33 protein-coding genes and 2 pseudogenes are annotated in these 40,823 nt (G+C 43.4%); 17 read left to right on the forward strand and 18 right to left on the reverse strand.

Annotation, left to right across the window (positions count from 1 at the left end):
* Together HXY43_RS09005 and HXY43_RS09010 are read left to right on the forward strand one after the other, a co-directional pair.
* Positions 1-951 (forward strand): annotated as a pseudogene (locus HXY43_RS09005) (glucosidase); the annotation flags it as partial.
* 199 nt (positions 952-1,150) lie between these two features.
* Positions 1,151-2,623 carry an alpha-amylase family glycosyl hydrolase gene (locus tag HXY43_RS09010; RefSeq protein WP_290882435.1) on the forward strand — a complete coding sequence of 491 codons (1,473 nt, stop codon included), beginning with the start codon at positions 1,151-1,153 and terminating at the stop codon, positions 2,621-2,623.
* Positions 2,624-2,659: 36 nt separating this feature from the next.
* Here HXY43_RS09010 and HXY43_RS09015 read toward each other — a convergent pair whose 3' ends face one another.
* A complete protein-coding gene (locus HXY43_RS09015) occupies positions 2,660-2,848 on the reverse strand; it encodes a hypothetical protein (RefSeq protein WP_290882437.1) in 189 nt (62 codons plus the stop codon).
* Entirely contained in the window at positions 2,845-4,491 is a 1,647-nt protein-coding gene (locus HXY43_RS09020; RefSeq protein WP_290882439.1) for a DUF3352 domain-containing protein, read from the reverse strand. The genes HXY43_RS09015 and HXY43_RS09020 overlap by 4 nt, the downstream gene beginning before the upstream one ends.
* 296 nt (positions 4,492-4,787) lie before the next feature.
* Here HXY43_RS09020 and HXY43_RS09025 point away from each other — a divergent pair, with 296 nt between their 5' ends.
* The 4 genes and pseudogenes from HXY43_RS09025 (at position 4,788) to HXY43_RS09040 (ending at position 8,071) form a co-directional block, all read left to right on the forward strand.
* A complete protein-coding gene (locus tag HXY43_RS09025; protein ID WP_290882441.1) occupies positions 4,788-5,147 on the forward strand; it encodes a rhodanese-like domain-containing protein in 360 nt (119 codons plus the stop codon).
* 427 nt (positions 5,148-5,574) lie between these two features.
* Complete coding sequence (gene hrcA / locus HXY43_RS09030; RefSeq protein ID WP_290882444.1) at positions 5,575-6,666, forward strand: heat-inducible transcriptional repressor HrcA; 1,092 nt, start codon at positions 5,575-5,577, stop codon at positions 6,664-6,666.
* Positions 6,663-7,286 (forward strand): annotated as a pseudogene (locus HXY43_RS09035) (DUF2834 domain-containing protein); the annotation flags it as partial. The gene hrcA and the pseudogene HXY43_RS09035, both read left to right, overlap by 4 nt.
* Complete coding sequence (locus HXY43_RS09040) at positions 7,247-8,071, forward strand: SDR family oxidoreductase (RefSeq protein ID WP_290882501.1); 825 nt, start codon at positions 7,247-7,249, stop codon at positions 8,069-8,071. The pseudogene HXY43_RS09035 and the gene HXY43_RS09040, both read left to right, overlap by 40 nt.
* A 226-nt stretch (positions 8,072-8,297) precedes the next feature.
* On the opposite strand, the gene HXY43_RS09045 is transcribed toward HXY43_RS09040, so the two are convergent.
* The 6 genes from HXY43_RS09045 to aroC all read right to left on the reverse strand — a co-directional run bounded on the left by HXY43_RS09045 (position 8,298) and on the right by aroC (position 13,301).
* The gene (locus HXY43_RS09045) at positions 8,298-9,062 is read right to left on the reverse strand and encodes a hypothetical protein (RefSeq protein WP_290882447.1); all 765 of its coding nucleotides are present in this window, start codon (positions 9,060-9,062) and stop codon (positions 8,298-8,300) included.
* Between the two features lie 267 nt (positions 9,063-9,329).
* Positions 9,330-9,776: an SRPBCC family protein gene (locus HXY43_RS09050; protein ID WP_290882450.1), complete on the reverse strand. Its 447-nt coding sequence runs from the start codon at positions 9,774-9,776 to the stop codon at positions 9,330-9,332.
* A gap of 17 nt (positions 9,777-9,793) precedes the next feature.
* Positions 9,794-9,982, reverse strand: coding sequence for a CPXCG motif-containing cysteine-rich protein (locus HXY43_RS09055; RefSeq protein WP_290882452.1), 189 nt, complete (start codon positions 9,980-9,982; stop codon positions 9,794-9,796).
* Between the two features lie 35 nt (positions 9,983-10,017).
* Positions 10,018-11,661: a radical SAM protein gene (locus HXY43_RS09060; protein ID WP_290882455.1), complete on the reverse strand. Its 1,644-nt coding sequence runs from the start codon at positions 11,659-11,661 to the stop codon at positions 10,018-10,020.
* A 65-nt stretch (positions 11,662-11,726) separates the two neighbouring features.
* Positions 11,727-11,981 carry a SemiSWEET family sugar transporter gene (locus HXY43_RS09065; RefSeq protein ID WP_290882457.1) on the reverse strand — a complete coding sequence of 85 codons (255 nt, stop codon included), beginning with the start codon at positions 11,979-11,981 and terminating at the stop codon, positions 11,727-11,729.
* Between the two features lie 231 nt (positions 11,982-12,212).
* On the reverse strand, positions 12,213-13,301 hold the full coding sequence (gene aroC / locus HXY43_RS09070) for a chorismate synthase (protein WP_290882459.1): 1,089 nt from the start codon (positions 13,299-13,301) through the stop codon (positions 12,213-12,215).
* 266 nt (positions 13,302-13,567) lie between these two features.
* Between aroC and HXY43_RS09075 the strand changes: the two genes are divergently transcribed.
* Positions 13,568-14,566, forward strand: a complete 999-nt coding sequence (locus HXY43_RS09075) for a D-glycerate dehydrogenase (protein ID WP_290882461.1) — start codon at positions 13,568-13,570, stop codon at positions 14,564-14,566.
* Positions 14,567-14,683: 117 nt separating this feature from the next.
* Here HXY43_RS09075 and glgA read toward each other — a convergent pair whose 3' ends face one another.
* Positions 14,684-16,162, reverse strand: a complete 1,479-nt coding sequence (glgA, locus tag HXY43_RS09080; protein WP_290882463.1) for a glycogen synthase GlgA — start codon at positions 16,160-16,162, stop codon at positions 14,684-14,686.
* A gap of 123 nt (positions 16,163-16,285) precedes the next feature.
* Between glgA and HXY43_RS09085 the strand changes: the two genes are divergently transcribed.
* Positions 16,286-17,050, forward strand: coding sequence for a DUF429 domain-containing protein (locus tag HXY43_RS09085; protein ID WP_290882504.1), 765 nt, complete (start codon positions 16,286-16,288; stop codon positions 17,048-17,050).
* Between the two features lie 72 nt (positions 17,051-17,122).
* Here the strand turns inward: HXY43_RS09085 and glgP are convergent, their stop codons facing one another.
* Complete coding sequence (gene glgP, locus HXY43_RS09090) at positions 17,123-19,774, reverse strand: alpha-glucan family phosphorylase (RefSeq protein WP_290882465.1); 2,652 nt, start codon at positions 19,772-19,774, stop codon at positions 17,123-17,125.
* 1,487 nt (positions 19,775-21,261) lie between these two features.
* On the opposite strand from glgP, the gene HXY43_RS09095 reads away from it, so the two are divergent.
* From HXY43_RS09095 to HXY43_RS09120, 6 genes are all read left to right on the forward strand, one after another.
* On the forward strand, positions 21,262-21,960 hold the full coding sequence (locus HXY43_RS09095; protein ID WP_290882507.1) for a DapH/DapD/GlmU-related protein: 699 nt from the start codon (positions 21,262-21,264) through the stop codon (positions 21,958-21,960).
* A 540-nt stretch (positions 21,961-22,500) separates the two neighbouring features.
* A complete protein-coding gene (locus HXY43_RS09100) occupies positions 22,501-22,626 on the forward strand; it encodes a hypothetical protein (RefSeq protein ID WP_290882468.1) in 126 nt (41 codons plus the stop codon).
* A 130-nt stretch (positions 22,627-22,756) separates the two neighbouring features.
* Positions 22,757-22,873: a photosystem II reaction center protein I gene (locus HXY43_RS09105; protein ID WP_026735455.1), complete on the forward strand. Its 117-nt coding sequence runs from the start codon at positions 22,757-22,759 to the stop codon at positions 22,871-22,873.
* Between the two features lie 160 nt (positions 22,874-23,033).
* Positions 23,034-25,658, forward strand: a complete 2,625-nt coding sequence (locus tag HXY43_RS09110; RefSeq protein WP_290882471.1) for a DUF3769 domain-containing protein — start codon at positions 23,034-23,036, stop codon at positions 25,656-25,658.
* A gap of 228 nt (positions 25,659-25,886) precedes the next feature.
* Complete coding sequence (locus tag HXY43_RS09115) at positions 25,887-26,108, forward strand: NAD(P)-binding domain-containing protein (RefSeq protein WP_290882473.1); 222 nt, start codon at positions 25,887-25,889, stop codon at positions 26,106-26,108.
* Positions 26,109-26,378: 270 nt separating this feature from the next.
* Positions 26,379-27,563 carry an acyl-CoA dehydrogenase family protein gene (locus HXY43_RS09120; RefSeq protein ID WP_290882475.1) on the forward strand — a complete coding sequence of 395 codons (1,185 nt, stop codon included), beginning with the start codon at positions 26,379-26,381 and terminating at the stop codon, positions 27,561-27,563.
* A gap of 208 nt (positions 27,564-27,771) precedes the next feature.
* On the opposite strand, the gene HXY43_RS09125 is transcribed toward HXY43_RS09120, so the two are convergent.
* Entirely contained in the window at positions 27,772-27,972 is a 201-nt protein-coding gene (locus HXY43_RS09125; protein WP_290882477.1) for a hypothetical protein, read from the reverse strand.
* Between the two features lie 433 nt (positions 27,973-28,405).
* On the opposite strand from HXY43_RS09125, the gene HXY43_RS09130 reads away from it, so the two are divergent.
* Both HXY43_RS09130 and HXY43_RS09135 read left to right on the forward strand, forming a co-directional pair.
* Positions 28,406-30,502, forward strand: coding sequence for a hydantoinase/oxoprolinase family protein (locus tag HXY43_RS09130; protein WP_290882479.1), 2,097 nt, complete (start codon positions 28,406-28,408; stop codon positions 30,500-30,502).
* A gap of 51 nt (positions 30,503-30,553) precedes the next feature.
* Complete coding sequence (locus HXY43_RS09135) at positions 30,554-31,099, forward strand: dual specificity protein phosphatase family protein (RefSeq protein ID WP_290882481.1); 546 nt, start codon at positions 30,554-30,556, stop codon at positions 31,097-31,099.
* A 226-nt stretch (positions 31,100-31,325) separates the two neighbouring features.
* Here HXY43_RS09135 and HXY43_RS09140 read toward each other — a convergent pair whose 3' ends face one another.
* Positions 31,326-31,559, reverse strand: coding sequence for a hypothetical protein (locus HXY43_RS09140; protein WP_290882483.1), 234 nt, complete (start codon positions 31,557-31,559; stop codon positions 31,326-31,328).
* A gap of 279 nt (positions 31,560-31,838) precedes the next feature.
* Between HXY43_RS09140 and HXY43_RS09145 the strand changes: the two genes are divergently transcribed.
* A complete protein-coding gene (locus tag HXY43_RS09145) occupies positions 31,839-33,404 on the forward strand; it encodes a hydantoinase B/oxoprolinase family protein (RefSeq protein ID WP_290882486.1) in 1,566 nt (521 codons plus the stop codon).
* A 244-nt stretch (positions 33,405-33,648) separates the two neighbouring features.
* Here the strand turns inward: HXY43_RS09145 and HXY43_RS09150 are convergent, their stop codons facing one another.
* From HXY43_RS09150 to HXY43_RS09175, 6 genes are all read right to left on the reverse strand, one after another.
* Entirely contained in the window at positions 33,649-33,933 is a 285-nt protein-coding gene (locus HXY43_RS09150) for a hypothetical protein (protein ID WP_290882488.1), read from the reverse strand.
* Between the two features lie 72 nt (positions 33,934-34,005).
* Positions 34,006-35,814, reverse strand: a complete 1,809-nt coding sequence (locus HXY43_RS09155; protein ID WP_290882490.1) for a S8 family peptidase — start codon at positions 35,812-35,814, stop codon at positions 34,006-34,008.
* Positions 35,815-36,190: 376 nt separating this feature from the next.
* Positions 36,191-37,402 (reverse strand): 4-hydroxy-3-methylbut-2-enyl diphosphate reductase, encoded by a 1,212-nt coding sequence (locus HXY43_RS09160; protein ID WP_290882492.1) that lies wholly within the window; start codon positions 37,400-37,402, stop codon positions 36,191-36,193.
* A 172-nt stretch (positions 37,403-37,574) separates the two neighbouring features.
* Complete coding sequence (locus HXY43_RS09165; protein ID WP_290882495.1) at positions 37,575-38,402, reverse strand: SGNH/GDSL hydrolase family protein; 828 nt, start codon at positions 38,400-38,402, stop codon at positions 37,575-37,577.
* 145 nt (positions 38,403-38,547) lie between these two features.
* Entirely contained in the window at positions 38,548-39,183 is a 636-nt protein-coding gene (locus HXY43_RS09170; RefSeq protein WP_026735470.1) for a hypothetical protein, read from the reverse strand.
* A 140-nt stretch (positions 39,184-39,323) separates the two neighbouring features.
* Positions 39,324-40,697 carry a DUF2330 domain-containing protein gene (locus HXY43_RS09175; RefSeq protein WP_290882499.1) on the reverse strand — a complete coding sequence of 458 codons (1,374 nt, stop codon included), beginning with the start codon at positions 40,695-40,697 and terminating at the stop codon, positions 39,324-39,326.
* Between the last annotated feature and the right edge of the window lie 126 nt (positions 40,698-40,823).

Consider the following 40,823-nt stretch of genomic DNA (forward strand, 5'->3'; position numbering starts at 1 on the left):
CTCTACGAAGACTTTGCGATCAAGTTTTTTGAGCATACCATGTGGATTGCTGGAGCTATGGATCGGATTGGTGAATACCAAGACGAACTTTGGGATGAAGAAGACGGCTTCTTCTACGATGTGCTGCGCTTTCCTGACGGCAATTCCACCCGCTTAAAAGTGCGATCGTTGGTGGGTTTATTATCGCTGATGGCAGTTTCTGTCTTCCCGCGTGAAGCCTTTGACAAGCTGCCGCGCTTTAAAGCAGAGGCACAAAAGTTCATTATGCAGCACCCCGAACTGACTCAAAATGTTCATCTCCCCAATCAGTTTGGCGAACGGGAGCGGCTGATGCTGTCTATCTTGAACAAAGACAAACTGCGCCGCGTTCTCTCCATAATGCTGGATGAATCCGAGTTCCTAAGTGATTACGGAATTCGCTCTCTCTCTCGCTATCACTTAGAGCATCCCTACTGCTTCTATCACGCCGGACAGGAGTACAAAGTGGGATACGTTCCGGGTGACTCCACCTCAGGTATGTTCGGCGGCAATTCCAACTGGCGCGGCCCCATCTGGATGCCCGTCAATCTCTTGCTGTTGCGATCGCTGTTTCAACTTTATGCCTACTACGGCGATTCCTTTACCGTTGAATATCCTACAGGATCTGGCAAGTACCTATCGCTGTTTGATGTCACCCAGCAAATTAGCGAACGGATTGTGAGCATTTTCCTCAAGGATAAATCCGGTCGCCGTCCAGTCTATGGCGGTACTGAGAAGTTCCAGACAGACCCCCACTGGCGCGATCTGATTCTGTTCTACGAGTATTTCCACGGAGATAACGGGGCGGGAATTGGTGCCAGTCACCAAACTGGATGGACTGGCTGCGTTGCCAGACTAATTCAAGGTTTGGGCTATTTTACCAAGAAAACCGTGTTGGATACTGTAACGCCCGGGGAACTGACAAAATACTGAGTTTAAGTAGTTTGCTTGCATAGGTCAACAGCGGGGCAGAGGATTCGAGCAAAGATCCTAGCCAATCAGAGGGTTTTTGCCCTATGCTCTGCTCAGGTTCAACAAAATTGTCGTTGGGCAAAATTTGCTGGAGCTTTTTCTTGGCTCGCCCCAGCAGCGTGAATAGTTGAGTCACTAGTACGATTGAAGGTTCCGAATCATGCCAACACCTACCTATCCCGTGTTATATCAAGTCAACACCCGTGTCTGGATACAATTGCTGTCTAAACAATTGAACCGTCCCGCAACTCTGGATGATATTCCCGACGCAGCCCTGGATGAAATCGCCAGTTTGGGATTTGACTGGGTTTATTTCCTGGGGGTTTGGCAGACGGGGGATGCGGGGCGAAGCGTTTCTCTGTCCAACCCAGAGTGGCTAGAGGAATATCGGCAACTGTTGAGTGACTTCAGTGAAGACGATGTGTGTGGCTCCTGTTTCGCCATTAAGGATTACGTTGTCAGCGATCGCATGGGTGGCAACGCAGCCATAGAGCTACTGCGCGATCGCCTCCACCAGCACGGACTCAAACTGATGTTGGATTTCGTTCCCAATCACATGGCTCCCGATCATGGCTGGGTGCAGACTCACCCCGATTTTTTTGTCCAGGGAACCGAAGCGTTGCTGGCACAACAACCTCAAAACTATTGCCGAGTGTCTTTGCCCACTGGTGAAGTCATCTTTGCCTACGGACGCGACCCCTACTTTGCAGGTTGGCCTGATACGCTCCAACTCAACTATGGCAACCCCTCACTGCAAGCGGCAATGCTAGGCGAATTGTTGACCATTGCTCAGTTATGTGATGGCGTGCGATGCGATATGGCGATGCTGATTCTACCAGAGATTTTCCAGCGTACCTGGGGCATTGCAGCAGAACCCTTCTGGCAAACCGCCATCCCCAAAGTGCGGCAGCATCATCCCGGCTTCGTCTTCATGGCAGAAGTTTATTGGGATTTGGAATGGACGCTGCAACAACAAGGTTTCGATTACACCTACGACAAACGCCTCTACGATCGCCTGCGCGAACAACATGCCCAACCCGTGCGCGAACACTTTTGGGCAGACCTAAACTATCAGAACAACTCTGCTCGATTCCTGGAAAATCATGACGAACCTCGCGCTGCTGCTACCTTTCCACTAGAAGTGCATCGCGCTGCCGCCATCCTCACCTTTTTCAGTCCGGGTCTACGCTTCCTGCACCAGGGGCAGCTAGACGGCTTCAAACACAAGATTTCGGTGCATCTCCAACGTGGGCCCAGCGAACCCATTGACGAAGAACTGTACACCTTCTACCGCAAACTGCTAGCCTGTCTGCGGTTGCCAGTTTTGCGAGAAGGCACCTGGCAACTACTCAACTGCACCCCCGCCTGGGATGGTAACTGGACATGGAATGACTTCATCAGCTTTACCTGGGAAGATCCCAGACGACAAAGGTTGCTGGTGATTGTGAACTACGCACCCCATCAGAGCCAGTGTTACGTCACTCTGCCTGACGACGATTTAGCGGGCAAACTATATCACCTCAAGGATTTGATGAGTTCCATTGTTTATGAGCGCTCTGGCGACAGTCTGGTTTCAGGTCTCTATTTCGACATGCCAGCATGGGGCTACCATGTGTTTGATCTACAGCCATAGCCAGGTAACGGGGCTATGCTCAGATGCCATTGCCATTCATCGCCATATCGCTGCTTTGTTGCTGGACTTTGGGCAAATAACCTGATAAGTGTATTGCAAAACGACCCCTGGAGAATTTGGTAGCAACCTCATGAGCCAATCAGTTAAAAATTTACTTGCTGCTCGTGCTCGCCATTTCTGGCGATTTTTGGCGATCGCAAAACTTTTCAGTCTACTGATTTTCACAAACTATCTAATTGAAAGAATATGCCGCCCTTAAATAATCCTGTATCGCCATCGTAACTGCTGATTGTTAGCGATCGCAGGTTTTGGAAAAAGGGTTTTGCTAGTATTTCCGCTAGTTTGAGAATTGGTAGTTGATTCTCCAATATTTCTCGACTTGTTGCCCAATCGAGAAAGACGTAGCCTTGGTTGGGTTGGGGAATAGCGGCTATATTGTTTCGGAATTTGCGATCGCTACTTAAAGAATTATCCTTGGCATTGAGGACTTCATTCATTGTCTCTAGATTGGAAGCAAAAATCTCGTAATTTCCTTGAGTAGTATGTACTCCGTACACCTTTGCTTCAATTTTGTATTTTCCTGGCTTTTGAGCATTGGCTACTTTAGCAGCTTTTATTTGTGTCCAAGCTGAGATATTTTGCTTGTCTAGGTCAAAAGTATTTAGTGTCAGTCCCTTTGAGGATGCGATCGCATCTAAACGAGAAATTCCTGCTGGTGTTGCTTCAGTTTTTTCTACAACAAAAATAAAATCAGGATTTGCTTGTTCTGGGCGAGGTAACAATCCGATGGCATATTCTCCTTGCACCCAGCTAAAAATATCTTCTTTTAAATTAATGTCCAAGCCTTGCACAGGTTGCAGCAATTGAGAGACTGCATTTTGATTGGAACCGGATAGGGCTGCTGTTACTTGTTGCCAGAACTGAGCTAAATTGCTATTGCCTAAATTACTCAAATTCGTGCCAGCAATTGCCAAACCTGCTGATGCTGGAATATATTGCAATGCGTCAACTGGTTTAGATAGTTGCTCTAATGGCGGTAAAGTCTCTGCTTTTGCTACTAAAGTGGTTTCCGCCAGCAATCCCTTGTTGGCTAGTACTAAGGAAATAATTTCACTGTCATAGGTTGTATTTTCTGGTAGTTTTAAACCTTGCCATTCTGCCACGCGGGGTAGATTCAGAAACGCTGTAGCCAGTGCACCTTTGGGTAGTTGTTTAATGGCTTGCTGATATTTGCTAGAGGCGTTCAAATTTAGATCGGGAGCCTGGACGTTATTAATTGCTTCTCGCAGCACTTTTGGATCGTTGGCAAACAAGACAAACTCATCGCCCACAGCTGCACCAGCAAGCAGCTTCTCTGGCTGAGCATCATCATAAATCAGCTTTACGCCTTTATACTGTTCAGTAGTTAAGTTTGTCCCTGCGATCGCTCGTTTGGAAAACAACAAATCCACAAACTCACGGCTTTTCTCCGGTTTTTTGGTGGCTAATGCAATTAAATGCCCTGGTTGGCGTCCGTTTGTAGGATCGCGATCGATGTCTAGGGTTGTCACAGCCAAGGTAATTTCGTTTCCTAGCCAAGGTTGAATATCTTGTTTGTAATCTACATCAGTGCTAGCTAATAAGCTGGTTTTCAGCTTAGACAGTTCTCCATCACGCTCTAAAGCCTGCAACTTATCCGGATTCACCAGCAGTGACGCCATCACAGGTGCTTGTTGAGACACAAAAATTGCCGCACCAGGCTGTCCAGCAGTTGCGCCTAATCCCACGAGACGATTTTGACTAGACAAGCTGTTACAACCAGAAATACCAATCAACAGCAGCATGGCAAAAACCGCTGCTAGGGAACGGAAGAATAAACCTTGCTTCATAATTTTTTTACATAAACAGCTTTGGGTGGTGCTCACACCATCAAATATTAAACCGCCTTCTCTAGCACAGAAGAGGGTTGTAATGAGAAATCTTTGTTTATTCTGGAAAAATAAGTATATTTTTGCGTAATTTTGAAACGCAGAGGCTCGCGGAGGTAAGCGCAGAGGATCGCAGAGTCTTGGTGCAAAAATTTTGCGCGCGAACTTATGCAATATGGTACTGATGTATATGCTCAGGTCAACGTGAAGATTTTCTGTCAAGATAGATATTATCCAGGATTGTTTGCAGAAACCTCATGACAGGTCAATCTTTTGGTCAACCCCTTGCTCAGATTAGTGTAGAAGAACTAGCCCAGCGTTTGTCAAAAGCCGAGCCTGATCTTCAACTGTTGGACGTGCGCGAACCACAAGAAGTGGCGATCGCTAGCATTGAGGGCTTTGTCAACTTTCCTCTGAGTGAATTTGCTGGCTGGGCAAATGAAATCCACACCTGCTTAAACCCCCACGCTGAAACCCTTGTAATCTGTCATCATGGCATTCGTTCTGCCCAAATGTGCCAGTGGCTTATGGCTCAAGGATTCACCAATGTTAAAAATATTGCTGGTGGTATTGATGCCTACTCAACCTTAGTTGACCCTTCAATTCCTGTGTATTAGCTCGGACTGACTAATCAAATTGCTTTTGCTACTCTAAACTCAAGACTAAATAAATTCAGGGCTTTAGACAGAAAAGCTAAACTATTTCTGTCTGGTGCGAACGTTTTGTCTATCTTGTCTACCTCGTGATTTCCGCAACCCAGCAAATTAGTATTTATCAGTACAGCTTCATCACGATCTTTATGAAAATATACACAAGTAAGACTGTGAAGGGTTTCATTGATTATCCGCTTTGCTTGAAATTGTAAAGCTATATTAAATATACTTTGGCTAGAAGTAAAACAGTCAATATTGTTGTTACGTATTTCTGGATACGTCAAGAATTTGCTATTTTGCTTAACTATTATTAACGCTTTTTGTTTTTATCTCAATAAAAATTTTCTTTTTTCAAAAATTGATTAAAATTTCGCTTCGGTAAATATTAGCTATGCAAGTTCAGCTAACAAATCGACAACAACATATACTTTGGGCAACAGTACGTCATTACATTGCCACAGCAGAGCCTGTTGGTTCTAAAGCCCTAGTTGAAGAATTCAATTTGGGTGTTAGCTCAGCAACGATTCGCAACGTGATGGGAATGTTAGAAAAAGCTGGGCTACTTTACCAACCGCATACTTCTGCTGGACGAGTACCTTCAGATTCTGGCTATCGCATTTATGTCGATCAGTTGATTACGCCTTCTGAGAGTTTGGCGCGACAAGTAGAAGAAGCACTGCAACACCGCCTGAACTGGGAAGATAGAAGCTTAGAAGCCTTACTGCAAGGAGCTGCTCAAATTTTGGCAACTTTGAGTGGCTGCATCAGCTTAATAACCATGCCACAAAATGTTAGTGCGCTGTTACGACATCTGCAATTAGTGCAAATAGACTCGGGAAAAGTAATGCTGATTGTGGTGACAGATAGCTATGAAACACATTCAGCGTTAATGGATTTACCACCAACACGCAAAGAAACACAACTAGATCCAGAAGTAATAGATCGCGAGTTGCAGATTGTTTCTAACTTTTTAAATAGTCACTTGCGGGGGCGCAGTCTGTTAGAGTTAGCTAGCCTTGACTGGAGCGAATTGGATCGAGAGTTTCAGCACTATGGTGAATATTTGAAAAATTCCCTCACCGAATTCAGCCGCCGTAGTTTCACACCAGGCGCTACTCAAATCATGATTCGCGGTATGGCAGAAGTTTTGCGTCAGCCGGAATTTTCGCAACTACAACAAGTGCAAACAATCATCCAGCTGTTGGAGGAAGAACAAGAACAACTGTGGCGATTAATATTTGAAGAGCCAGAGGCAGAAGAAGTGGGTAAACCACGGGTAACAGTAAGGATTGGTTCCGAAAATCCTCTCGAACCAATACGTAACTGTAGCTTAATTTCTTCTACCTATCGTCGTGGTTCAGTACAAGTAGGGAGTGTAGGGGTTTTGGGCCCAACACGCCTCGATTATGAAGGAGCGATCGCAGTTGTTGCGGCTGCTGCTGATTATTTATCGGAAACTTTGAGCTATTTAAATCCCTCATGATAAAAATTGGCTTTGGGTTGCTATGGCTGGGAATTATTGCCTATGCCTTTTTGTTTGCGCCTCCCAATCAACCTGATACATTCGAGTTGATTAAAAATCTTTCTACTGGTCAATGGCAAGGTATAAATCCCCTAGTCATTGCATTGTTCAATATCATGGGCATCTGGCCTGTAATTTACAGTGCAGTTATGCTTATTGATGGTAGAGGACAAAAAATTCCGGCTTGGTTGTTTGCGGCTGTATCTTTTGCAGTAGGGGCGTTTGCCGTTTTGCCCTACTTAGCCCTACGCGAACCAAAGACACAATTTTCTGGCGAAAAGAATACTCTTATCAAGCTACTTGATTCTCGCTGGACTGGTATTGTTTTAACCATAGGTACGACTATTTTAGTTGGCTATGGTTTAGGGCAAGGAGATTGGGGTGATTTTGTGCAACAGTGGCAAACTAGCCGCTTTATCCATGTGATGAGCTGGGATTTCATCTTACTTTGCCTATTATTTCCTGCCTTGGTTGGAAATGATATGGCGCGGCGAGGATTGAGTAATCCCCTCATATTTTGGGCTGTGGCACTTGTGCCGTTATTTGGCCCACTTGCTTATCTCTGCTTGCGTCCATCGCTAAAGGTATTGGCAAAGCAACAGCTGTTTTATTCGCCCGTAAAGGATATGACCTTGTACTTGCAGCGCGTCATGGCGATCGCTTGCAAGCTGCGGCGCAGGAATTGCAAAACCTTGGTGGGAAAGCACCACTGACATTTGCTTGTGATGTTACAGATCCTGCACAGGTGAATGCACTAATCGAAAAAGCGTTAGACCATTATGGTTATATCGATGTGCTAGTGAATAATGCAGGTATTTATGCATCAGCACCAGTAGAAGAGTTTTCGCTGGAAGATTGGCATAAAGTTATAGATACTAATCTCTGGGGATATATCCACACAATTAATGCCCTTCTGCCTCATTTTCTCCAAAGAGGAAAAGGAACAATCGTCAATGTAAGTTCCATTGGTGGTAAAGTGCCTACTGCTTACTTAGTTCCTTACTGTACAAGTAAGTTTGCTGTTACAGGTTTAACAGAAGCGTTGCACGCAGAATTAAAACCGAAAAGAATTCACGTTTGTGGGATTTATCCAAATTTGATTAAAAGTCATTTCATGGAACGGGCAATTATTCGAGGTAAGGATGAGCAAGATACCCAAAGCCGTTGCCAACAAATAGAAGACATTCTGAAAAATCCTGTGGTGGAGAAACCAACAGATGTGGCAAATGCCATCTGGGATGCAGTCAAGGATCAGAAATCTGAAGTATTCGTTGGTTCCGCCAACTTTTCACAAGCGGTTAATCGGTTATTTCCTGGTTTATTCCAGTGGGCTTCTCGACAAATCTTCAAAAATCAGGATAAATAAAACCTGATTGGGATTGCTAAGTACAACATTGCACAAATTTGTAACTAATTAGACTCTGCGAGCCTCTGCGGTTACTCTGCGTGCCTCTGCGTTTAAAGCAAAGCTGTACTAAGTTATTCTTCTTACTCTACTCCTCAGACTGTGGAATCAACAACCTCGGACGCTGTGGCGAAGCTACTAACTCATACTACAACTGCTCATAACGCATAACCATTACATCAGAATGTTAATTCCAATGCAAAACTTTTTCTTTGACTATATTTCGACCATCACGAGAAACTTTTAATAATTTGCGGGTGAGAATGTAACGTATATCACCATTCACAGCAACATACTGACTATCTTCCATATTCCCACTGGAATTATATTTTTGCAGTGGGAGAGCAATTCTGTTATTCCCATTTCTAGCAACAGCTACATAACTATCAGGTACTTCTCTACCGCAAATATACACAATAAAGTTTTTGGTTTCTGCTTCCACAAAGGTAGTATTACCATCAGGACAAGCCCTCGCTAAAGGTTGACCATCAGCCGCGATCGCATTATTCACTTTTTCTCTAAAAATAACGCGATCGCGCCTATTTACTTTGGTTACTACTAATTCGTAAGGTGTCACCACGTATGTAGCTTCACCTTTTGTAGCAAGGTAAGTTTCACCAATTTTGCTACTTACAGGAATTGTAATTTTAGTACCTCCATTTTTAGTAAAACGTACGTAATATCCAAGAGGGCTTTTTTGATTTCCCCTACAAATAAACACATAATATTTATCTGTCTCAAAACTACGTGTTGGTAGCAGTTCAACAGAAGGGCAAACTTTTTGTTGAGAGAGTTGCACTAGGTTATTACTTAGTTTGTTTACTGATGCAGTTTCTCTTTTTACCTGTTCTTCAGCCTTTACCAAAGGTATGAAAAACAATAGGCAAGCCATACCCACGAAGGCTAACTTGAAAGTTCCTTTGTGAGGGAATATAGATTGTAAAAAATTCATGTTTTTAAAGTTTTAAACAGTAAAATCACCGCCGCGGACTATTAGTCTGTGGCGTTAAATTATCAGTGTTTTAACGGAGGAAAAACTAAAATTATTATCCTATGAGAAAAATGTCCAGTACAACTAAAAGTCCAGGACTTTGATATTTTTTTAAAAAAGTAATTGTTAAATAAAATTATTGTTATGACTGTTAGTAGTTAGTGGTTAGTGGTTGGTTGTTGGTGGTTGGTTGTTGGTGGGAACTATTAATCATTGATTCTTGACTTATTAAGACTCGCATTCCCGTCTAGTTATATGGTGGCGATAGCGAAACATTGCTTCTAGTTGCACCTGTACTAACCAACCACCCAGAAATTCAATTGGTTGTCCACCAGGCAAAGAAAAGGAAATCTCATCAGTCAATCTGGTTTTGCCATTTTCAGGTTCAAAATGATGTCGATGTACCCAATGGTCAAAAGGCCCGGATATCTGTTCGTCAGTAAACAGGTGATATTCTTCGTATTCAGTGTGACGCGCTAACCAACGCAAAGGCAATGGCCCAAGAAAAAGGCGAAACTCGGTGACAGCACCAACGCCCAATCCTCCCTCCCGCCGGACTACTTGTACTGGTTGCCAAGGGGGGTTAAGCAGTTGCAAAACATCTGGTCTTTCGTGAAATCGCCAAACTACTTCTACTGGTGCATTAATCACTGAGGAGTATTTAAAGTCCAGCATTGAGAAAAACCTCAAATTCAGCCTTCGTATTCAGTATCAATCTCGATATCAAGAGTGTCTTCATCGACACGGATATACAAAATATTAGGACGACAGCAAACTTGACAATCTTCTATGTAAGATTGCTGTCCCCCGCCACTCAAATCAACAAAAGTTAAATTTTCTTCCCCACAATAGGCGCAGTAATACTCTGCTGTATTTTGCATCGAAACTAATTCTCTCTTTCAGTTCCAAGAATCTACTATTTTAACGGCTGTAGTTCCTTTATGGATGATTTGAATTGACTTGTTGCATCTGCCAAGTGTTTTAGTAGTGTAGACTGTGGCAGGGGGCCGTGCAAGTGACTCCAAGGCAAGACTTGCTCTGTTGACCAGTTAGCATAAACGTAGAAATCTAAATCGGGGAGTGTTCCCTTAAGTTCTTTAAAAGCACGCTTGTAGCTACCCAAAGAATCACCAAAGTTGCGAGTAAGTTCTAAAAGTTTTGACAATCGGCGATCGCCCCTCGATAATAGAGCCTGAATTATAGACCAATTGTAACTTTCTGGGCGAAAGTCTATCCCCTGGGGCTTTAGCTGTTTTTGTAATAATTGCAACCGCTTTTCCGCTTGCCGATTCACCCCAAGCCACTGAAAGGGCGTATGTGACTTGGGTACAAAAGTACTGCATCCCAGTGTTAACCGCAAACCAGGAGCAGCTTTTTTCATATTACGCATCATTGTCACGGTAGCATCTAAATCCTCTGGTTCTTCACCAGGAATTCCCACCATCCCATAGAGTTTTAAACCCGTTAATCCTCCAGCTTTAGCATTTACCGCAGCTTGGATAATTTCATCGTTGTGCAGCTTTTTGTTAATAATTTGCCGTAATCTCTCCGAACCACTTTCTACAGCAATGGTGAGGGATTTAGTATCTCGTTTCGCCAAAGTTTGTGCTAACTGCACCGTTACAGTATTGGTTCGCACTGAAGCAATGCTAAGACGAACATCATCGTATTTTGGCTGACTAATATAATCTAATAAACTCTCGAACTCTGGATGCTGAGTAACTGAAGCGCCTAGTAATCCTAGCCGATTTGTGACTTCTAAACCTCTTTCAATTGCCGGAATTAACGAACCTTCCAAACTCGCACTTCTAAAAGGCAAAGTGAGATAACTTGCCAAACAGAAACGACACATTTCTGGGCAACTTCTCACCACTTCCACCATGTAAATATTTTCCCAAGCTGCTTTTTCAGTCACCACCGTTGATGCTGATAAAGTATTGCCTCGATAAGTTTGCTTTTGTACTACAGCGGGAATTTCTGGTGAAATAGGATTGATTGACTTAATCGCACCATCGACATCGTGGTATTCCACCTCATACAAACAAGGAACATAAATTCCTGGTACTTGTGCGAGTGCTTTTAGTTGAGTTTGCCTATCAGCATTTCTAACTGCTTTATAAGCATTGATAAAATTATCCAGCAGGTTTTCCCCATCCCCCAATAAAATGACATCAAAAAAATCTGCGAAGGGTTCGGGGTTAGCAGTCAAGACAGGTCCACCACCAAAAACTATGGGATGATGATCTTTACGAGCAATTGCCCGGATAGGAATTTCCAGAGATTCCAACAAATTCAAAATATTCACATAATCCAATTCCCACGACATCGAAAAACCAAGTAATTCTGGCTGTCTTGGCAGTTGTTCGTGAGTATCGGTGAAGAGGCGACTCACCTGCACATCTGCACGCATCGCCAAAGTCGCCCACACCACCTGATAGCCAAGACTAGTGATGCCCACACTATACTCATTGGGAAAGGCGAAGATAGTGGGAATAGCGTTGGTGTCAGGAGTAGCGGGGGTAAATAGAAGGCGTTCAGCAGCGAATACAGATGATGTCACAGATGTTTTTTAGGGAATAGAGAATCGGGTTTGGGGGATAGAAAATCACTGAATCCCCTGTGTTGCTATCTATATTTAATTTTAAGCCATAAAATTATGAGATTCAAAATTAAAATAATAAAATTGGCAATAATAATAGCTACATCATGACGAAAAATTCCATATAATAACCATAAAAAAATACCAATTATAAAAATAATCAGCATCGTGTATGAAACATCTTTAGCTGATTTTGTCTGCCATGTTTTAATCATCTGCGGCAAAAAGGCAAATGTCGTGAAGCTAGCAGCAACTAATCCTAAAATTGTCACAAAGTCCATTGGATGCAACCCTTAAAAAATTTAGATTCAACCCCAGCCCTTTCAAAGTGTAAATCTAGCAAATGAAAATTTCTTGGTGTCTTAGTGTCTTGGTGTTTCAAAAATTATTTTTTCAGCACATAGACGCGCAGCGGCTTCCCGCAGGGTAGGCACAAAGACACAAAGTAGATATTTCGCTACTTCCTGCCGACTTTCTAAGAGTAAAAATTATCTTTACAAACCCCGTATTTTCTACAACACCTGACACTGCCCATGATGCCGCAATAAATGGTCGCACAGCACTAGCGCCACCATCGCCTCAACCATTGGGACTGCACGTGGTAACACACAAGGATCGTGACGTCCTTTGCCTGCTAAGATTGTTTCTTCACCCTCATTAGTTACTGTTTTCTGCTCTTTTCTAATCGTTGCTGTTGGTTTAAATGCTGCACGAATAATAATATTTTCACCGTTAGAAATTCCGCCTTGAATTCCGCCGGAACGGTTAGTGCGGGTACGAATTTCGCCGCCTTCATCAATATAAAATTCGTCGTTATGTTCAAAGCCTGTGAGTAGTGTTCCTGCAAAACCAGAACCAATTTCAAATCCTTTGCTAGCAGGGAGAGACATTACTCCTTTGGCTAGATCCGCTTCTAATTTATCGAAGACTGGATCGCCTAAACCTTTGGGTAAATTTCGCGCTACACATTCCACCACACCACCAATAGAATTGCCTTCCCGCCGGATTTCTTCGATTAATTCAATCATCCGTTCGGCGCATTCGGGATCGGGACAGCGGACAATATTGCTTTCAACTTGTTCTAAAGTAACGATGTTGGGATCAATGACGCCTTCTAAATTTTTGATGCGCTTGACGTAAGCGATGATTTCTACACCTGTAATTTGACGAAGGATTTTTTTGGCGATCGCCCCTGCTGCTACTCTACCGATTGTCTCCCGCGCCGATGACCTCCCGCCACCCTGCCAGTTGCGGATACCATATTTGGCATCATAGGTTGCGTCTGCATGGGATGGGCGATACTTCAGCGCCATTTCATCATAATCTTGGGGGCGAGTGTCTTTGTTGCGTACTAAAATTGCGATCGGCGTGCCCAGGGTTTTGCCTTCAAATACACCGGAGAGGATTTCACATTTGTCTTCTTCTTTGCGAGGCGTGGTAATTTTACTTTGTCCTGGACGTCTCCTATCTAGTTCTACTTGGATTTCCTCTGCTGAAATTTCTAGTCGGGGAGGACAACCATCAATGACAACTCCCACACCGCCGCCGTGGGACTCGCCAAAAGTGGTGACGCGAAATAGATGTCCAAATGTGTTGCCCATGATGTTGAGGAGGTATTGTCTCGACTATTTATATTACATGAAGTTTTGTTAGAAGCACTAAGATAAAAGTTTTACGATACAGGTGGTTTTTTTTGAGTTGTGAAAAATATATTTTTTAACGTAGACGCGCAGCGGCTTGCCGCAGGCTACCACAAAGGACACAAAGGAAGAGAAGAGGAGAGAGTAGGATTGCTGTATTATTTTTGTTCTGAAAATGAAGGATGCTCAAAATAAAACAAAATTAAGTATAGTGTTTGTTTGTAATTATGCCCCAAGCTAGAGTTTTTGTTACTCGCCGTCTACCAACTGATTTACAACGACTGCAAGAAATTGCGAATGTTGAAGTTTGGATGGGACGCGAACCGCCTCCTTATGAAGTTTTGCTGGCAAAGGTGCGAGAAATAGATGGGTTACTGTGTTTGCTGACTGACCAGGTTGATAGACAATTGATAGAAGTTGGAATGTCACTGAAGGTGATTAGTCAGATGGCTGTGGGGTACGATAACATTGATATCCCAGCTGCAACGACACGGCAGATTCCTGTCGGTCACACTCCAGGTGTTTTGACAGATGCGACTGCTGACTTAACTTGGGCGTTATTGATGGCAGCTGCACGGCGAGTGGTGGAGGGAGATCGGTTTACCCGTGCGGGGGAGTGGCGGACTTGGGAACCGGATTTATTACTGGGGCCAAACGTAACAGGTGCGACGTTGGGGATTGTTGGTTTTGGGCGTATTGGTCAGGCGATCGCTCGTCGTGCTAAAGGTTTTAATATGCGAATTCTTTACACCAGTAGACATAGATGCGATCCAGAATTAGAACAATCGCTAGGTGTAGAGTTTGTTAAGTTTGAACAGTTGTTGCAAGAGTCAGATTTTGTCACCATTCATACGCCTTTATCTGACGATACTTATCATCTGTTTGGCGAACCGCAATTTGCACTGATGAAGCCATCTGCCATTCTCATTAATACAGCAAGGGGAGCAATTGTAGACTCAGATGCTTTGTACCAAGCATTAAGCAGTGGTGAAATTGCGGGTGCTGCGATCGATGTCACGGAACCAGAACCAATACCAATTGATAGCCCATTGCTGACTCTTGATAACTTAATTATTACTCCTCACATCGGCAGTGCTAGCTGCCAGACACGGGAAAAAATGGCAAATATGGCAATTGATAATTTGATTGCTGGGTTGAAGGGAGAAAGATTACCTTATTGCGTTAACCCGGAAGTTTACGATGTGGTTGGTGGTTGGTGGTTGTAGAGACGTGCCATGGCACGTCTCTACATTGGTTGGTGGTTAGTGGTTGGTAGTTAGTTGATAACCACTATCCACTATCCACTAACAGTCACTACGAGAAATACGCTTATTTACAGCTACTTACCACTTGTGTTTTATCCTGTCGTAAATCTCTACATAATCTGCTCCAGGATAGTTCCACGAGTAGTCATACTCCATACCTGTAATGGCGAGTTTGCGGAACTCTTCAGGATATTCGTACCACAGTGCGATCGCCCGATCCATTGCTGACTCTAAGGCATGATGATCTGTTTCGTAAAACACATAGCCATTGCGTTGTTCTGGTGGTACATTCTGGTCGTAGTCTCGGTCAAATACGGTATTTACCAGTCCACCCACGCCCCGAACAATCGGTACTGTGCCGTACTTCAAACCAATCATCTGTGTTAACCCACAGGGTTCGTAATTGCTGGGGACAATAATCATATCTGCCCCTGCATAAATTAAGTGGGATAATTCTTCGTTAAAGCCTAATTCTAAATGCACATCGGGGTTACTGTTTAAAAATTGTTTTTCGTGTTGGAAATGAGCATTGATTCCTGGTTCTGTTGCTGAACCTAGTAATACAAATTGCGCTTCTTTGTTGAGTGCGTGATAAATGGCGTGATGAACAAGATGCACGCCTTTTTGATGATCTAACCGACCGATGTAAGCAATAATTGGTTTGTCAGCATGGCGGAGCATGAGCCGCTCTCGTAGAGCTTTTTTGTTATATACTTTTTGTTCAAAATCATCCCGTGTATAGTTATAAGGAATGTAGCGATCGATTTCAGGATTCCAAAAATCGTAATCAATACCGTTGAGAACCCCAGTGAATTTATCTTGGTGCAAATGCAAGGTATGACCTAAACCACAGCCAACATCCGTAGTACGGGCTTCCCAAGCATGGTGGGGTGAAACTGTGGTTACAGCATTCGAGTAAACAATGCCCCCTTTCATAAAGTTCAAGGCAAAGGGGTTAAAATTGTCACGCAGCTTATCGTATTGGAAGTAATAAGGTTCGCGATTTAAGCCTGTTCCCCAGAGAGTATCTGCACCGCCTATTCCCTGATGCTTAAAGTTGTGGATGGTGTAGCAAACCCGTTGATACTCCATCCCATAATACTTGTACATCTCATAGAGCATGACTGGAACTAAACCTGTCTGCCAGTCATGGCAATGAATCACATCGGGTCGCTTATTACTTTGAAGCAGAAATTCCAAAGCCGCTTTGCTGAAGAACGCAAAGCGCATATTGTCATCATCGCAACCGTAGTAGCAGCCCCGATTAAAGAAATTATCTTGAGAATGGGGTTCAATAAAGAAACACACTCTTCCATGTACCCAACCGCAGTACACAGAACAGTGAATTGCACCACCATACCAGGGTACCCACAAGTTTAAATAGGCATCATGAAGTCCCCAAATATGGTCGTAGCGCATACAATCATACTTGGGCAGAATCATCTCGACGCAATGCCCCCGCGTCTCTAATTCCCGACTCAGACCGTAAACAACATCCCCTAAACCTCCTGCTTTAATCACAGGAGCACATTCCGAGGCAATCTGTACAATGTACATCCCTAGCTCTCGCTTCACAAAACTTCATATTTACTATATTCCAATCAGTACATGAAAAATGTACTCATTGACAAGGGATTAGCTGGGTGATAAGAAAAAACTTTGAATGCACGCCCAATCATAATGAAATTTATCGGTATCGATTTAGGCTGGAAATCGCAACCAAGCGGACTATGTTGTTTAGAATGGTCAGACAATCAATTACACATTTTAGACATAGACCGCAAAGAATCCATCGCAGATATCCTCACCTGGATTGATAGCTATGTTTTACCAGGTGAAAGTGCCATCATTGCCGTAGACGCACCTACCATCATCCCCAACACTACCGGAAGTCGCTTACCTGACAAACTCACCCACAAACACTTTGGCAAATATCACGCTGGATGCTATCCTGCCAATCTCAGTCTTCCCTTTGCAGAACGCACCGTCAACTTTGGCTTAGAATTAGAAACTCGTGGTTTTGTCCACGCACCCACCATCGAACCGCAAAAACCCGGTAGATATCAAATAGAAGTCTTTCCTCACCCCGCCATAGTTCATCTATTCGGCTTAGAACGCATCCTCAAATATAAAAAAGGACGCCTCAATGAGCGTCGCTTAGAATTAAGTAAACTCCAAAATTACATTCTTGATATCTTACCTACTCTTAAACCACCTTTGGCGTTTGATCGGACATCACCCCATCCCCCCATCACCCCATCACCCCATCTATTTATTCTTCTCGAAATCCCCACCGCAGGCGCAGCACTCAAAGCAGCCGAAGACAAACTAGATAGCCTGATCTGCGCTTACGTAGGCGCACATTGGTGGTATTGGGGAGAACAACGTAACTTGGTGTTGGGCGATCGCACCACTGGTTATATTGTCATTCCCCAAAGAATGTAGGGGATTGGGGATTGAAGCACTGATTTTTACTATGCCCGATGCCCCTTGCCCGATGCCCCAATCCCTAATCGTTTACTGCGCCCAGAGAATCAACCTTGGTTCATAGGGACTAGAAAGGTACTTATGTTTAGGCAATACACGCAAAGATAAGCCTTGTAAACCAGAGGTGGTATATATGACATTAGCCGTGTAAATACTGAGTCCTTGTGTATCTTCTCCTTGGTATTCCATTACCACGGGTATACCGTTGACAATTTCACCATTGGCATCTATTGAGCCTTGATATAACTCTACCTGTACGTCATTATTCGTCAGAGTTGCCAAGTCAACCTTGGCTTTGACAGCAACAGTTTGGTTAACCTCAATATCAGGCCCTACAGATACATCAATATCTTTGATCTTGATGTCGTACCAATGGTCGGTAAGTTTCGCTTTCCAAGCCGCCAGTTCTTTCGCTGGAGCATAGTTATCGCTATAGAGGGTATAGTAGCGATCGCTGGCTGGAAAATATGCTCGCTGTGCATATTCTCCTACCATCCGGGCTGTATTAAAGAACGGACAATTCAACCGGATTGCATCCTTCATTTTGTCAATCCAGCGTCTTGGCAAGCCATCCGCATCGCGATCGTAAAACAGCGGTACGACTTCTTTTTCTAAGATGTCGTACAGGGCATTGGCTTCTACTTCATCCTGATAAATAGGATCGTCATAAATTTCGCCATGTCCTATTGCCCAACCGGTACGGACATAGTCAGCTTCATCCCACCAACCATCAAGCACGCTTAAATTCGGCAATCCATTCATCGCCGCTTTCATACCGCTAGTACCAGAGGCTTCACGGGGACGACGCGGTGTATTTAACCAGACATCACAACCCGCTACCATCAACCGAGAAATATATATGTCGTAATTTGGAACAAACACAATCTGTTTTTCCAAACCCTGTTCGCGGATGAAATGATTGATGTCGCGGATGAGTTCTTTACCAGGAATATCTTTGGGGTGTGCTTTCCCAGCAATGACAAATTGGACTTTGCGGTGTTTGTTACCCAACAAAATCTGCTTGATACGCTCTACGTCTCTCATCCAGAGAGTAGCACGTTTGTAGGTAGCAAAACGACGAGCAAAGCCAATCGTTAAAACGTAAGGATCGAGGACTTCTTGGGCTTGGGCAATTTCACTGGGGGAAGCACCGCGATCGCGTAAATGTCTGACTAAACGCTCCCGCACATATAAGATCATATCCAAGCGGCAGCGCTCGTGATTGCGCCACAACTCTTCATCGGGAATGGCGTCCATGCGATCCCACAGGGGGTGATCGGTTGGTGCAGATGACCAATTTGGGCCGAGATAGCGATCGTACAACTCCTGAGTCGATTTAGCGACGCAACTACGGGCATGCACACCGTTAGTAATCGCATTAATTGGCACTTCCTCTACGGGCACATCAGTCCACAAGCCCTTAAACATCTGCCGCGACACCGTACCGTGCAGCTGTGCCACACCGTTAGAAAACGCCGCCATCTTGAGTGCCAATACTGCCATACTGAAAGGCGCAGATAAATCACCCGTATTTTCTCGCCCTAGTGCTAGAAATTGGTCTTTGCCCAAGCCAAAGATATCTGCATAATGCCCTAGGTAGTGCAAAACTTTGTCTGGGGAAAACAAGTCGATTCCAGCTGGCACTGGCGTATGGGTAGTAAAGATATTTGTAGAACCTACCACTTGCCGGGCTTCGGCATAACTCAGTCCTTGTTCCTCAATCAGGATGCGGATGCGTTCCAGAGCAGAGAACGCCGCGTGTCCTTCATTCATGTGGTAGGCTGTGACATTATACCCCAGCGCTTTTAACATCCTGACCCCACCGATACCCAGCATCATTTCTTGGTGGATACGCATATCAATATCACCACCGTAAAGTTGGTCGGTGATATCGTGATCGTAAGGATTGTTGGGTTCAATGTTAGTGTCGAGCATATACAACGGCACCCTTCCCACCTGTACGCGCCAAACTCTAGCGTACACAGTGCGCCCTGGATAATCTACTGCAATCCGCAGTTCTGAACCATCCGGATTTCGTTCTAGGTGCAGAGGCATATTGTAAAAGTCGTTAATCGGGTAGCGTTCTTGCTGCCAGCCATCTGCATTCAAATATTGGGCAAAGTACCCTTGTTGGTACAGCAAGCCTACTCCCACAAGAGGCAGTCCTAAGTCACTGGCAGATTTAAGGTGATCGCCAGCTAGTACGCCTAAACCTCCAGAATAGATAGGCAAACAATCTACAAGCCCAAATTCAGCAGAAAAATAGGCGTAGCATTCTGGGAATCGGGGATCGGGGATTGGGGATTGGGGATCGGGAAAAGACAAGGGAGAATTTCTCGCTTGTCCTACTTGTCCCTTATCCCTAGTCCCCGATCCCTTTTCTCTCGTTTTCTGGTACCAAGTGCGCTCTTTAAAATAGTCTTCTAGCTGCGAGGCGGCACGATCCATTTGCGCCAGAAAGCCTTCATCTTCTACTACTTCCATCAGTCGCGCTTGGCTAATGGTTCCCAGCATCAAAACAGGGTTATGATGGCTGGATTCCCACAAATCGGGATCTAAACGGCGAAATAAGTCTTTAGTTTCAACGTTCCAATCCCAATGCAAGTTATATGCTAACTTCCGCAGTGGTTCAAGTCGCGGAGGTAAGGAAGGAGAAACGTTGAATGTGCGAATTGGCTGCATAGGTCAGCATAACTCCAAGTCTAGCTATCGCTATTGTTGTCTGTCTTTTGTTAATGTTGCCAATTTTTTATACTCTGTTTGTAAATCGTCTTCAATATTGTTAAGCATTGAAAACTCTTCTCATAATTGTTTTTCTGAGTACAGAGTCCCAAACAGACCCAAACAGAAAAGATGGAAACTCTAAATCCACGGAGAAGCTAACAGGAAAATATAGGTAAAGTCACAATTATAGCCCTATTTTCTCCTTAAATCTTGATTTCTGACTTTACAGAGCAAGCAGAGTGAATGTTAAAAATCAGGTAGAGATTTCCCTAAAAAGCTTTTTCTGATTTTCTTCATAAATGAAATTAGTCCCTTCTGCCTTCTCCTCTATTTCTTCTATCTTACAAATCTATCCCTAGTAGGAGGTAATCTCTTTTTTGTTATGTAGGGCATACTTCTTTGTGCTGTGCGATCGCAAAATACTGGCTTAATCCAAACGTCAGCAATGATAAAAATTTTTAAACTAACCTTTTTATTCCGATCTAAGGAAATAAACTATGCTAAAAGAGAGATGTGGTCATTTTAAATCTGGCTCAATATATCTAAAAACAGCAATTTGCTTGGTCTATAGTATAGTCTACGTGCGTCATGATAAAAGCAGCACATAGTAAAAATTGGCTGCAACAAAGCCGTCACATAAACAGAGGAAGTGCATACTTGTTTGCACTTAAGCTGAATGTGATGTCTGAAGTTGGAGACATTCCACCCTGAATTTGCTGTGCGTAGACAAAAAATCAAAAACTACATTCTGTTGATGAAAAGCAAAAGCTTTGTTTATAACTGAGGATGTTTCAACAAATGTAGTTTTGTGGAAAGAGTTGCTTGTTTAAGTACACATCGGAAAGATTAAAACTGCCTAGCAGGGAGTAGGTTTATGGTAATTATTCTCTACAGGCAGTTTCGTAGGAATCTTTCCTGCTTTGCCTTATAAATTGAAGAATAGCCTCTCTCGTCTGCCAGCTTTTACAGCTGGATAGTCTGATAGTTGCATTTACCAAATCCTGGTATTCTCTGAGAAATTTATTCTGGCAGTAAACAAGCAGTGTCCTCTATTTTATCCTGCGTACTGCTGCAAAACTTGCTCATCAGCAGACACAATTAATATCAAGTCTATTCAGACTCAGATTGGTAATCTACAAGCGGGTTTATTCTGATTGCCATTTGTCTGAACCATTTTTATCTAACAGTAAATTTGATATTAGTTGCAGGTAAAACTAAGTAAGTTTTGTGGATTTAAATGCAAGTTTTATCAAAACTTACTGAAAGATAGCTTCTCATTGCTTATGTTTTTGGGTTTATTTTCTAAAAAGCAAACCAAAAATCATCAAAGCTTTTGTATACCATTCCAAATAATTATCAATAGATGATAAATGCATAATGGTAATACAGTGAATAAAGTACAGACAAAAATTACGAAAATACCAAAAATAGAGAGTAGTCTAACTATGAAACAACAGCTATATTGGAAAAAAATGAACCGTTTTAAAGAAGTTTTATTAATTAACTTGCTAGGAAATATTCCAACCATCGCTTTTGGTCCTAAACTGCGAAACTCGCTATATCGTCTGATTTTTGCCCGATTAGATAATTCTGTTTATATTCAAAATGATGTTGAATTTCTCAATGCGTCTTGTATTGAAATTGGTAGTGGTGCCCATATTTTCAAAGGCGTTCGCATAGATGCCAGAGGGCACGAGAATAATAGAGTTTGTCTAGAAAATAGCGTTGCTCTTGAGAAAAATGTAGACATCGGTGCTTTAGACGATACCCACATCCACATCGATCAAGAGACATTTATTGGTCCTGGTGTTTCTATAACTGGCCCGGGAGATGTAAAAATTGGCAAACGCTGTCTAATTGCAGCCAATACAGGAATATTTGCCAATAATCATAATTTTGCAGATCCTACGAAATATATTGCAGAGCAAGGCATTACTTGCAAGGGGATTGTCATAGAAGATGACTGTTGGCTAGGACACGGGGTAACAGTATTAGATGGAGTCACTATTGGCAAAGGTAGTGTGATTGGTGCAGGAGCAGTTGTTACTAAAGATATTCCTCCCTACTCCGTTGCTGTAGGAATACCTGCAAAAGTAGTTAAAAGCCGAATTTGTGATGAACTACTAATAAACTCCAGAGATTGATACTGGTATCAAAATCCTTCTTATGAAACCCTAGTTACCAGGTTGAACCTGGTAACGAGAATTAGAGCCAGAGGCTCTCCCACTCAAATGGTGAGCTAGGGCACTCCAACAGGGAGTTCTCCCAAATTATAGAATTTTCAGCTTATAAATAATCAAATTCAAATGAGCAAAATAATAGTAATGAAAAAATCAACATAATAAACTTAAATAGTTAATGAGAGCTAATCAACTTAATTTTCTTTAACTTAGAATTTGTGTTGTTCGTCATTTATGATTAGTGATTATTTGATATTTAGACAGAAACTAAATAACTAAATAAAACAGATCCACTATAGAATCTCACAACAAAAGCATAAAAATCTCTTTTTACTCACTCCTCATACCTTATTGCCTCTAATCTGCATTTTCTGCGGAAATAGGGGTTTAATTTGCTCGTGTTCAAGCTAGCCCCTCACGGGCAATTGCCCACAACGAGGAAATGAAAATCTCTTTCCAGATCCCCGTTGCCCCCAATCTCCAATCCCTATTTTCAAGACAGCTATGTCTGATGAAGGCATGCTGCTAAACTTAAGGCTGGAAACATCTGTTGTAGGCAAAACGTCTGCAAAGCAAGGCGCATCTAAAAGTCAGACAACTCTAGTGGAGACTAGCGAGTGTGTTGGTTGATTTGCAGGGTTTCTCTGCTCACTTACACCAGTGTTCTCCAAAAAGGGGATGAGATTTGGGTAAGATAAAGGAACTATCTTAATCTGCACAGCAGACGCGGAAAGCTTTTCATATCCAAAGGAGATACCCAATGCTGACTTTAAAAATCATTGTTTATATTGTTGTTGCCTTCTTCGTTACTCTGTTTGTGTTTGGATTCTTGTCAAACGATCCTGCTCGTAACCCCGGTCGTCGGGATTTAGAGTAAGATCGCGACAATTCATCCGCGACTGCCGAAAGCGGAAAATACTAGACGCTCTTAGGGCGGCTTGCTTAAAGTTAGTTAAACAGAAGGCGAAAGTCGGAAGGCAAAAGGTTAAATTAGTCCTTCCGGCTCTTAATTTTGGCTGTTTGTTTGCTAGATTGATATGTTTCATCCTGTTTTGCCGCCCGAACCGCCTCCCATAATCGAACCTCTACAAGCAGCGAATCTACTCGTTACAGCTGTAGGCGATCGCCAATTGCATTCTCAGAGCGATCGCCAGTTGGATTCTGTTGGGGAACAGACATCCTGCTCGTCATGTGCAGGAACTGACAGCAAAACACAAGCAAATACAGAAAATCCACAGGAGCAAAAGCCAGCAACTTCTAGTAGTACAGACAAACCTTTAGAGCAATCTGCCCAGCCAACCAAGGATGAGTTATCTGTCGCCAAAACCTTATCTACATTATCTACACCCACTACACCAGAAACATTTCCAGCAGAATTTTCGCCTCATAGGATGATTGAAAATAGTGCGACTCTACTAGGTGAGCCGCTGTCTGTTGGTTATCCACTGCAACAGCTACAAGCTTCTGGTGTTAGGAACGAAAACAGTATTCAAACGGCAAAAACTGAGGCTTTGCCGGTAAAAGAGCAACTCACCCAACCACTTCACAACAGCAAGAATGTATCCCAGAAAAATTCACAATTGTTGACTGAGCAATTAATCCAGGGACAACAAAGTGAAAATCAACAGACTTTTCAGCCAACCCCTCAACCGATCAAAATCCAATTTGACGGTAACAAGCAAGCAAATGCATCGCCACAGCCCTCAACTATAGAATTTAAAACTCGCAGCACCACCAGCCAATCGCCCACTCAACAGCAACCACCACCCGCGCCAAACTCGCCTGCTGCACCTCCAGAAACCAGAAGAGTAATTGAAGTAATAGCAGATAGCCAAGAGTACGACCAAAACCGACGGGTGGTAACAGCAGAAGGAAATGTAGTCGTGCGCTTTGATGGGGCGGTAGTGGATGCCGATCGCGTCCAAGTCAATTTGGATAACTTGATCGCCGTAGGAGAAGGAAATGTTGCCCTCACAAGAGGCGACCAAGTATTACGCGGGCAGCGATTTACCTATAACTTTATTCAGGATACTGGAGAAATGCTGGCTGGTCGCGGCGAGATTTTTCTACCCACAGCCGGACAGGATTTTTCTTTTTTACCCACTGATGTAACAGCGGGTGGAGTACCAGCACGTCCGCCCAGCGACAGAATCAGAAGCGCTCAACCACTGACTGGGGTGGGTAGTCCGGGAGGAATTAATGTCGGTGTTGGTGGCAGAACCGGTGCTAGAAATTTACCCAGCCCACAACAGGGAGGTCAAGTGCGACGGCTGCGCTTTGAAGCTGCACGCATTGATTTTTACCCGCGTGGCTTGCAAGCAACAGATGTAAGTATCACCAATGACCCCTTTTCGCCTCCAGAACTGGTGTTACGGGCAAATAAAGTCACACTAACGCGAGAAGCTCCCCAGCAAGACCGCGTGAGGACGCAGGGACAGCGTTTAGTATTCGATCAAGGTTTGAGTGTACCCATACCCAGAGATGAGCAGGTGATTGACCGCAGAGAGCGCGAAGCTACCCCTGGCTTGGTTTCTTTTGGTTTTGATGGCGATCAGCGGGGTGGTTTTTTTGTGGAGCGCAACTTCCAACCCATCACTACAGACAATTTCAGCTGGAGTATCGCACCTCAGTTTTACGCTCAAAAGACAGTACAAGAAGGTTTTAGTAATATTCCCTCACTGTTTGGTTTGAGGACAAAACTAGATGCCGTTTTGAGTCCACGGTCAGTTGTCGAGGGTTCAGGGGTGTTAACTAGTTTTGACTTGACTGACATCGAAGACAACCTGCGGGCGAGTTTGCGGTGGCGTCAACTATTAGGCGATGTCACCGCACCCCACACTTTGACAGTGGAATATAGCTATCGCGATCGCCTTTACAATGGTAGCCTTGGGTTCCAAACTGTCCAGAGTAGCTTTGGTGGTGTGCTCACCTCTCCGATCATTCCTCTAGGTAACACTGGGTTAAACCTCAGCTATCAGGGGGGCGCACAATACATCACAGCCAATACCGATCGTCAAGACTTGCTAGAAACTATCCGGGATAACGATCGCGTCTCTCTCGGTCGCCTCCAAGCCAGTGCTGCTATCAATGGAGGGGTTACGCTATGGCGGGGCAAACCATTACCACCCACCGCTACTGAAGGGTTGCGATACACACCCAACCCAGTAGTTCCCTACCTAAGTGCATTTGGTGGAGTGACTGGCACTACCAGTTATTACAGCAATGGCGACGATCAAACTACCTTAATTGGTACTGTTGGTTTGCAAGGGCAACTTGGTCACTTTTCCCGATCCTTTTTGGACTATACCGCTTTTAACATCAGTTACTCCCAAGGCATTAACACTGGGGAATCTCCCTTTTTGTTCGACCGTGCCGTGGATAACAGAGTTTTAAGCGCTGGGTTGACACAGCAGATTTATGGGCCATTTAGCCTGGGTTTTCAAACTTCAGTTAACTTGGATACTGGGGAAAATACTAGCACTGACTATATCTTAGAATACAGCCGTCGCACTTATGGAATCACCTTGCGTTACAATCCGGTTTTAGAATTGGGTGGTATTAGCTTCCGAATTAGTGACTTTAACTGGACTGGCGGCACCGATCCATTTTCCGATCCTGCCGAAGTTAAACCTGTTGTTGGTGGTGTTGAGCAGGGTAATTAAGAAGTCAAAAGTCAAGAGTCAAGAGTTAGTGGTTAGTAGTTAGTGGTTAGTAGTTAGTAGTTAGTAGTTAGTAGTTAGTGGTTAGTGGTTAGTGGTTAAAAACTAACAACTAACAACCAACAACTAACTATCAACAACCCTGATAGTTATTTTTATTTACGCTCAGTTACCCAAATTTTTTTTACACTCTAACCTACCAACTAGTAGATAGATAAGAAGGAGAAAACGATGAACGCAATTGGCATTCTTGGTACAGGCAGAATGGGAATTCGTTTAGCAGTGATGTTTGCAGATGCGGGACAGCGTGTGATTCTTGGTTCGCGAGATCCGGCACGTTCAGCCAGAATTGTGCAGAAATTGGAGCGCGAGCGAATTACTTCAGAACCCTGGATACCAGGAAAGTGCGATCGCTTTGCGCCAATGATTGTATCAGAGCGCTCAGGGAAATAATCAATAGACTTCTTGCGTAAAAGGTATAGCAAAGGGCGATAAGTAATGTAGCTACGTAGCCTCTAAAAATTTCTTTGACAACGCTGTCTGGAAATCAAACTCTCAAGACAGGCGCGATGAACTTTTGTTCGCCACGCAGGCTGAAAATAAGTCTTTCCCTTTCCCCTCAACGCCAGTTTGTGGAGGCTTTGGAATCGCTAAAAAGCCGAGTTGGGAAGAACTCACGCGACTGGCTTCCCTTTACCCTTCTATTTTCAAAGGAAAACTATTATGCAATTACTAGAACGCAATGAACAAAAAGATTATATAGCGATCGCTACTACCGTTTCCAAAGAGTTGGCAGCTAGCGCAGTTGAGCGAGATTTGCAAGCTGGTATCCCCTATGAAGAAATTCAGCGACTCCGGGAAGCGGGTTTATTGCCTCTTGTAGTTCCACGAGAGTATGGTGGTGTTGGGGCAACTTGGATAGAAGCATTCAAGATCGTTCAGGAACTTGCCAAAGCAGATGGTTCGACTGGACAACTCTACGCCAACCAGATCATTCTGTCTGTGCTAGGTCAAGTTGCAGGTACACCCGCTCAAGCCGAATGCTATTATCGAGCCACTGCTCAAAATCACCTGTTTTGGGGAAACGCCGTTAATGCACGAGACACTCGCCTCAAGATTGAACCAGAAGACAATCACTACCGGGTGAACGGCATCAAAACCTTTGGAACAGGCACGATTGTGGCAGATTTGCGAGTATTCTCTGCTGTGCAAGAGGGAGTTGATTTTCCGATCATCTTCGTCATTCCCAAGGATCGAGAAGGGGTAGTCTACAACGACGACTGGAAAAATATGGGACAGCGACGCACAGCCAGCGGTAGTTTCACATTTCACAATGTCTTCGTGAACCCCGATGAAATTCTTGGCCCTCCGCCTTCGCCCGAAGGTGCATTTTCAACCTTTCTGTTCGTTGTCAATCAACTGGCTAAAACTTATGTTTACCTGGGAATTGCTGAGGGAGCCTTTGAAGCGGCAAAAGCATACACTACCACGATGACTCGACCCTGGATTACTTCAGGAGTAGATCGGGCATCAAAAGACCCCTACATTCTGCACCACTATGGTGAACTGTGGACTGAACTGAAGGCAGCAATTGGGCTGGCAAGTCAGGCGGCGCAACAGGTACAGACAGCATGGGATAAAGGAAATGCACTGACTCATGAAGAAAGGGGAGAAGTGGCGATCGCTGTTTCCGCAGCCAAAGCCTTTGCTACAAAAGTTGGTTTGAATATTACCACCCGAATTTTTGAGGTTATGGGCGCTCGTTCTACAGCTACCAGTTATGGCTGCGATCGCTACTGGCGCGATCTACGGACATTTACCCTCCACGATCCAGTAGACTACAAACTCCGGGATGTCGGCAACTGGGTGCTAAATCGCGAGGTTCCAATCGTAACTCAGTACTCTTAAAAAGTCAAAATCTAAAAGGCAAAAGGGTGCGGCTCTTGCCAAAACATGGTGTAGTCATAAAGAGTAAAAGTCAGAAAAAATAGGTGTTGCATATTTACGGGATGAATTTATTGTCTATTACAAATACAAAATTCAATTCTTGGTGTCTTGGTGACTTAGTGGTTCAATTTTCATCCCTATTTAGTGCAACACCAAAAAATAAGACAACTCAGAAAACTCGTCCATCATTACCACTATTAAATTGATATAAGTCTTTTTTGTCTGGTTCACGGATGCTTCCAAGGCTAATTTGATGCAATATGATTTTCTTGTGTGATGGGCGTCTCGCCCGTCCGATGCAGGCTGTCCGGCCTGCACCACAAAATTGGCGTTGCACTTCTTCTAAGATACAAGGGTGCGTTAGTGACAACTTAACGTACCATTATCCAATGGTATAGAAATGGCGATCGCATCAATCCGTCAGTAGAAATAGTAGCTGTAAAATTGAATGTACAACAACAAAAATGGAAATAAACAATTTAAAATCCATTGCTCCTAAAAAGATAGCCTAAGCAGCCTAACGACTAAGTTCAGCGACAGCAGACAAACCCGAACTCATCACCAGGAGTGCCGTTCATCTGCTGAACCGAAGTGTTGGGCTACAACAGCCACGAGATTAGAAATCGTGGCTATTTTGAAGCGTTATACTATTCCAAAAGCTTAAATTCCTTGATTTATCCTCAAAAATAGTTTTAAAACTGATGTATTAATCCACACTCGTCGTCAAAATATTCCGCATCCGAAGTAGAAACAATGTAAATCCTCTTGCTATCCTACTTCTAGACTATTTAAGAAATAGAGTAATGTTAAAAGTCTTTGCCGATCGCGGTGGTACATTCACAGATATTGTCGCTGTTACTAATAATCAGACAATCATAGACAGACTGTCAGAACATTCTGAACGTTTTTTGATTGTTCCCCTTCCTGAGAAACAATGGATTATAGTCTACAAGTTACTTTCAGAAAATCCCGAACAGTATCAAGATGCAGTCATCCAAGGTATTCGGGATATCATGGGACTTTCAAGCAACGAACCCATTTCTACTAACGCAATCGAAGTAGTGAAAATGGGGACAACAGTAGCCACAAATGCACTGTTAGAAAGGAAAGGTTCGCGCGTCGTACTTCTGATTACCAAAGGGTTTAAAGATGCCCTGCGAATTGGCTACCAAAACCGTCCTAATATCTTTGCCCGTCAGATCATTTTACCCACAATGCTTTATGAACAAGTGATTGAGGTAGATGAACGCTATGATGCTAACGGTCAGGAATTAACCTCTATAAATATTGAAAAAGTCAAAACTGACTTACAAGCAGCTTACAACATAGGAATTCGCAGTTGTGCCATTGTTTTTATGCACAGCTATCGTTATCCCTACCACGAACAACAAGTTGCCCAACTTGCCCAAGAAATTGGATTTACGCAGATATCCGTATCCCATCAAGTAAGTCCTTTAATGAAATTAGTTAGCAGAGGGGATACAACAGCCGTAGATGCTTATTTAACTCCCATTCTTCGTCACTATGTCAATCAAGTAGCCAGTCATTTACCCGGAGTCAGATTAATGTTTATGAAATCTGATGGAGGTTTAGTTGCAGCCGAACAATTTCAAGGGAAAGATAGTATTTTGAGTGGCCCTGCTGGGGGTATTGTTGGGGCAGTACAAACCAGCAAAAGAGCGGGTTTTGAGTTAGTCATTACCTTTGACATGGGAGGAACAAGTACAGATGTTGCCCACTTCAAAGGAGAGTATGAACGACAATTAGATTCGGAGATTGCTGGCGCACGCATGCAAGTCCCCGTATTAGCTATTAATACCATTGCTGCTGGAGGCGGTTCAATTCTGTTTTTTGATGGTTCTCGTTATCGCGTCGGGCCTGAATCTGCTGGATCAAATCCTGGCCCTGCTTGTTACCGACGTAGTGGTCCATTAGCTGTCACAGATGCCAACGTCATGTTAGGCAAAATTCACCCCCAGTATTTCCCCCATGTCTTTGGACGGGATGGCAATTTACCCTTAGATCAAGATATTGTCAAAGAGCGATTTACACAATTAGCCCAAGATATTGAAACTGCCACAGGAAACACTCGTACTCCCGAACAAGTAGCCGCCGGATTTATTGCTATTGCTGTAGATAATATGGCAAACGCGATTAAAAAGATTAGTCTGCAACGGGGTTATGATGTTACCCAATATGTCCTTTGTTGTTTTGGAGGGGCAGGAGGGCAAGTTGCTTGTTTAATTGCCGATACTTTGGGGATGAAAAAGATATTTCTGCACCCTTATGCTGGAGTTCTCTCTGCTTACGGAATGGGATTAGCTGATGTGCGGGCGACAAGAGTTGGGGCAGTAGAATTGCCTCTTACCCAAACATTAATTCCTCAACTAGTGCGGCTAATGGAGTCTCTAGAAACCCAAGCTAGAAGCGAACTAACCTCCGAGGGTGCAAGTAGTGAAGAGGAAATAGTCAGAAAAGTTAATTTGAAATATGAGGGAACTAACTCTACTTTGACTATTGATTTTGCCTCAGAAGTAGCTGTGATGCGACAAGAATTTGAGGCTGAACATAAATCTCGCTATGGTTTCATTCAACTAGAAAAAACCTTAATTGTCGAATCAGCTTCAGTGGAAGTTATTCAGATCATGGATACTCCTGAAGAACCTTTAATTAATCGTACCCGTCCAATCAATGAAGCCCCTGCTTCTGTTGAAACAGTGAGAATGTTTACTACTGAAAAATGGCATGACACTCCTATTTATCGACGGGAAGATTTACAACCAGAAGATAGTATTATTGGACCTGCAATTATCGTAGAAAAAATTAGCACGATTGTAGTAGAACCTGATTGGGAAGCAAGGTTAACTGAACGCAATCATTTAATTTTACAGCGTCTATAAATTGCAACGACAGAGTTAGAATTAAGGGTTCAAAGATTTTGACAGAAAAGTATGTACAAATTTGCTGCGGCTTGGGAAAGTGAGCAGATTGTTTTTGGTTCTGCAAGACCTGGATACAGTAATCAGAAGGTCAACCAGTGGATTGAGTTTATGCAGAGTCAAAACATTAAGCGCGTTTGCTGTTTACTTCCCCATACTCAGCTAACTCGTTATTCAAATTTGCTTGGAATCTATCGACAAACATTTGGATTGGATCGGGTTTGTTGGGCACCGATTGAGGATTTTCAATTTGCCGATCGCGAAACTCTAATCCAGCAAATTTTACCGTTCTTGGCAGTCGCAAATCAGCAAAGTGAGAAAGTAGTGGTTCATTGTTCTGGCGGGATTGGACGCACTGGACATGTCTTAGCCGCTTGGCTAGTCAGTGGACGGAGACTCTCTAACAAAGCAGCGATCGCAGCAGTTAAACGAACTGGAAAAAATCCCTATGAAGCGGTAATTGCTGCTATCTTTAAAGGTCGAAATCCTTGGAAAGTGATTGCGGAACTAAACGCACTTCTGGATGATTGTCGTCGTGCTGGAGAAACTTTAGTTTAGCTTGTAGGTTAGGTGGAACGAAGTATAATCCAACATTAACTTTAGGATTTGTGGGTTGGCGATCGCCATACCCAACCTACTAGCTATATTTTTTGGGCAACGTGAAAAGTCGAGAGACATGATACCTGGAAACTCCTTCCCCAGTTACTCTCTAGCGCTGTCCTCAAATCTGCAAACAAAGAATCCCGCTTTTGTGGTTCTAGCGCTATGTACGCCGACAAAGTACTCAAAAGCCCAAGTTTGCAAACGCCATTGTTGCAATTCCAGGGCCGCAACCCAATTCAAGAATGTTTGCATCTGAGGGAACTTGGGCTAATTCTACAACACGATCAATTATTTCTTTAGGATATCGGGGTCTTGTCCGGTTATAAGCATCTGCTGCATTGCTGTACCAGTTTTTTCTTTGTTCCGAGGTGTATTCATCCCTGTATCGGTTTTCGCTTTGTTCCGAATCTTTCATGGTTTGCCTGACAGTAATTACTTAGTACAGCATTTCATTAATTCGTAACGGATTTCTTTAAAAAGACTCTGCGTGACTCTGCGCTTACTCCGCGTCCCTCTGCGTTTAAAAACGCTACGATTTTACGCAAAGCTGTACTTTGATTCTTGGTGTTTTTGGTATAGATATTTATTTTACAGTTTATGATTTGACAGCCTGTTTTAGATCAATTGAACACTCGTAGGATGCGTTACGCTAGCGCTAACGCATCTTACAGCCTAAACAAAATAGGAATCAAAAATGTATATAACATCTCAACCCGATCCCGTCCGCTTAGAAATCTTCAAAAACCTCTATCAATTCATCGCCGAACAAATGGGGATTGTTCTTCAAAACACGGCAGCATCAGTAAATATCAAAGAGAGGCTAGATTTCTCCTGTGCTATTTTCGACTCTTTTGGATTGTTAGTCGCTAATGCCCCCCATATTCCCGTGCATTTAGGTTCAATGAGTGAAAGTGTCCGCAGTTTAATTAATGATAAAGGCGACACCCTAAAATCAGGGAATGTTTATCTATCTAATAATCCTTATAACGGCGGAACCCACCTTCCTGATGTGACTGCGATTACGCCTGTATTTTTAGATAGTAGTGAAAATATTTCCTTCTCCAGTCCCCTCTTCTATGTTGCTTCTCGCGGACACCAAGCTGATATTGGTGGAATTACTCCCGGTTCAATGCCTCCCCACAGTACTACGGTAGAAGAGGAAGGAATTCTCTTTGATAATTTTCTCTTAGTTGAACAAGGAAATTTTCGGGAAGCCCAACTACGAGAGATACTCTTAAATCATACCTATCCTGCTCGTAATCCTGACCAAAATATAGCTGATTTCAAGGCACAAATTGCCGCCAATGAAAGGGGAGTTCAAGAACTGCGGAAAATGGTTTATCAATACGGACTTGAAACAGTCCAAGCTTATATGAAATTTGTACAAGACAATGCCGAGGAGTCAGTCAGACGGGCAATTGATGTTCTCAGGGATGGCTCATTTATTTCTGAAATGGATAATGGAGCACGGATTCAAGTTAAAGTCACAATTGACCGAGAAAATCGCAGTGCTACTATTGATTTTACTGGGACATCTGAGCAACTGAATAGTAACTTTAATGCCCCTAAAGCTGTAACGCAAGCAGCAGTTTTATATGTCTTTCGCACTCTGGTAGATGATAATATTCCCCTGAATGCTGGCTGTCTTAAGCCTCTAGAAATTATCATCCCGGTCGGCTGTATGCTTAACCCAACCTATCCAGCAGCAGTGGTAGCAGGTAATGTAGAGACTTCTCAAACTATTGTTGATGCATTATATGGTGCTTTGGGTGTGATGGCTGCTTCTCAAGGAACGATGAATAATTTTACTTTTGGTAATGACCGTTATCAATATTATGAAACCATCTGTGGTGGTTCTGGGGCAGGGGCTAATTTTGATGGCACTGATGCAGTCCACACTCACATGACTAATTCCCGCCTGACCGATCCAGAAGTTTTAGAAACTCGCTTTCCTGTACAGGTGGAAAGCTTTAGTCTTCGTCCCGATAGCGGGGGTAAAGGAAAACATTCAGGTGGTAATGGAGTTATCCGCCGCATCAAGTTTCTAGAAGCTATGACAGCTAATATTCTCTCCGGCCATCGGGTTATTCCTCCCTTTGGATTAAATGGTGGCGAAGCGGGAAAAGTTGGACGCAACTGGATACAACGTCAGAATGGAACCCAAGAGAATTTAGATAGTACAGCAACAGTAGAGATGAAACCTGGGGATGTTTTTGTGATAGAAACTCCTGGGGGAGGAGGATTTGGTAAAGTTTCCTGAGTTTTGGATAAACAGAGGCGCTAATTGCTGGCGATCGCCCCAAAATAAACCAAAATAAACAAGGATGAGCACTATGCCCATCCTACCCAAATCTAAAGATAAAGAACTATAAAATTTGATACTTGAACAAACAACTAACCACTATGCAGGCGGGTTTAGATGCAGTATCTGTAAGGTCAAGAGGCGGAAGATCTGATTGAACCCGTCCCTATTAATTATTAACATTCATCAGAAGAAAGTAGATTTAAACTGCGTATAAACGTCTTGGCGTGCTTAAAGAAATAACCTGTGGATCTTCTTCTAGTCGGTGCAAATTTTTTTCCGTGACTGTTGCCGTAAACAACTTGGGTGAAATATGGGAGCGAACATGAACAAAATCAGGTACATAATCAGCTTTAGCCACTTTGACAGTGACAGCAATGGGATTGTCACTCTGTTCTTCTCGACATCCTAAATCTGCTGGGTTTGATTCTATTTTTTGGAATTTGTCGCCTGAACATTTAATCAAGCGTAAGACTTTGTGTGTCATGGTTCTAAAGGTAAACTTTATATTATAACATTACGGACAAAATTTAACGATGGTTAGCCTGAGAATATAATATCATAATTTATTGCACAGGCCTTGTACTGCTAAAACTGCTGCACTAGCATCAATCGCTCCATAACCGTAGCGTTCCGGCTCATTGGGTTTAGGAAAGTTCTTCTTGGTGCTAGCTGCTAAGATGTGGCGAATTTGGTCAATAGTGAGTGTTAGGTTGCAAGCGAGGGCTTCGGCAAGTATCAAGGCTATTACACCAGTAACTACAGGAGCGGCCATACTAGTACCAGACTTACGTATGATACCTGTACCTGTGCCCGAAGCAGCAGCCCAAATATGGTGGCCAGGAGCAATCAAGTCTGGTTTTTGCCGCCCATCTCGGGTTGGGCCGGAACTGGAGAAAAATGATAGCGGCTTGTTGGCTTTGGTGGCATCATAGGAACCAACAACGATGCTCTTACATCCGCAGGCGATCGTATTTAGCGTGTGAGTATTGTCGTGAGGAGGAACGAAACAAGTCTGACTCCCATCTTCACGCTCAATCCAAGCATGAAATTTGCCGTTTGTGACTTGAAATCCGTGGAGGCGCAGCGTCCAAATGCCCCCTGGTAAATCAGGTTCCATAAAGACACAAATGACATTATCTCTGTTGTTGGGATCGGACTGACGGTTGGCAACGAATATGATTGTGCGATCTTCGCTGTCTACAATTTCTCCGTTTTCTCCCACATCAACCAGACCAAGGCTGTTACCATCTGGAGTAATAATTTCTAATTGAAAGCGATCGCCACCGTCATACCACACTTCAATTTCTTTCTGCCTTGGGTTTTGGTTGGGGATTTGCCACTGCAAGTCAAAGTAACGATCCTGTAGCACAACTCCAGAAGCATGAATGCCCGTATCGTAGCAATTACCAGCAGCGATGACTACAGCTCGATGAGGCTTTTTGGTTACTAAAGCATCAATGCCCTGTTCGACTAGAGTTGTACCATCATGAGGGCCGCCATGTAGTGCCAAGCTAATGTTAATAACACAAGGGCGATCGCCAGCAACATCGAAAATATATACCATTGCTTCTAATAATGCCACTGTATCGCCAAAACACCGGTCTACAGCAGTTTCACCATCCAGAATGAGGGGAGTAACTTCATTTTGAGAAAGTTGGACAAACACAATATCGGCTGCGGGGGCTACACCTGGAATAGTACTGCCTTGTCCATTGCCAGCAGCAATATCCATAACGTGAGTTCCGTGGGCCCTATCTCCTAGTTTGTATCCCAAGGCAGCGTAGGGATCGCTTGCTTGAAGAACTTGATTAATCTCGCCCTGTTTATATTCTTGACCATAACCGTAAGGGCTTTTATGACTTGAGTTGCCATCTTGGTTCCAGAAAGCCAGCAGCCTTGTAGAACCATCATGATTACGAAAATTCTTGTGAGCAAAGTCACAACCAAAGTCAATAATACCAACTACTACACCACGTCCCTGTTCTCCTAGAGCATTTACAGGCAAGAGGTCTTTTCTAGCAGCAATTTCTTCTGTAGTAAAGTTTAGTGTTGGTTTTAGCGGTTGTGCTGGCTTGAGACTGACAACACAGCTAGACTGCTTTATTTGTTCTAATCGGGAAACTGGCACTCTAGCTGTAACAATTCGCTCACCGGTAGGTGTACTACCCAGATCTGCACCTGGGTAAACTTCATTCATAGAAAGCCATTCTTCAAGGTTATTTACCTTAGCAATAACTGCAACTTCTTCTTCTTCCGTTGAAGTGGTTGCAGCAATTGATATTCCCCGGCTTTTGCGTTCAAGTAGTCTTTGTAGCCGAGGGTCGATATCAGCAAAGATATCTGTCGATTCAAATTGCAGTTGCATGGAAGACTGATTGCTGAAAACGTTAGTTTGAGTCTGTAATTAGATTTACAGACTCTCTCCAATGTATTTCAGAAAAAAATCAAATCAAGCCTCAGAATATCCTCTAAAGTGAATTAATACTAGGTTGCAGTCAAAGATAGTACTTCCCTCACCCCGCCTGTTGGCACTCCTCTCCCAATTTGGAACAGGGGAGGGGGAGAGGGCACGAATTGCTATATCTGAACACAACTTGGTATAACGAGGCAAAGCAGGATGTTTGTTGGCAATAGTCCAGTTGTTTTTTGGGAACCGTAGACGCCCCTTGTGGGCGTCTACATCTGTGGTCGATTTCTAAAACCTGGTTTTTGTCGTAGCTTTAATTCACATCAGGCATAAATCAGACAATCACAGCTGTTGCTTTTAATTCAAAAATTTTCTCAATCACATCTTCTACCACCTTATCCGGTGTAGAAGCACCAGAAGTTACTCCGACGACTATTTTCCCGTCTGGCAACCAATTTTCTATAATTTCTAAGTCGCCACTCTTCAACAAGCGATGTTCAATACGATTCCCAGACAGAATTCTATCAACGCTATCAATATGATAAGAAGCAATCCCACGCTCAACAGCAATTTGTTGTAATTGTGTAGTATTTGATGAATTAAAGCCACCAATTACGATCATCAAATCTAGCTGCTGTTCGACTAATCCTAACATAGCGTCCTGTCGTTCTTGGGTGGCGTCGCAGATGGTGTTGAAGCTTTGAAAATGGTCATTTAAATTTTCTGGCCCATACTTTTGCATCATGGTGCGCTCAAACAACTTACCAATCTGCTCAGTTTCGCTTTTGAGCATAGTGGTTTGGTTGGCAATACCAATCATTTCTAAATCTCGATCGGGGTCAAAACCTGCTGAGCAAGCTTTACTAAATTTGCTGAGAAATTCTTCTCGATTTCCACCATTCAAAATGTAATTAGCAACGTATTCTGCTTCTTTTAAATTCAGAACAATGAGATATTTACCAGCAAAAGAACTGGTCGCAATTGTTTCTTCGTGCTTATACTTGCCGTGAATAATTGATGTGTATTCACGCTTTTTATGTTTTTCAACTGTATTCCAAACTTTTGATACCCAAGGGCAAGTAGTATCGACAATTTTGCAGCCTTTTTCGTTCAGTGTCTGCATTTCTTGAACACTAGCACCAAAAGCAGGTAGTACCACTACATCACCAGACTCAACCACAGAAAAATCTTTTTTACCTGCTACAACTGGGATGAATCCTACTTTCATTTCCAGCATCCGCTGGTTAACAGAAGGATTGTGAATAATTTCATTAGTAATCCAGATGCGTTCTTGAGGAAAATGCGTACGAGTTTCATATGCCATCGCCACAGCACGTTCTACACCCCAACAAAAACCAAAAGCTTGCGCTAGCTTGATTGTCACATCTCCACGTGTGAGGGTGTAATTGTTATTCCGTATTTGCTGAATCAATTGGCTTTGATACTCAGACTGCAACTGGGTAGCGACTTCTTCTTGATGACCAAACCCCTTGCGATGGTAGTTTTCTGAGTGCTGGAGTGAACGTTTAAAAGCTTTGGTATCCATTGGTTTTTTCAACTAAAAATCACTATCTCACATTTTCTCGCGTTAGGTCATTAATTGGGGGGAGGAGTGGGGGAGTGGGGGAATGGGGGAGTGGAAGATAATTGAATTGTTCATTTCTCCCCATCACCCTCTCTCCCTTTCTTCTTTCACCTCATCACCCCATCTTCTTCTCCTAACGCTTAGCTTCTAATTCCATCTGACTGTACAATTGCAAGGCAGAACTCCAGACCAAATAGCCTTGAGGACTCAAGTGTAAGCCGTCAGTACTCAGTTGAGAGCGTAAGTTACCTTGATTGTTAACAAACAGAGGATGTAAGTCTAAATATTTGACGCCTTCTGTTATTGCTATGTCTTGCAATCGCTGATTCAACTTGCGAATGCGCCTATTGGGAATTGCCAATAGTTTTTCTCGCCCTTCCCAAGTTACTTGTTCTCCTCCATGTGGCAAAATCGACTGGATAACTATTTGTGTCTTGGGATGCACCTTACGTAGGTAACGCATTATTTGCCGTTGATTGTTTAAAATTATCTCATTGCTACTACCCTGGATCAAATCGTTAATGCCGATCATCACAAAAATTGTTTCGGGTTGAGTGCGGTCAAATAGCTCTAATCTTTTCAATAGTCCAGCACTGTTTTCTCCAGAAATTCCTTGGTTTAACCAATTCCTGTTTTCGGGTAAAAACTCGGGGGGAAACCACAAACTCAAAGAATCTCCAGCCAATATAGTTAAACGTGGGGGGCGTTTCTGCACAGCGACTTTGGCTTCTTGTTTGAGAATGTCTACCCATTGCTGATAATTGAGTTTGTGCCGGAGGCCTAACTCTGGTGGGGGTTGGGATGGAGTGTCCGCCTTGACTTGAATTGGCGATATAGTTCTTAAAAAAGCGGCTACTCCCTGCTGTCGCAAAAGTAGCAGGATGACCGCCAACAATAGTAAGCCGTTAGTTACTAGCGATAAAATCGCCCAGGTAGGAAAAGTTTTTGCAGGAGTAGCCACGAGCTGCTAAGTTTTCCAAAATCTTTGTACCAGATTTTATACTGTTAGGGCTCGTAAATCCTATTATCCCTCTTTAAATTGGCGATCGCATTCAACACAAATGTAGTTTTGTTTACTACGCCTATGTCCGTTCTTTTGGAAAAGATTAAAGATATCCTTCTTTTTCAGCAAATTTACGTAGACGAGGCAAACATTGGCGTTGATAAAAACTGCTGAGAGTAGAGACTGGCAGTTTATATTCTGCTGACAAATCTTTCCAACTTATTTCTGGCGGCAAGCGTTTCAAAATTAACACCTGACAATTTACATGTGGATGTCCTTGAATGTAAGTGCGGCGCAGTTCTCCATCGGTGTCTTGTTCTGCCCATAACCTGACAGTTTCTAAAATCGGAGGTACATCAGGGGGAGCAACTAGGCTTTCCTCTGGATAAAAAGTTTCAATGCGATCGCCTGAAGCAGACTGACTGATACTGGGAAGGGCTGTTTTGATATTTTCGTCTAATTTTTGGCGGTAAAAGTCTTGCAGTCTCCATCTCAGATAAGTATTCAACCAGGTAATGACAGAACCACGTGTGGGATCGTAGGCTTTACAAACATTAGAGCAGAAATACAACCACGTTTGTTGCAGCGCATCTTGATAGTAAGGAGTACTTTCTCTCCAGAGTTTGCCTGTAGTTAAGCGAATCACTTGCGTAAGCCGCTTCTGACGCTGTGGACTTCCGGCTGGATGTCTACAGGCTTCATCAACTAAGCGGCGTAAGTTTTCCTCCAATTTATGCATAACAGTTTTAGCTAAGAGAGCAAGCTTTTTTCAGTATTGCGTAGATGTGCTCTCTGTGAAACTACAGAATAAAATAGAAAGCTTAAAATATCCTGAGTATCACCCGGATTTTTAATTAAAAATCTGGGTGGGGTGAAATTTTAGTTCCAACCTAACCACGAAAGAATAACTTGCCACCAAGAAGTTCTTAGCTGACTCTCTAGGTTCATTTTTTTGCGAATATCCTGAATATTCCAATTGGTTAGTCTAGCTAGAGTTTGCGCTTCTTGTTCAAACCGTTTGGGTAAAGACTGCTTGTATTGTCTGCCTGCCTGACACTTTGCTTCGCCTGTGAAAGGATGTTGTAAGATGTAACGCCCCTGGAAATTTTCGCGATTGGAGGTTTCTTGGAATATCAAGTCTTCAGGGAATTTATCGCGGCTGTAGCGGACGTGCAGGCGGGTGATAAAAACGTCGTTCGGAACAATAGAGTTACGAAAAGGCGCAGACTGGTTAATATCTGGAGGGAAATCATTGAACCAAAATACCCCTGCTTGCTTGAGTTCTTCACGGCTGAGGGGATCGGCAGAACATGGATCGCAACTACCCATATCCCAAGCATATTCTAGAAATGCAACCTTGCGGTCTTCGCGAGTGTATGACGTTTGGAACATAGATTTGTAGAATTCGCCAAATTCATTTTTGACAAACAGGGGAATGTTGGCGTTGGAAGGAATTTTCACCGTGCGGTAGTTGGTGAGTTCTGCTTGTCCTTTGGGCGAGAGGATGTAGACAACCAGATCTTGCTCTGTTGTGGCATTAATCATACCCAAACGAATCGGTAGCATGAATTTGGGCGATTGGTAAGAAATTTGCAATGGACGCAGGTACTGATAGCCAGTTTCCTCAAACTTGTCCAGGTTGACTTTGGCAACAAAAAATTTCATCTTTTGACGGATGTACGGCTTAAGTAACTGTTTTGCCCCTTTGGGAATTTTGTAGCCGTTGCGAATCAGCCAAGTTTCTAGTCCACCAGATTCTTTGGCACTCAAAATCACAATATCGTATTCGCCAACGTTGAAACGCGCTTCGACAGTCACACCCAAACTATCACCGCCTCTTTTTGCTCCTGCATCACTTCTTTGGGCTGCTGGTGCAGGTGCAGATTGCGGTAAGGCATTTTCGTACACCGGGGTGCAAGGATCGGGGTCGAAATATTCTACCAATCGCGGGGCGCTAAAAGCATCCAATCGCTCCAAAATCTTGGGGTTGCCAACGCGAACTTGCTCTTTTTGCAGGACTGTGGGTACAGGTACAACGATCGCAAAATCTTTCACATCCCCTTGGTAGTCATTCGCCATTGTCAGAACAGTGCGATCGCCACTATGCGCGATCGCCACCTGAGACGCCTTGTTATACAGTTTTGTATCAGCTTTGGCAACATAAAAACCGCAAAATGCCCAAGCTGTAGGTGCAAAGCAAAAAACAACTACAAATATCAGCAGTAATGAAAATAGGAATCTTAAAGGTTTCATAATTCAAGTTGTTAGTAGTTAGTGGTTAGTGGTTAGTGGTTAGTAGTTAGTGGTTAGTGGTTAGTAGTTAGTGGTTAGTGGTTAGTGGTTAGTAGTTAGTGGTTAGTGGTTAGTGGTTAGTGGTTA

The sequence above is a fragment of the Fischerella sp. genome, assembly GCF_013388695.1.
In the GTDB taxonomy this organism is placed as follows: Bacteria; Cyanobacteriota; Cyanobacteriia; order Cyanobacteriales; family Nostocaceae; genus PCC9605.

Excerpts from the sequence above, each read along its gene's own strand:
- HXY43_RS09010 (WP_290882435.1), top strand. The coding sequence starts at position 1,151 with ATGCCAACACCTACCTATCCCGTGTTATATCAAGTCAACACCCGTGTC.
- HXY43_RS09020 (WP_290882439.1), bottom strand. The coding sequence starts at position 4,491 with ATGAAGCAAGGTTTATTCTTCCGTTCCCTAGCAGCGGTTTTTGCCATG.
- HXY43_RS09025 (WP_290882441.1), top strand. The coding sequence starts at position 4,788 with ATGACAGGTCAATCTTTTGGTCAACCCCTTGCTCAGATTAGTGTAGAA.
- hrcA (WP_290882444.1), top strand. The coding sequence starts at position 5,575 with ATGCAAGTTCAGCTAACAAATCGACAACAACATATACTTTGGGCAACA.
- HXY43_RS09045 (WP_290882447.1), bottom strand. The coding sequence starts at position 9,062 with ATGAATTTTTTACAATCTATATTCCCTCACAAAGGAACTTTCAAGTTA.
- HXY43_RS09050 (WP_290882450.1), bottom strand. The coding sequence starts at position 9,776 with ATGCTGGACTTTAAATACTCCTCAGTGATTAATGCACCAGTAGAAGTA.
- HXY43_RS09055 (WP_290882452.1), bottom strand. The coding sequence starts at position 9,982 with ATGCAAAATACAGCAGAGTATTACTGCGCCTATTGTGGGGAAGAAAAT.
- HXY43_RS09065 (WP_290882457.1), bottom strand. The coding sequence starts at position 11,981 with ATGGACTTTGTGACAATTTTAGGATTAGTTGCTGCTAGCTTCACGACA.
- aroC (WP_290882459.1), bottom strand. The coding sequence starts at position 13,301 with ATGGGCAACACATTTGGACATCTATTTCGCGTCACCACTTTTGGCGAG.
- HXY43_RS09075 (WP_290882461.1), top strand. The coding sequence starts at position 13,568 with ATGCCCCAAGCTAGAGTTTTTGTTACTCGCCGTCTACCAACTGATTTA.
- glgA (WP_290882463.1), bottom strand. The coding sequence starts at position 16,162 with ATGTACATTGTACAGATTGCCTCGGAATGTGCTCCTGTGATTAAAGCA.
- HXY43_RS09085 (WP_290882504.1), top strand. The coding sequence starts at position 16,286 with ATGAAATTTATCGGTATCGATTTAGGCTGGAAATCGCAACCAAGCGGA.
- glgP (WP_290882465.1), bottom strand. The coding sequence starts at position 19,774 with ATGCAGCCAATTCGCACATTCAACGTTTCTCCTTCCTTACCTCCGCGA.
- HXY43_RS09095 (WP_290882507.1), top strand. The coding sequence starts at position 21,262 with ATGAAACAACAGCTATATTGGAAAAAAATGAACCGTTTTAAAGAAGTT.
- HXY43_RS09100 (WP_290882468.1), top strand. The coding sequence starts at position 22,501 with ATGTCTGATGAAGGCATGCTGCTAAACTTAAGGCTGGAAACATCTGTT.
- HXY43_RS09105 (WP_026735455.1), top strand. The coding sequence starts at position 22,757 with ATGCTGACTTTAAAAATCATTGTTTATATTGTTGTTGCCTTCTTCGTT.
- HXY43_RS09110 (WP_290882471.1), top strand. The coding sequence starts at position 23,034 with ATGTTTCATCCTGTTTTGCCGCCCGAACCGCCTCCCATAATCGAACCT.
- HXY43_RS09115 (WP_290882473.1), top strand. The coding sequence starts at position 25,887 with ATGAACGCAATTGGCATTCTTGGTACAGGCAGAATGGGAATTCGTTTA.
- HXY43_RS09120 (WP_290882475.1), top strand. The coding sequence starts at position 26,379 with ATGCAATTACTAGAACGCAATGAACAAAAAGATTATATAGCGATCGCT.
- HXY43_RS09130 (WP_290882479.1), top strand. The coding sequence starts at position 28,406 with ATGTTAAAAGTCTTTGCCGATCGCGGTGGTACATTCACAGATATTGTC.
- HXY43_RS09135 (WP_290882481.1), top strand. The coding sequence starts at position 30,554 with ATGTACAAATTTGCTGCGGCTTGGGAAAGTGAGCAGATTGTTTTTGGT.
- HXY43_RS09140 (WP_290882483.1), bottom strand. The coding sequence starts at position 31,559 with ATGAAAGATTCGGAACAAAGCGAAAACCGATACAGGGATGAATACACC.
- HXY43_RS09145 (WP_290882486.1), top strand. The coding sequence starts at position 31,839 with ATGTATATAACATCTCAACCCGATCCCGTCCGCTTAGAAATCTTCAAA.
- HXY43_RS09150 (WP_290882488.1), bottom strand. The coding sequence starts at position 33,933 with ATGACACACAAAGTCTTACGCTTGATTAAATGTTCAGGCGACAAATTC.
- HXY43_RS09155 (WP_290882490.1), bottom strand. The coding sequence starts at position 35,814 with ATGCAACTGCAATTTGAATCGACAGATATCTTTGCTGATATCGACCCT.
- HXY43_RS09160 (WP_290882492.1), bottom strand. The coding sequence starts at position 37,402 with ATGGATACCAAAGCTTTTAAACGTTCACTCCAGCACTCAGAAAACTAC.
- HXY43_RS09170 (WP_026735470.1), bottom strand. The coding sequence starts at position 39,183 with ATGCATAAATTGGAGGAAAACTTACGCCGCTTAGTTGATGAAGCCTGT.
- HXY43_RS09175 (WP_290882499.1), bottom strand. The coding sequence starts at position 40,697 with ATGAAACCTTTAAGATTCCTATTTTCATTACTGCTGATATTTGTAGTT.